40 protein-coding genes (1 of these 40 running past the window's edge) are annotated in these 57,671 nt (G+C 52.0%); 31 read left to right on the top strand and 9 right to left on the bottom strand.

Annotation, left to right across the window (positions count from 1 at the left end; all coding sequences use genetic code 11):
- The 22 genes from ACYVK4_RS25120 to ACYVK4_RS25015 all read left to right on the top strand — a co-directional run.
- Positions 1 to 2,541, top strand: partial view of a TonB-dependent receptor gene (locus ACYVK4_RS25120; protein WP_461130363.1) — the 3' portion only. The gene continues 915 nt to the left of window position 1, outside the view; only the last 2,541 of its 3,456 coding nucleotides appear in the window; its start codon lies off the left edge, out of view; its stop codon occupies positions 2,539 to 2,541.
- A gap of 14 nt (positions 2,542 to 2,555) precedes the next feature.
- The gene (locus ACYVK4_RS25115) at positions 2,556 to 4,370 is read left to right on the top strand and encodes a RagB/SusD family nutrient uptake outer membrane protein (RefSeq protein WP_461130321.1); all 1,815 of its coding nucleotides are present in this window, start codon (positions 2,556 to 2,558) and stop codon (positions 4,368 to 4,370) included.
- A 197-nt stretch (positions 4,371 to 4,567) separates the two neighbouring features.
- The gene (locus ACYVK4_RS25110) at positions 4,568 to 7,057 is read left to right on the top strand and encodes a glycoside hydrolase family 95 protein (RefSeq protein ID WP_461130320.1); all 2,490 of its coding nucleotides are present in this window, start codon (positions 4,568 to 4,570) and stop codon (positions 7,055 to 7,057) included.
- Between the two features lie 216 nt (positions 7,058 to 7,273).
- Positions 7,274 to 8,950: a glycoside hydrolase family 43 protein gene (locus ACYVK4_RS25105; protein WP_461130319.1), complete on the top strand. Its 1,677-nt coding sequence runs from the start codon at positions 7,274 to 7,276 to the stop codon at positions 8,948 to 8,950.
- Positions 8,951 to 9,137: 187 nt separating this feature from the next.
- The gene (locus ACYVK4_RS25100) at positions 9,138 to 11,420 is read left to right on the top strand and encodes a glycoside hydrolase family 127 protein (protein WP_461130318.1); all 2,283 of its coding nucleotides are present in this window, start codon (positions 9,138 to 9,140) and stop codon (positions 11,418 to 11,420) included.
- 30 nt (positions 11,421 to 11,450) lie between these two features.
- On the top strand, positions 11,451 to 11,972 hold the full coding sequence (locus ACYVK4_RS25095; protein WP_461130317.1) for a VOC family protein: 522 nt from the start codon (positions 11,451 to 11,453) through the stop codon (positions 11,970 to 11,972).
- A 262-nt stretch (positions 11,973 to 12,234) separates the two neighbouring features.
- Positions 12,235 to 13,809 (top strand): glycoside hydrolase family 43 protein, encoded by a 1,575-nt coding sequence (locus ACYVK4_RS25090; RefSeq protein WP_461130316.1) that lies wholly within the window; start codon positions 12,235 to 12,237, stop codon positions 13,807 to 13,809.
- Positions 13,810 to 13,822: 13 nt separating this feature from the next.
- Positions 13,823 to 15,781: a glycoside hydrolase family 97 protein gene (locus ACYVK4_RS25085; RefSeq protein ID WP_461130315.1), complete on the top strand. Its 1,959-nt coding sequence runs from the start codon at positions 13,823 to 13,825 to the stop codon at positions 15,779 to 15,781.
- Positions 15,782 to 15,849: 68 nt separating this feature from the next.
- The gene (locus ACYVK4_RS25080) at positions 15,850 to 16,704 is read left to right on the top strand and encodes a sialate O-acetylesterase (protein WP_461130314.1); all 855 of its coding nucleotides are present in this window, start codon (positions 15,850 to 15,852) and stop codon (positions 16,702 to 16,704) included.
- Positions 16,705 to 16,820: 116 nt separating this feature from the next.
- The gene (locus tag ACYVK4_RS25075) at positions 16,821 to 17,744 is read left to right on the top strand and encodes an alpha/beta hydrolase (RefSeq protein WP_461130313.1); all 924 of its coding nucleotides are present in this window, start codon (positions 16,821 to 16,823) and stop codon (positions 17,742 to 17,744) included.
- Between the two features lie 64 nt (positions 17,745 to 17,808).
- Positions 17,809 to 19,479 (top strand): GH39 family glycosyl hydrolase, encoded by a 1,671-nt coding sequence (locus tag ACYVK4_RS25070; protein ID WP_461130312.1) that lies wholly within the window; start codon positions 17,809 to 17,811, stop codon positions 19,477 to 19,479.
- 10 nt (positions 19,480 to 19,489) lie between these two features.
- Positions 19,490 to 21,586 carry an alpha-L-fucosidase gene (locus ACYVK4_RS25065; RefSeq protein ID WP_461130311.1) on the top strand — a complete coding sequence of 699 codons (2,097 nt, stop codon included), beginning with the start codon at positions 19,490 to 19,492 and terminating at the stop codon, positions 21,584 to 21,586.
- A 67-nt stretch (positions 21,587 to 21,653) separates the two neighbouring features.
- The gene (locus tag ACYVK4_RS25060; protein WP_461130310.1) at positions 21,654 to 22,781 is read left to right on the top strand and encodes an esterase; all 1,128 of its coding nucleotides are present in this window, start codon (positions 21,654 to 21,656) and stop codon (positions 22,779 to 22,781) included.
- A 66-nt stretch (positions 22,782 to 22,847) separates the two neighbouring features.
- Positions 22,848 to 24,014 (top strand): alpha/beta hydrolase-fold protein, encoded by a 1,167-nt coding sequence (locus tag ACYVK4_RS25055; RefSeq protein WP_461130309.1) that lies wholly within the window; start codon positions 22,848 to 22,850, stop codon positions 24,012 to 24,014.
- Positions 24,015 to 24,028: 14 nt separating this feature from the next.
- Positions 24,029 to 25,183: an alpha/beta hydrolase-fold protein gene (locus ACYVK4_RS25050; RefSeq protein ID WP_461130308.1), complete on the top strand. Its 1,155-nt coding sequence runs from the start codon at positions 24,029 to 24,031 to the stop codon at positions 25,181 to 25,183.
- Positions 25,184 to 25,208: 25 nt separating this feature from the next.
- Positions 25,209 to 26,315 carry an alpha/beta hydrolase-fold protein gene (locus tag ACYVK4_RS25045; protein WP_461130307.1) on the top strand — a complete coding sequence of 369 codons (1,107 nt, stop codon included), beginning with the start codon at positions 25,209 to 25,211 and terminating at the stop codon, positions 26,313 to 26,315.
- Between the two features lie 107 nt (positions 26,316 to 26,422).
- Positions 26,423 to 27,682, top strand: coding sequence for a glycosyl hydrolase family 8 (locus tag ACYVK4_RS25040; protein ID WP_461130306.1), 1,260 nt, complete (start codon positions 26,423 to 26,425; stop codon positions 27,680 to 27,682).
- Positions 27,683 to 27,709: 27 nt separating this feature from the next.
- Positions 27,710 to 28,861 carry an alpha/beta hydrolase-fold protein gene (locus ACYVK4_RS25035; RefSeq protein ID WP_461130305.1) on the top strand — a complete coding sequence of 384 codons (1,152 nt, stop codon included), beginning with the start codon at positions 27,710 to 27,712 and terminating at the stop codon, positions 28,859 to 28,861.
- Positions 28,862 to 29,049: 188 nt separating this feature from the next.
- Positions 29,050 to 30,972, top strand: a complete 1,923-nt coding sequence (locus ACYVK4_RS25030) for an alpha/beta hydrolase-fold protein (RefSeq protein WP_461130304.1) — start codon at positions 29,050 to 29,052, stop codon at positions 30,970 to 30,972.
- Between the two features lie 211 nt (positions 30,973 to 31,183).
- Positions 31,184 to 32,110 carry an NmrA family NAD(P)-binding protein gene (locus ACYVK4_RS25025; protein ID WP_461130303.1) on the top strand — a complete coding sequence of 309 codons (927 nt, stop codon included), beginning with the start codon at positions 31,184 to 31,186 and terminating at the stop codon, positions 32,108 to 32,110.
- 168 nt (positions 32,111 to 32,278) lie between these two features.
- On the top strand, positions 32,279 to 33,391 hold the full coding sequence (locus ACYVK4_RS25020; RefSeq protein WP_461130302.1) for an endo-1,4-beta-xylanase: 1,113 nt from the start codon (positions 32,279 to 32,281) through the stop codon (positions 33,389 to 33,391).
- 275 nt (positions 33,392 to 33,666) lie between these two features.
- Entirely contained in the window at positions 33,667 to 34,002 is a 336-nt protein-coding gene (locus tag ACYVK4_RS25015; protein ID WP_461130301.1) for a hypothetical protein, read from the top strand.
- On the opposite strand, the gene ACYVK4_RS25010 is transcribed toward ACYVK4_RS25015, so the two are convergent.
- Positions 33,988 to 35,871 (bottom strand): sensor histidine kinase, encoded by a 1,884-nt coding sequence (locus ACYVK4_RS25010; RefSeq protein WP_461130300.1) that lies wholly within the window; start codon positions 35,869 to 35,871, stop codon positions 33,988 to 33,990. The genes ACYVK4_RS25015 and ACYVK4_RS25010 overlap by 15 nt on opposite strands.
- A gap of 478 nt (positions 35,872 to 36,349) precedes the next feature.
- Between ACYVK4_RS25010 and ACYVK4_RS25005 the strand changes: the two genes are divergently transcribed.
- On the top strand, positions 36,350 to 37,468 hold the full coding sequence (locus tag ACYVK4_RS25005) for a Gfo/Idh/MocA family protein (RefSeq protein ID WP_461130299.1): 1,119 nt from the start codon (positions 36,350 to 36,352) through the stop codon (positions 37,466 to 37,468).
- Positions 37,469 to 37,499: 31 nt separating this feature from the next.
- Here the strand turns inward: ACYVK4_RS25005 and ACYVK4_RS25000 are convergent, their stop codons facing one another.
- Together ACYVK4_RS25000 and ACYVK4_RS24995 are read right to left on the bottom strand one after the other, a co-directional pair.
- Complete coding sequence (locus ACYVK4_RS25000) at positions 37,500 to 39,836, bottom strand: tetratricopeptide repeat-containing sensor histidine kinase (RefSeq protein ID WP_461130298.1); 2,337 nt, start codon at positions 39,834 to 39,836, stop codon at positions 37,500 to 37,502.
- A 341-nt stretch (positions 39,837 to 40,177) separates the two neighbouring features.
- Positions 40,178 to 42,769 carry a response regulator gene (locus ACYVK4_RS24995; RefSeq protein ID WP_461130297.1) on the bottom strand — a complete coding sequence of 864 codons (2,592 nt, stop codon included), beginning with the start codon at positions 42,767 to 42,769 and terminating at the stop codon, positions 40,178 to 40,180.
- A 657-nt stretch (positions 42,770 to 43,426) separates the two neighbouring features.
- Between ACYVK4_RS24995 and ACYVK4_RS24990 the strand changes: the two genes are divergently transcribed.
- Together ACYVK4_RS24990 and ACYVK4_RS24985 are read left to right on the top strand one after the other, a co-directional pair.
- Complete coding sequence (locus ACYVK4_RS24990) at positions 43,427 to 44,650, top strand: GAF domain-containing sensor histidine kinase (RefSeq protein ID WP_461130296.1); 1,224 nt, start codon at positions 43,427 to 43,429, stop codon at positions 44,648 to 44,650.
- Between the two features lie 447 nt (positions 44,651 to 45,097).
- Complete coding sequence (locus ACYVK4_RS24985; RefSeq protein ID WP_461130295.1) at positions 45,098 to 45,403, top strand: hypothetical protein; 306 nt, start codon at positions 45,098 to 45,100, stop codon at positions 45,401 to 45,403.
- A 28-nt stretch (positions 45,404 to 45,431) separates the two neighbouring features.
- Here the strand turns inward: ACYVK4_RS24985 and ACYVK4_RS24980 are convergent, their stop codons facing one another.
- Entirely contained in the window at positions 45,432 to 45,860 is a 429-nt protein-coding gene (locus ACYVK4_RS24980) for a hypothetical protein (RefSeq protein ID WP_461130294.1), read from the bottom strand.
- A 405-nt stretch (positions 45,861 to 46,265) separates the two neighbouring features.
- Here ACYVK4_RS24980 and ACYVK4_RS24975 point away from each other — a divergent pair, with 405 nt between their 5' ends.
- On the top strand, positions 46,266 to 46,655 hold the full coding sequence (locus ACYVK4_RS24975) for a response regulator (protein WP_461130293.1): 390 nt from the start codon (positions 46,266 to 46,268) through the stop codon (positions 46,653 to 46,655).
- A gap of 9 nt (positions 46,656 to 46,664) precedes the next feature.
- On the opposite strand, the gene ACYVK4_RS24970 is transcribed toward ACYVK4_RS24975, so the two are convergent.
- A complete protein-coding gene (locus tag ACYVK4_RS24970) occupies positions 46,665 to 47,696 on the bottom strand; it encodes a transglutaminase-like domain-containing protein (protein ID WP_461130292.1) in 1,032 nt (343 codons plus the stop codon).
- Positions 47,697 to 47,835: 139 nt separating this feature from the next.
- Positions 47,836 to 48,495: a YdcF family protein gene (locus ACYVK4_RS24965; RefSeq protein ID WP_461130291.1), complete on the bottom strand. Its 660-nt coding sequence runs from the start codon at positions 48,493 to 48,495 to the stop codon at positions 47,836 to 47,838.
- A 226-nt stretch (positions 48,496 to 48,721) separates the two neighbouring features.
- On the opposite strand from ACYVK4_RS24965, the gene ACYVK4_RS24960 reads away from it, so the two are divergent.
- From ACYVK4_RS24960 to ACYVK4_RS24950, 3 genes are all read left to right on the top strand, one after another.
- Complete coding sequence (locus ACYVK4_RS24960) at positions 48,722 to 50,869, top strand: M3 family metallopeptidase (protein ID WP_461130290.1); 2,148 nt, start codon at positions 48,722 to 48,724, stop codon at positions 50,867 to 50,869.
- 320 nt (positions 50,870 to 51,189) lie between these two features.
- Complete coding sequence (locus ACYVK4_RS24955) at positions 51,190 to 51,732, top strand: Riean_0653 family protein (protein WP_461130289.1); 543 nt, start codon at positions 51,190 to 51,192, stop codon at positions 51,730 to 51,732.
- Between the two features lie 49 nt (positions 51,733 to 51,781).
- On the top strand, positions 51,782 to 52,207 hold the full coding sequence (locus ACYVK4_RS24950) for a DMP19 family protein (protein WP_461130288.1): 426 nt from the start codon (positions 51,782 to 51,784) through the stop codon (positions 52,205 to 52,207).
- A 404-nt stretch (positions 52,208 to 52,611) separates the two neighbouring features.
- On the opposite strand, the gene ACYVK4_RS24945 is transcribed toward ACYVK4_RS24950, so the two are convergent.
- The 3 genes from ACYVK4_RS24945 to ACYVK4_RS24935 form a co-directional block, all read right to left on the bottom strand.
- A complete protein-coding gene (locus tag ACYVK4_RS24945) occupies positions 52,612 to 53,031 on the bottom strand; it encodes a hypothetical protein (protein ID WP_461130287.1) in 420 nt (139 codons plus the stop codon).
- A 106-nt stretch (positions 53,032 to 53,137) separates the two neighbouring features.
- Positions 53,138 to 53,620, bottom strand: a complete 483-nt coding sequence (locus ACYVK4_RS24940) for a hypothetical protein (RefSeq protein ID WP_461130286.1) — start codon at positions 53,618 to 53,620, stop codon at positions 53,138 to 53,140.
- Between the two features lie 103 nt (positions 53,621 to 53,723).
- On the bottom strand, positions 53,724 to 54,002 hold the full coding sequence (locus tag ACYVK4_RS24935) for a hypothetical protein (RefSeq protein WP_461130285.1): 279 nt from the start codon (positions 54,000 to 54,002) through the stop codon (positions 53,724 to 53,726).
- Positions 54,003 to 54,554: 552 nt separating this feature from the next.
- On the opposite strand from ACYVK4_RS24935, the gene ACYVK4_RS24930 reads away from it, so the two are divergent.
- Positions 54,555 to 56,270 (top strand): M14 family metallopeptidase, encoded by a 1,716-nt coding sequence (locus tag ACYVK4_RS24930; RefSeq protein ID WP_461130284.1) that lies wholly within the window; start codon positions 54,555 to 54,557, stop codon positions 56,268 to 56,270.
- Positions 56,271 to 57,171: 901 nt separating this feature from the next.
- The gene (locus ACYVK4_RS24925) at positions 57,172 to 57,414 is read left to right on the top strand and encodes a hypothetical protein (protein ID WP_461130283.1); all 243 of its coding nucleotides are present in this window, start codon (positions 57,172 to 57,174) and stop codon (positions 57,412 to 57,414) included.
- The last annotated feature ends 257 nt before the right edge of the window (positions 57,415 to 57,671 follow it).

Raw genomic sequence — 57,671 nt, 5'->3', positions numbered from 1 at the left:
CCGGATGATATCGCCAACATGGAAATCCTGAAAGATGCGTCGGCTACCGCCATTTACGGATCGCGGGGAGCGGGTGGCGTTATTCTGATTACGACCAAACGTGGAAAAGTCGGTAAACCCGTGTTTACCTACGACGGCTACCATGGCATCACGACCATCATGGGCAAGTACAACATCATGAACGGACCGGAGTATGCCCAGTTTAAACAGGAGGCTGCCAAATACAACCGCACGGCTCCCGGCACCACAGCCTACCCGCTCACGATCAAGGAACAGGAAGCACTGGCCGCCGGCGTATCTACAGACTGGCAGGATCTGATCTATAAAGCCGGTTTCAATACCAACCACCAGCTGGGTATGCAGGGTGGCACTGACAATACGCAGTACTCGCTGGGCCTCGGTTATTTCAACGAGACGGGGATTATCCCCAGCCAGAAATTCGAACGGTATACCATTCGGGCTACCATCGACCAGCGTCTTGGAAAAAATATCAAGATCGGTCTGAACACGCTGAACACGCTAACCTACACCAACACCCCCGGTGGTGGCGGTGTGCCGGGTGGCCTGGTTCGGTTAACGCCCCTGGCGTCTCCTTATAATGCCGATGGCTCCGTAAACCTGTTCCCGTCGGAAGGGTCGATCGACGCGGCCGGCATCAGCCCGCTGACCATTATCACCAAGAAAGATGCCTACCTGGGCCGTACACGGTCAATCAGAACGTTCAATAGCCTGTATGGTGAGGTGAACATTCTGCCGGGTTTGCGGTATCGGTTCAACGCCGGTCTGAATTTCAGCCAGTCGAACTACAATGGCTACGGCGGACCGCTGACCTATTTCAACTCGGCTACGGTTCAGTCGTCGTCCAATGCCGAGATCAGCAATACCGAGTATTGGGACATCAACCTCCAGCACCTGCTGTATTACGACAAAACGTTTGGCAAGCATAAACTGGGCTTTACGGGATTGTATGAAGTAACGCAAAACCACTCGCTGGGAAGCCGGTTTACAGTAACCGGGGTGCCCGCCGACTACATCAAAACGTCGAACTTCTCGCTGGCGTCGGGTCAGCCCGTGGCCAACTCGGACTTTGGTAACTCCTTTGCCGAAACGGGGCTGCTGTCGTACATGGGCCGGGTCAACTATAGCTACGACAGCCGTTATTTGCTGACGTTAACCATGCGCCGGGACGGGTCGTCGACCTTATCCCCGCAGAATCGTTACTTTAACTACCCCGCCATTGGTGCTGGCTGGAACATCATCGACGAGCCGTTCATGAAAAGTGTGCCCGCTATTTCGAACCTGAAACTGCGGGGTGGCTGGGGAATTTCGGGTAACCGGAACGTAGGAGCCTACTCGACACTGGGTGCCCTGTCGGCAGGGTATTACAACTTTGGTCTGGGAACGGCCGGTCAGCAGCTGGCCTATACGGTTACCAGCCTACCCGCAACGAATTTGGGCTGGCAGTCAACCTCGCAGGTCGATATTGGTATCGACTTTGGCTTCCTGAACAACCGGATTACGGGTACGGTCGACTGGTATCTCCAGAAAACAAAAGACATTCTGCTGTCGGTGCCACTGCCTCCAAGCAACGGTGCCGGTTCGACGCTGAAGAACCTGGGCCGGACAGAAGGTCGGGGACTGGAGACATCGCTGACGTTTGAGATTTTCAGAAAGCCCGGCGGTTTCAACTGGAGTACCGACGTGATCTACTTCTTCAACCGCGAAAAAATCACCCAGCTCACCACCCCAACCGAACTCTCCAACATAGGGGCGGGCTGGTTTGTGGGACAACCCCTGTCGGTCATCTACGATTACAACAAGATCGGTATCTGGCAAACGGCCGACAAGGAAAATGGTACCCTGGCCAAGCAAACCTCACCTGTGCAGTTTCCCGGCCAAATTCGGGTTGAAGACGTAAACGGCGATGGGAAAATAGACCCCAACGACCGCAAGATTCTGGGCAATTTCCAGCCCAAGTGGGAAGGTGGCCTGACCAACCGGTTTACCTTCAAAAACTTTGATGCCTCTATCGTGACCTTCGCCCGGATGGGCATGAAAGTGGTCGTACCTTACCTGACGGGTAACTCCACCGGTTCGGGCGGATTTGCGTTCTTCAACCAGGGCCGCGTGAACCAGGTGAAAACAGACTATTGGACGGACACCAACCCAACCAACGCTTTCCCCGCACCCGATGCCGGTGGCGCTGTAGCTAATTTCGGGTCAACGCTGGGTTACTACGACGGGTCGTTCGTTAAGATCAGAAGTATCAACCTGGGTTACACCTTCACCAGCCAGTTCATCAAAAAGATCGGTGGCAGTTCGGCTCGGGTTTACTTTAACGCGACTAACCCGCTCATTCTGTATTCGCCATTGGTACGCGACAAACTGGCTATCGATCCGGAGGGCAACAGCTATGCTTCGGGGCAGTCAACGCTCAATGACCAGTCGGGAAACCGGGCCACCCCGGAGCGTCAGATCGCGGTAAACCTGAACAACCCGCCGGTTCGGCAATTCACTTTAGGTGTAAATCTTAAATTCTAATTCTGGACACTCCTATGAAATATATAAACGTTTGGGCCATCATTGGTCTTACGGCTTTACTCAATACAGGTTGCGAGAAAATACTCGAAGAGAACCCACAGTCACAGATTGTTCCCTCCTACTTCAACAGCCCTGCCGGGGTACTGGGTGGTATTGCCGGGGTATATAACGACATCCGGGGGCAGTGGGGTACCGAAGGGTTCACCGTGGAAATGCAGGCCGGTACCGATGATTTCGTGCAGGGTGCCAGTTCGGGCGGTGGCCCCGCTTATACCTATAATGGACTGAACGGAAGCAACTTCGGTTCGGCCTGGGGCGTCGCGTTTCAGGACATCAACACGCTGAACGGTGTATTGCAGTACGGCGCTACCATCGACTTGCCGGAGGCTACCCGCAAGCAATACCTGGCCCAGGCCAAGTTTCTGCGTGGGTTCTGGTATTTTTATCTGGTGCAGACCTGGGGCGATGTTCCGCTGAACACCACGTTCATTACGGTTCCCTCGCAGGCTGCGTCGCGCCAGCCAGCCGCTCAGGTATATGAGCAGATCATCAAGGACCTGACCGAAGCAGCCGCCGATCTGCCGAATACGCCAACCGCCCCGTTCCTCGGCAAAGCTGCGACCAAACCGGTAGCCCAGCTGCTGCTGGCCAAAGCGTATCTGACCCGTGGCTGGCTCAACAACACGGCAGCCGATTTTACGCAGGCCGCTACGATTTGCTCCGATATTATTGCCAATAAATCTGCCTATGGTCTTGATCTGTGGGCGGACTATGGCGATGCCTTTGCACCCGCCAACGACTACGGCAAAGAAACCATGTTTGTGAGCGACCACGTGCTCGATCCGAAGTTTGGTTATTATACCGTAGGTGGGGCCGCCGGTGGTGGTGCCGCGCAAAACCTGACGCCTTGGTTCACGAACTGGAACTACCCAAACAACAGCGGTATCAACTCGTTTGTGAATGCGTCCGGAATCCTGGTCAACAATGGTACCTCCGGCATGATTCGCGATTCGCAGTACGGACGCCCGTACGTTCGGATGCGCCCCAATACGGATAAGTTAAAAACCGGCCCGAATGCGGGGAAGAGTTATTTCCTCGATCAGGCATTTACCAAACGGGATGTCGATACCCGCTTTGCCAATTCGTTTACCACGGTATACATCGCCAATACGGCGGTGACCAACACGGCTACGGCCGCCAATAACAAACGGGGTATTAGCTATACAACCGTCGTTGGGGCCGACACTGCCGTTTGGCTTCCCGATTTCGAGGTGGCGGGAGCGCCCCAATTTGTCGGTACGCGGCCCTTTAAAGGAATCGTGGTGCCCCCCAGCTTGTGGAACAACGGTATTTTCCCCGCGCTGAAGAAATTCATGGACCCCAGCCGGGGTGCCAACTTCAACGACCCGTCGACCCGCCCGGTTGTGCTGTACCGCTTCTCGGATGTGTATCTGACGGGTGCTGAAGCGTACATGAAAGCAGGAGACGCCAGCAAAGCGGCCGATTTACTGAATGTCGTGAGACAACGGGCAGCCTTCAAGAAAACTAACACGGCCGCTCAGAATACAGCAGCCGCTGCGTCCATGCTTATCACGGCCGCTGACGTAACGGTCGACTTTATTCTGGATGAGCGCAGCCGTGAGTTATTTGGCGAATGGCAGCGGTGGCATGACCTGGTTCGTACCCGCTCGCTGGTACGTCGGGTGAAGGCCTGGAATCCGGAAGGGGCTCCTTACATTCAGGATTACCATATGCTGCGGCCCATCCCGCAAACGCAGATCGACCGCGTGGTCGACGGACCGAAGTTCACGCAGAATCCGGGCTATTAACAAACCGCATACTTGTTCTACGGTGTTCTACCCCTCCCCTTGAAATTAAGGGGTTGGGGTAGGGTAGAATACTAAACCACAGTTCATATAAAGGATTAGATGAAAGAGGATTAAGGCTTTATCCTCTTTCATCTTTTTTGCCATTATAGACGCAGCCTTTCTCTAAACAAAAAGAGAGATTCATCTGAACGCCAGCTATGAGACCACTCCTTTGCTTCTTCTTCCTAACCCTATCAATGGCTGGCTTTTCGCAAAGCAAGTCCATCTTAAAGCTCTGGTATTCAAAGCCCTCCGGCCAGACCTGGGAAAATGCCTTACCGATCGGGAACGGCCGATTAGGGGCGATGGTGTACGGTAACGTGGGGAAAGAAACCATCCAGTTGAATGAGCACACCCTATGGAGTGGTAGCCCGAACCGGAACGATAACCCCGAAGCACTGGCGTCGTTGCCCGAAATCCGGCGGCTGATCTTCGACAACAAGCAGAAAGAAGCGGAGGCTCTGGCCAACAAAACCATCATCACCAAAAAATCGAACGGGCAGATGTTTCAGCCGTTAGGCAACCTGCACCTGACCTTCGACGGGCACGAGAACTACACCAATTATTACCGCGAACTGGACATTGAGCGGGCCGTGGCCAGAACGTCGTATACCGTCGATGGCGTGACCTACACCCGCGAAGCACTGGCATCGTTTCCCGACCGGGTAATCGTGATGCACCTGACCGCCAGCAAACCCGGCCGATTATCGTTTTCCGCTTCCTATTTCACACAGCACATCAAGCCCGTCATTAAAACGGCATCGCCGAATGAACTCACCATTGCCGGTACTACCTCCGATCAGGACGGGGTGAAAGGCATGGTGAGATTCAAAGGCATTACCCGCATCAAGACCGAAGGCGGCAGTATCACAGCCAATGACTCCACATTAATGGTGAAGGGGGCTAATGCCGCTACGATCTACATCTCGATTGCCACCAATTTTAAAAACTACAAAGACATTAGCGGAGATGAAAACGCACGGGCGGTAATGTACCTCAACAAGGCTTACCCCAAGTCGTATGCGGCTATTCTGACGCCACACGTTGCTGCTTATCAGAAATACTTCAACCGGGTCAAGCTCGATTTAGGGTCCACCCAAGCCGCTAACCTCCCCACCGACGAACGACTGAAGAATTTTCGAACCACCAATGACCCGCAGATGGTCGCGCTGTATTATCAATATGGTCGCTATCTGCTGATCTCCTCCTCGCAACCCAGCCGCGATGGACGGTCCGCCGATGCGGAAAATGGACAGGCAGCTAACTTACAGGGAATCTGGAACCACAGAATGCGGCCACCCTGGGACAGCAAGTACACGATCAACATCAACGCTCAGATGAACTACTGGCCCGCCGAGAAAACCAACCTCGCCGAGTTACATGAGCCCTTTCTGAATATGGTGAAGGACATGGCGGAGACCGGTCAGGAAACGGCGCGGGTCATGTACGGTGCCCGCGGCTGGATGGCCCACCACAACACCGACATCTGGCGGGCAACGGGTGCCATCGATGGGGCCTTCTGGGGCATGTGGATTGCCGGTGGCGGCTGGACCAGCCAGCACCTTTGGGAGCATTATCTTTACAGTGGCGACAAAGCTTATCTGGCCTCCATCTACCCGATTTTGAAAGGAGCCGCTACGTTCTACGCCGACTTTTTAGTAGAACATCCGAAATACCACTGGCTGGTGGTTAACCCCGGCAGTTCCCCCGAAAATGCACCGAAAGCCCACGGCGGCTCGTCGCTGGACGCGGGCACGACCATGGACAACCAAATTGCGTTCGACGTATTCACGACAACGATTCGGGCTGCGGAGTTGCTGAAAAAAGACGTTGCCTTTGTCGACACACTCCGGAAAATGCGCAGCAAATTGCCGCCTATGCATGTGGGACAATTTGGTCAATTGCAGGAGTGGCTGGATGATGTCGACGACCCCGACGACCACCACCGGCACGTATCGCATTTGTACGGCCTGTTCCCGGCGGTTCAGATTTCGCCCTACCGCACACCAGAGTTATTCAATGCTGCCAAAACAACCCTCATCCACCGGGGCGATGTGTCGACGGGCTGGAGCATGGGCTGGAAAGTGAATTGGTGGGCCCGCCTACAGGATGGCAACCACGCTTACACATTGATTCAGAATCAACTGACTCCGCTGGGCGTCACAAAAGAGGGCGGTGGCACCTACAATAACCTGTTCGACGCCCACCCGCCCTTTCAGATCGACGGTAATTTCGGCTGCACGTCGGGCATTACGGAAATGCTGATGCAAAGCGCCGATGGATCCATTCATTTCCTGCCCGCCCTACCCGACGTCTGGCCTGCCGGCAGTATCAGCGGCCTGCGTGCCATTGGTGGATTTGAGGTGGTGAGCATGCAGTGGAAAGACGGTAAACTGGCGAAGGTCGATATCAAGTCCAACCTCGGCGGCAACCTGCGAATACGAACACCGAATGCCCTGAAAGCGGGTAAAGGCGTCGTGCTGAAACAGGCATCTGGCCCCAATACCAATCCTTTCTACATGACAGAAAACACGCCAACACCCGTTATATCCGCCAAAGCTAATCTGACGCCACCGGCGTTGAAAGAAACCGTGCTGTATGACATAACCACCCAACCCGGCAAAGTGTACTCGCTGGTTGGGCAGTAGTATTTTAGTCTTTTGTCATCCCCAAGAGGGAGCAGTGTTCTACCCCACCCCAACCCCTCCCCTTGAAAAAAGAAGAGAGGCTAGCAAAAGGGTACGTCGTTCCTGAGCCCGGCAGCGGCCGACCGTCTCTCCTTTTTTCAAGGAGAGACGGTCGGGGTGGGGTAGAACATCGTACAACAATTACACAAGCCATTATATTAACCCAAAACAAACCTCATGAGAAACCGCCTTTTCTCGATTCTTTTAGTAGCCCTTAGTCTGCTTTCAATGCACAGGAGTTTCGCCCAAACCACCCTCACCAACCCCATCCTGACGGGCTTCTACCCCGATCCGAGCATTGTGCGGGTGGGGCCTGATTATTACTCGGTGCACTCTACGTTTTCGTATTTCCCGGGTTTGCCCATCATGCACAGCCGTGATCTGAAAAACTGGAAGCAAATCGGCAATGTGATCAACCGACCTTCGCAAATGGAGTTCATGGGCGAGCGGATGACGCGCGGGTTATTTGCCCCCGCCATCACGTACTACAAGGGGACGTACTACGTGACCTGTACCGATATTGACCATGATGGAAATTTCGTCGTAACGGCCAAAAATCCGGGGGGACCTTACAGCAATCCGGTAAAAATTCCGCAGGTAAAAGGCATTGACCCTTCCATTTATTTCGATGAAGAGACCGACAAAGCCTATATCATTTACAACAGCGATGCGCCTGACCGCAAACCGCTCTATTCGGGACATCGCACCATCCGAATGTATGCGTTTGACTACAAGAATCTGACGGTAATGGGCGAAGAAAAGCAACTGGTGAACGGGGGCGTCGATCTGTCTAAAAAACCGGTTTGGATTGAAGGACCCCATATTTTAAAGCATAACGGTTGGTACATCCTGTATGCGGCCGAAGGCGGAACCTCCGTCAATCACTCGCAGGTAGCCCTCCGCAGCAAAGATATTTGGGGACCTTATGTACCATTCGAAGGCAATCCGGTGCTGACGCAACGAGGCCTACCGGCCGACCGGCCCAACCCGATCACATCGGCGGGGCACGCTCAGTTTATCGAAGGCCCCGACGGCAACTGGTATTCGATCTTCCTGGCGGTGCGTCCGTACGAGGGCGATTTTTATAATACAGGCCGCGAAATGTTCATTGCTCCGCTGACGTGGGTAAACGATTGGCCGATGATCGAACACGGCGAAAAAGCCATTGAATACCAGTACAAAACCAACATTAAAGAGGTTAAACAGAAAGGAGCTTTACCGCAAAACGGTAACTTTGGGTACACGATGATGTTCGACAAAGGGCTTGATTTGTCGATGCTTTTTTTGAGAACGGTGGATAGCAGTTCGTTTAAAACGTCAAAGGCCAATGGGCTCACGCTTACCCTAAAGCCGGAAACAATTTCAGAAGCAGGAAATCCGTCGTTTGTCGGGAAGCGGCAGCAACACTTATACAGCAGCGCCGAAACCGAAGTGACTTTTTCACCAAAATCGGATAATGAAAAAGCGGGTCTGGTAATTTTTCAGGACGAACGCCATTTTTACTTCGCGGCCAAATCGAAAAACGCAGGGAAAGACGTGATTCAGTTGTTCAAGAGTAAAGACAAAACCCTTGAATTAGTCACTGAAGTCCCTTTATCGTCAGCCGCTGCCAGGGTGGATTTCAAAATACAGTCGGCCGGTGCCTTGTACAGTTTCTATTACTCGACCGATGGAAAAAACTGGAACTTGCTAAAAGACCAGGTTGACGGCAAGTTTTTGAGCACCAAAGTCGCCAACAGCTTCATTGGCTGCGTGTATGGCTTATATGCGACGTCATCTGGCGACAAATCTGACAATTCGGCTTCGTTCAAGTACCTCAAATACAAAGGCGACGACCCGATGTATACGAAGTAAACGAAGCGAGTCCGGACTAACGCTCATTAATGTGCTGTCAGTTTCTTAAAACTGACATGGTAGGTTTCTAAAGCCTACCATGTCAGGCTATCAACAGAGCGAGGTTTTGAGAAACCTCGCTGGTCAGTTTTAAGAAACTGACCACACAGCAGCCTACAAACTCGATGATTAAAACACAACGTTACCCTTGAAGACAAACCTATTATATACGGCCCTACTCTTTCTGCTCAGTCTTTCCACGCTGGCGCAGATGCAGCCGTTTGCCTTGCAGGATGTTAAACTGACGGGCGGACCGTTCAAGAATGCCCAGGATGTTGACCTCAAGTATATCCTGGCGCTGAACCCGGATAAACTGCTGGCTCCATACCTGATCGACGCGGGCATACCGGTGAAAGCCCCGCGTTACGGCAACTGGGAAAGCTCGGGACTGGACGGCCACATCGGCGGGCATTACCTGTCGGCGCTGGCGATGATGTATGCGTCGACCGGCAATACCGAAACGAAAAAACGGCTCGATTACATGATCGGTCAACTGGCGCAATGTCAGGCGAAAAACGGCAATGGCTATGTGGGTGGTATTCCGCAGGGTAAGGTGTTCTGGGAGCGGATTCATAAAGGCGATATCGACGGCAGCAGCTTTGGCCTGAATAACACCTGGGTGCCGCTGTACAACATTCACAAGCTGTTTGCCGGTCTGCGCGATGCGTATGAGTACGCCGGAAACCAGCAGGCCAAACAGGTGCTGATCGGGCTGGGCGATTGGTTCGTTGACCTCATCAAACCGCTGTCTGACGACCAAATTCAGCAGGTGTTACGCACCGAGCACGGCGGCATTAACGAAACGTTTGCGGACCTATATATCCTCACGAAGGACAAGAAATACCTTGAAACGGCGCAGCGGATTTCGCACCGGGCTATTCTGGAACCCCTGTTGGCACATCAGGACAAACTAACCGGCCTACACGCCAACACGCAGATTCCGAAGGTGATTGGATTCGAGAAAATTGCCACGCTGACGGGTAAGACCGACTGGTCGGACGCGGCTCAGTATTTCTGGCAGAACGTATCACAAACGCGCTCGGTGGCGTTTGGCGGCAACAGCGTCCGGGAGCATTTTAACCCCACGACCGATTTCAGCCAGATGTTACGGTCGAATCAGGGCCCGGAAACCTGCAATTCGTTTAACATGCTCCGGCTGAGCAAAGCCCTGTTCCTGGACAAGAACGACGTAAGCTACCTGGACTTCTACGAACGGTCGCTCTACAACCATATCCTGTCGAGCCAGCACCCCTCAACAGGCGGGTTTGTGTATTTCACGCCCATTCGGCCCAACCATTACCGGGTCTATTCACAGCCCGAAACGAGCATGTGGTGCTGCGTGGGCTCGGGTATTGAGAACCACACCAAATACGGGGAATTGATCTACAGCCACTCGGACGATGGCCTGTTTGTCAACCTGTTCATTCCATCGACGGTGAACTGGGCAGACAAAAAGCTCAAGTTGACCCAGGGCACCGGGTTTCCCTACCAGAACCAATCTGAACTGATCGTTGAGACCACAAAACCACAGGAATTTTCACTGAATATCCGCTACCCGAAATGGGCCGAAAACCTGGAAGTTTTGGTGAATGGCAAGGCGCAGACCGTTACCGGAAAGCCAGCCAGTTACGTTGCCGTTCACCGAAAATGGAAATCGGGCGATACAGTAACCGTCCGGTTCAAGACCTCGACGCGGCTGGAGTATTTGCCCGATGGCTCGAACTGGGCGGCTTTTGTCAACGGCCCCATCGTACTGGCGGCCAAAACGTCGACTGCCGACCTGAAAGGCCTTTTTGCCGACGACAGCCGAATGGGCCACGAGACCAAAGGCAGGCTGTTCCCCATTAACGAGGCCTATGCGTTGGTTGGCGACCCGGCAACGTATCTGAACCGGATAAAACCAACGGAGAACCTACGCTTTGCCCTGGATTCGCTCACGCTGCAACCGTTTTACGAGGTACACGACGCCCGTTACCAGATGTATTTTCAGACGTTTTCGCAGGCAGCCTACGACGAGCAGAAAGCCCGATTGAAACAGCAGGAAGCGGAAGCCATAGCCCTCGAAGCGCTGACGGTCGATAAGGTGAATTGTGGCGAACAGCAACCCGAAGTTGACCACCAGTATAAAGGAGAAAAGAGTGAATCGGGCTACGATGATGAGCAGTTCTGGCGTCGAACCCGGTCGTATATCGCCTATCAGCTACAGAACAAAAACCGGACGGGTAAATACATTGACATACTTGCTTTGGATGATACCAAGCCGGGCACTACTCAGTTTATAATCAACGAAAAGCCGGCTGAAATTCTTTCCAGAGCGGGTAAAACAATTCGATTAAAAGCCGATAACAGCGATGTAATCACGCTGACCATCGAAGCTCAGAACGGAACCAACACCCCTCGCTTTCACCAAATCAGACTTGTAACAAATTAACAAATGCCTCTTTTCAACAGGACCAGAACCATGACGATTATCTATAAATGTGTCAGAACAACACTATTTGTCTTTTTGTGTGCCCTAAGCGCTCAGGCACAATCCAATTTTACCAGCAAAACGATTGGTATTGGCGTTGTAGTAGCTGACCTTGACCGCTCGGTTGATTTTTACGTGAATGGCATTGGCATGGTCAAAACGGGCAGCTTTACGATCAACGAAGATTTCGGCAAACGCTCCGGTCTGACCAACGGCGTGGCCACGAACGTAACCATGCTGAAACTCGAAAACAGTCCCGAGGCTACCGACTGGAAACTGATGAGCTTTGGCAAAAAAGCGTCGCACCCAAAGCCGAAATACATTCAGGACGATACGGGAATGCAATACATCACCATCCAGGTGAAAGCCCTGCAACCCATCATCGACCGCCTGACGAAAATGAACGTGCCATTTCTGGGCAGCACACCCACGCCCCTGAACGATAAAGCCCATTTCGTTTTCGTGCAGGACCCCGATGGGAATTTTATTGAGTTGATCGGGCCGCTGCAATAGAGCTACCGATCTGAAATCTGATAACATACATTTTGAACGGGGTTTATACGATTAGTTTGCCCTTCTTTCTTTAATAGTGTAAGTGTTTTGAGGCCTTCAACCCCAACCCCTTTTTTTAGGGGAGGGGCTTAGTAACGAGGTCCCCTTTTTCTAGCCCGGCAGCGGCCGACCGTCTCCCCTTTTTTTAGGGGAGGGGTTGGGGTGGGGTTGAAGACCGCACTATTTACAACCATTGACTTAACTCATTCAGTCTTTAGAAGAGATGCCAACCCTCATTGCCCGCTATAGCTTACTCGCCTGCCTACTGCTGTTCAGGTATGTTGCTACTAACGCCCAAACGGCCCGGAACCCGGTCATTTTTGCCGATGTACCCGACATGGCCATGATTCGGGTCGGTAAAACCTACTACATGAGCAGTACCACCATGCACCTGAGTCCGGGCCTGCCGATCATGAAGTCAAACGACCTGATTAACTGGCAGTTGGTTGGCTACGCCTACGATACGCTGACGAGCGTTGACGCAATGAGCCTGAACAATGGCAAGAGCACCTACGGGCGTGGGTCGTGGGCCAGTAGCCTACGGTATCATAACGGCACGTGTTACGCGACGACCTTCGCCCAAACCAGTGGCAGAACCCATGTATACACCACCAAAAACATAGAAAAAGGGCCTTGGAAAGAAGTATCGTTCAAACCGTCTTACCACGACCATAGCCTGTTTTTCGACGACGATGGTCGAACGTATCTGATCTACGGCGCGGGTAAACTCCGGCTGGTCGAACTGAACGCTGATGCGTCGGGGGTGAAACCCGGCACGACGGAACAGGTGATTATCGAAAACGCCAGCACGCCATCCGGTACCGGTGGCGGACTGCCCGCCGAAGGGTCGCAGCTGTTCAAAGTGAAGGGCAAATATTACCTGTTCAATATTTCGTGGCCACGGGGCGGCATGCGGACGGTGATCATTCACCGGGCCGACAAAATCACCGGGCCGTGGGAAGGGCGTGTAGCCTTGCAGGATAAGGGTGTGGCACAAGGCGGGCTGATCGACACACCCGATGGCCGCTGGTTCGCGTATCTGTTCCGTGATTTTGGTGGCGTGGGCCGCATCCCCTATCTGGTGCCCGTTGAGTGGAAAGACGGCTGGCCGGTGCTGGGCGAAAATGGCAAAGTACCCGAAACGCTCGACCTTCCCGCCAGCAAAGGCCTGATCCCCGGCATCGTCAACTCCGACGAATTTACCCGCAAAAAAGGCGATTCCGCCCTGCCGCTGGTTTGGCAGTGGAATCACAACCCCGACAACGGCCTTTGGTCGGTTTCGGAGCGAAAAGGATTCCTGCGTCTGAAAACCGGCCGGACCGACACCTCGTTTGTGATGGCCCGCAACACCCTTACCCAGCGTACCATCGGTCCCGAATGCGCCGGGTCGACGATGCTCGATGTGTCGAACCTGAAAGACGGCGACTTCGCCGGGCTGAGCCTGTTGCAAAAGAACTACGGACTGGTGGGTGTGAAGGTCGAAAATGGCAGTCGGTCGATTGTGATGGTCAGTGCCAGTTCCGGGAAACCGATGGAGGTGCAGCGCGTTCCGCTGGTTCAAAAAACGGTCTTCCTGAAAGCCGAATGTGATTTCCGTGACCGGAAAGACACCGCCCATTTCTTTTACAGCCTCGATGGCAAAGCGTGGACGGCCATTGGCGAGCCGCTTAAAATGCCCTATACCATCCCGCACTTCATGGGCTATCGCTTTGGACTGTTTAACTACGCTACCCAGGCTGTGGGCGGTTTTGCTGACTTCGACTACTTCCGGATTTCCCCTTCAATTTCCGGAAAATGAAGCCCAATTCTTTATGAAAAATAACATGCACTATACGGCCTTACTTTTCCTGCTCTTGTCTTTTTGGGCTAGCGCTCAAACCACTAATTCGGTGGTGAGCAGCCCGGACGGAAAATTAATGGTAACGGTATCACTGGAAAATGGCAAACCAGTCTACAGCGTTTCGCTTAGCGGCAAATCGTTTCTGTCTAAATCACCGCTAGGGCTGAAGACAAACGTGGGTGATTTTTCCGAGGGGCTGGCTCTGGGGAAAGCAGCCACAATTACCAAAATCGATAAGTCATACGAGTTGCCAAATATCAAGAAAGGCAAGGTGCATCATGTCGCGAATGAGAGCACTATTTCGTACTCGAAAGACAATCTTTCTGCAATTGATATCACGTTCAGGGTGAGCAATACCGATGTGGCGTTTAAGTACAAAGTGTACCCACAAAAAGCATCGCGTTCCTGCGTTATCAATGAAGAAAAAACGGGTTTTGCACTGCCCGCCGGAACAACCACGTTTCTCTCGGCGCAAAGCAAAGCGATGGTGGGTTTTGCCCGAACGATGCCCAGCTACGAGATTCCCTATACGGTCGACGATACGCTGGGCGAAAACGGCCGGGGCAACGGCTACACCTTTCCCTGCCTGTTCAAAGTCAATACCAACGGCTGGGTGTTGATTTCAGAAACGGGCGTCGACAGCCGGTACTGCGGGAGCCGCCTGATGGGTCATGCGGATGGGGTCTACACGATTGGCTTCCCGATGCCGGACGAAAACAACGGCATCGGCACCTCTGCACCGGGTATTCCCTTACCCGGCGAAACACCCTGGCGCACCATTACGGTTGGTGAAACCCTCGCCCCGATAGTGGAAACAACGATACCTTTCGATGTCGTCGAACCACGTTATGAGGCTTCTCAAAAATACGACTATACCAAGGGTTCGTGGAGCTGGATCATTGGCATGGATGGCCGAACAGTCTACGAGGAACAGGTTCGATACATCGACTTCAGCGCGGCCATGGGCTACAAAACCATCTTGATCGATGCCCTTTGGGACACGCAGATCGGTCGTGATAAAATAGCTGACCTGGCCAAATACGGGGCCGGCAAAGGCGTTAGCCTGTATTTGTGGTACAACTCCAACGGCTACTGGAACGACGCGCCACAAGGGCCACGGGGTATTATGGATAACACCATTGCCCGTCGCAAAGAAATGGCCTGGATGAAAAGCATCGGAGTAAAAGGAATTAAGGTCGACTTTTTCGGCGGTGACAAGCAGGAGACGATGAAGCTGTACGAAGACATCCTGTACGACGCCAACGATTATGGAATCCTGTGCATTTTCCACGGCTCGACACTGCCTCGCGGCTGGGAGAAAATGTACCCCAACTATGCGGCAAGCGAAGCCGTGTTAGCCAGCGAAAATCTTGCTTTCTCGCAACGAAGCTGCGATATGGAAGCGTTCAACGCTACTATTCACCCGTTTATCCGCAACACGGTGGGCAGCATGGACTTTGGCGGTAGTGCCCTGAACAAATTCTATAATGCGAACAACACGCCAAACCGGGGCTCCAAACGAGTGACGTCTGATGTGTACGCGCTGGCAACAGCAGTATTATTTCAGAGTGCCGTGCAGCATTTTGCCCTGGCCCCAAACAACCTCACCGACGCACCGGCCTGGGCCATCGACTTTATGAAAACCGTGCCGACTACCTGGGATGAAGTTCGTTACATCGACGGCTATCCGGGCCGGTACGTGGTGCTGGCTCGTCGGCAGGGCACCAAATGGTATGTCGCCGGTGTAAATGCCCAGAAAGTGCCCCTCAAACTAAAAGTAAAACTCCCCATGATTGCCGCCGGTGCCGAGTATAGACTATACAGCGATGATGCGCAATTAATGGGTAGCGTAACGACAGCAAAACTGCCGAAAAATCAGGAAGTAGACTGGACAATCCCGACAAACGGGGCCGCCCTGCTAGTGAATTGATCAGGCGGAAAGTCTGAATTTGCCAATGGCAAGTAGTAGTAACGTATTTTCCTAAACCGAGTAACCCCATGAAAAAGAGAACAAACGGCCTCCTGTTGATCGGGCTCTTTCTGTTAAGCCTGAACGCCGTTGCCCAGGACAAGAATTTTTACATTTTCCTTTGTTTCGGGCAATCGAACATGGAGGGAAATGCTAAAATTGAAGCCCAGGACACCGTCAATGTAAACCCCCGTTTCCAAGTGATGGAAGCCGTCGACTGCCCGGCCATCAATAGAACGAAAGGAAACTGGTACACCGCCAAACCACCCCTCTGCCGCTGCCGGACGGGCCTGACTCCCGCCGATTATTTTGGTCGTGAACTGGTAGCCAACCTACCCGAAAAGGTCAGAATTGGTGTCATCAACGTGGCCGTTGGCGGCTGTAAGATCGAGCTGTTCGACAAAGATCAGTACGAATCATACACCGCTAATGTGCCGGGCTGGATGAAGAATTTCATTGGCGAATACGGCGGAAACCCCTACGCCCGGCTGGTCGAGATGGCAAAACTGGCGCAGAAAGACGGCGTCATCAAAGGCATTCTGCTGCATCAGGGTGAGTCGAACACGGGCGACACGCTCTGGACCAAAAAGGTGAAGGTCGTGTACGACAACCTGATGAATGACCTGGACCTGAAGCCTAAAAAAGTGCCGCTCCTGGCGGGCGAAACGGTCAACGCCGACCAGAACGGCAAATGTGCGAGCATGAACAGGATCATTGCCACGCTCCCCCAAACGATCAAAAATGCCCACGTGATTTCGTCGGCGGGCTGCACCGATTCGGCCGATGACCTGCACTTCAATACCGCCGGTTACCGGGAGTTAGGGAAACGATATGCGACGCAGATGCTGTCCTTGCTGGGGTATAAACAGACGGCTGGCAACTAAGAAGACCGAAAGCCATTGTTTTGTCAGGCTGAGGAACGAAGCCTCTACGGTAAGCTCCAGTCAGATACACCGTTTCTCAGCCTGACAAAACACCAAATAAAATTTAGCTCGTTACCATGAAACGCTTCAACTTACCCTATACGTACACCCTGGCTACGTTGGCCTGTTGGCTGATGACGGCATCATTGACAGCCAATGCGCAGGAGATCATCCCGCTCTACTCAGGTACCGTTCCCAATTCGAAAACATCTGATATACAGGAAACGGGTGCGGAAACGGGTGTTCTGAAGGGAATAACCAAGCCAACACTGGAATACTTCAAACCAGCCCCAGACAAAGCCTCCGGCGCGGCAGTCATCATCATTCCCGGTGGTGGCTATGGCGTGGTCGTGTATAAAGGCGAGGGCGTGACAACGGCAAAAGCGCTGGCTGAAAAGGGCGTGGCGGCTTTCGTGCTGAAGTACCGGCTTCCCAGCGATGCCATCATGGCCGATAAGAAAATCGGACCCTTGCAGGATGCACAGCAGGCAATTAAACTGGTCCGGGAAAATGGGGCCAAATGGGGCATTGATCCCAACAAAGTAGGCATCATGGGCTTTTCGGCAGGTGGTCATCTGGCCTCGACAGCGGCTACGCATTTCGAAAAAGCGTATGTCGATAACGTCGGCAATACCAGCCTGCGGCCCGACTTTCAGATTCTGGTGTATCCGGTCATCAGCATGCGGGATAGCCTGACGCACGGCGGCTCGCACGATGCTTTGCTCGGAAAAAGTCCATCGCAGGCCGACGCAGAGCTGTTTTCCAATGAGCTTCAGGTGCGCGCCAACACGCCCCCAACCTACCTGACCCATGCGGCCGACGATAAACTGGTCGATGTGGACAACAGCATCCTGTATTTCGAAACCTTGCGCCGACAGAAAGTGCCGGTCGAAATGCACGTTTATCCCAAAGGCGACCACGGGTTTATTTTCCGGCACCCCGGCTGGATGGACCCGCTGTTTGCGTGGATGAAACTCAACAACTGGCTTACCGCCAATTGATATCGTATACCGATTTCGCACCCGCTCTTTCACTCATTAGCTCTTTCGCTCTTTTACGAATCCCATGAACCGCCTATTCCTATTCTGTACGATACTGCTTTGTTGTCGGGTTGCGCTCGCCCAACAGACACCCGTTTCCATTCAGGTGGAGGCAAAACCCGTGGGCGAGATGAAACCGTTCTGGGCGTTTTTCGGCTACGACGAACCCAATTATACGACCCGGAAGGACGGCCAGAAACTCCTGACCGAACTGCAGCAGCTAAGCCCTGTGCCGGTCTACGTCAGAGCGCATAACCTGTTGACATCAAAAGGCGAAAGCCCTGGCCCTGATCTAAAATGGGGTTTCACCGATGCCTACAAAGAAGACGCCAACGGCAAGCCCATTTACAACTGGGTGACGGTCGACAGCATTGTAGATATGTACATCAAACGGGGCATGAAGCCACTGATGGAAATCGGGTTTATGCCCAAAGACTTATCATCGAAACCCGAGCCCTATGCCCATACCTGGAGTAAAAACGGCAACATCTGGACGGGCTGGACATATCCACCCAAAGACTATGACAAATGGCGCGAACTGGTGTACCAATGGGCGAAGCATTCCATCGACCGTTACGGCAAAAAAGAGGTGAGCTCGTGGCTGTGGGAAGTCTGGAACGAGCCCGACATTGGCTACTGGTCCGGTACGTTCGATGAATACTGCCAGACGTACGATTATGCCGCCGACGGTTTGAAACGGGCCTGCCCCGAATGTACCATCGGCGGTCCGCACACTACCAGTCCGCGCAGTGACAAAGCCTACAGCTACCTGACCCGATTCATCGAGCATTGTCTGCGGGGAAAGAACTACGCGACGGGTAAAACCGGCACACCGCTGCAGTACATCGGCTTTCACGCCAAGGGCAACCCGGAAATTGTCGACGGGCATATCCGCATGAATATGGGCGTGCAGTTGAAAGATGTGCAGCGGGCGTTTGAAGCGGTCAACTCGTTCCCGGAATTGAAAAACATACCCATCATCATTGGCGAGTGCGACCCCGAAGGCTGTGCCGCCTGCTCGGCCACGCGTGACCCCAAATACGGCTACCGCAATGGCACCATGTATTCGAGTTATACGGCCTCGTCGTTCGCCCGTATCTACGAACTGATGGACCAGTACAAGGTCAACCTGCGGGGTGCCGTCAGCTGGTCGTTCGAGTTCGAGGATCAGCCGTGGTTTGCCGGTTTCCGCGATCTGGCCACGCATGGCGTCGACAAGCCCGTGCTAAACGTATTTCGGATGTTCGGTCAGATGAATGGGCAACGGCTTTCGGTGCAAACCGGCAACGGGTTGAAGGCGTCTGACATCATCGCCAACGGTGTACGAACCACCAACGACGTGAACGCCATCGCCAGCAAAAGCCAGAACGCAGTTTGTGTGATGGTCTGGAATTATCACGACGATAACGTACCTGGCCCGGCGGCTCCGGTAGAACTGACCGTGAATGGCCTCGGCAAAAACAAGGTGCAGGTTCGCCATTACCGAGTGGATGATCAACACAGCAATTCGTTTGAAGCCTGGAAGTCGATGGGCAGCCCGCAGCAGGTTTCGGCCGCTCAGTACAAGACGCTCGAAAAAGCCGGACAGCTACAGGAACTGGCTCCCCCAACCTCGAAAGCCGTTTCCAATGGCAAAACGACGTTAACCTTCGACCTGCCCCGGCAGGGTGTATCCTTTGTGCAACTGACCTGGTAACGCCTGAATCATGACACTGACCCCCACATCCATATTCGTTCAACTGGCGCTCTGTCTGCTGACAAGTCTTTCCGGATTTGCCCAGCTAGCTCCGCCCCAACCCGTTGGGCCACTTCCGAGTGCGAATCAGTTGCGCTGGCAGAAAATGGAGTATTACGCCTTCATTCATTTTTCGATCAACACCTATACCGACATGGCCTGGGGCCTTGGCAACGAAGACCCGAAGCTGTTTAACCCAACGAAACTGGATTGCCGGCAGTGGGCGCGTATCTGCAAGGAGGCCGGGATGACAGGCATCATTTTTACGGCCAAACACCATAGCGGGTTCTGCCTCTGGCCGTCAAAATACACCGACTATTCTGTCAAGAACGTGCCCTGGCGCAATGGAAAGGGGGATATCGTGCGCGAACTGGCCGCTGCCTGCAAAGAATATGGCCTGAAGTTCGGGGTGTACCTCTCGCCCTGGGACCGGAACCATGCCGCCTATGGCAAGCCCGAGTACATCACCTACTTCCGCAACCAGTTGACCGAACTGCTAACCAACTACGGCGACATTTTTGAAGTCTGGTACGACGGCGCCAACGGTGGGTCGGGCTATTACGGTGGAGCCAACGAGACGCGCAAAATCGACGCCAAAACATACTACGACTGGCCGAATACCTACAAACTCGTGCGGAAGCTCCAGCCCAACATCGTGATCTGGAACGACGGGGGCGACCGGGCCGACCTGCGCTGGGTAGGTACCGAGGCCGGGTACGTTGGCGAAACCAACTGGAGCTTACTGAATGCGACCGGCGACGTGCCAGAGGAGATGTTACGCCACGGCGTCGAAAACGGCAATGCCTGGGTGCCGGGCGAAGTGAATACCTCCATCCGGCCCGAGTGGTTCTATCATGAACGGGAAGACCGTAAGGTGAAAACGCTGCCCCAACTGATGGACACGTATTACAATTCCATCGGTCGGAACGGGACGTTACTGCTCAATTTTCCGATCATGCCCAACGGCCTGATTCACGAGTTAGACGAAAAAGCCGTGCAGGTCTTCGCCAAAGCGAGGAAAGAAGCCTTTGCCGTAAATCTGGCTAAAAATGCGAAAGTAACGGCCTCCGAGGTACGCGGGAAAAGCGCGGCATACGACGCCGGCAAAGCCATTGATGCCGATCTGGAGAGCTTTTGGGGCACGGATAATAATGTGCGCAGGGCATCGCTGACGCTGAACTTCAATAAACCCACGACGTTCAATCGCTTTCTGGTGCAGGAGCCCATTCGCCTGGGGCAACGGGTCAAATCATTCAAAGTCGAGGCTCTGGTTGATGGTAACTGGAAAGAGATTGACAAACAAACGACCATTGGCTATAAACGTATTCTGCGTTTCCCGACCGTCGAGGCCACGCAACTGCGCCTGACAATTCTTGACGCCAAAGGCAGCCCGTTGATCTCAAATCTGGCGGTGTACAATGCCCCTCTGATTCTGTCGCCCCCGGTCATTACCCGCAATCAGGCGGGCGACATTCAGATCAAGCCGGGCGACACTGAATCGGAACTGTATTACACGCTGGACGGCAGCACCCCAACGGCGAAAGCGACTAAATACACGACTCCGGTGAAAACCAGTGGCGGTAAAGTTGACCTGAAGGCCATTGCTTACAACCCCTTCACGAAACAAAGCAGCGTCGTCAGTGAAGAAAAATTCGACGTCGCCCGCAGTAACTGGAAAATCCTGAGTACCGACGCCAAATCAGCTTATCAGGCACTGGACGGCAACCCCGGCACGTCCTGGCAACAACCCAAAAGCCTGGCCATGCCCGCCGATCTGGTCATCGATCTGGGGAAGGAAGAAAATCTGGTCGGTTTCCGGTACCTGCCCGCCCAGAACTGGTGGGAGGAGGCCAGCATCATTACCCACTACGAGTTTGAGGTGTCGGCCGATAACAAAACCTGGAAACGGGTCAGCGAAGGCGAATTTTCCAACATTAAAAACAGCCCGTTCTGGCAAACCAAACCGTTTACGCCGACCAAAGCCCGATACATTAAACTCCGCGCGTTGAAAAACACCCAGGAGGGATCAGCATCGGGCTACTCGGAAGTAGATGTGATTACCCAGTGAGTAACCCAAACCTATAAGGTCTTAGAGACCTTATAGGTTTTTGAAAACCTAAAACCCTAAACCAACCATGAAACAACAATTACTCCATCGATTCTGGCTCTTCTGGGCCCTGATTAGCCTGTATGCCGGGGCATTAGCCCAGCCACCGGGAGGCCCGGTCGTAGTCTCGCCCCAGGTAAACGCCGATAATACAGTTACGTTTCGGTTGCAGGCTCCGGCCGCCAAAGAGGTGAAGCTGAATGCTCAGTTCGAGAAGGCTCCCGTGGCCATGACCAAAGATCCGCAGGGTGTCTGGAGCGTGACGGTCGGCCCCGTAAAGCCGGATATGTATCCGTATTCGTTTGTGGTGGATGGTATTTCGGTAGCCGATCCCAAAAACTCAGCGATCTTCCCGAACGAAGGGTTTCAGAACAGCGTGGTCGAGATAACCGGTTCAACGCCCCTGGTACATACCCTTCAGAACGTACCTCACGGCACGCTGTCATACCGGTATTATACCTCGCCCGAGTTGGGACAACGGCCTGTGGTGGTCTATACGCCACCCGGCTACGAAACTGACACAAAATCAACGTACCCGGTGCTGTACCTGCTTCACGGCACCACGGATCTGGAAGAAACATGGACAAAAGTGGGCCGCGCCAACATCATTCTCGACAACTTGATTGCGCAGCGCAAGGCCAAACCGATGATCATTGTCATGCCCTACGGGCGGGCCTATCCGGTGATCAGCAAATCGTCGGGGAGCCTCCGCAACTGGGATAATCTGCAGGAATTCAAGAAAGATTTTATGGGCAACCTGTTCCCGTTTGTCGAGAAGAACTACCGGGTGAAAAAGGATAAAGACAGCCGGGCCATTGCTGGTTTTTCGGGCGGTGGTGGCGAAACACTCTACCTCGGTCTGAACAACCCTAACCTGTTTAGCTGGGTGTGCGGCTTTGCACCCGGCATGCTGAAAGAGGAGTTCGATCGCAACAACGCCACGGCTTTTGCCAACCCCGCCCAAACCAATCAGCGGCTAAAGCTATTCTGGATCGGCGTTGGGAAAGACGATGGCCTGTACCCGGTCATCAACGACTACCTGAAGGTGCTCGACGAGAAAAAGATCAAACACGAAACCCTGATTTCTGACGGTGGCCATACCTGGATGAACTGCAAGCTCTACCTGTCGACCATTGCTCAGAAATTATTCCAGTAAGCCCTAGACGAGTACCCATTTCCTCAAACCCGACACTGTCTTCAGTGTCATTCTCTGAACGTAGCTATGCACACAAAAACACGAAGACTTCTGCTGCTCGGCTGGTCAGTATGGCTGCTGGCAACCGGACTGGCCGTTGGTCAGCCGCCCCGTGGTCCGCTGGTGGTGTCACCCCAGGTAAACGCGGATAAGACAGTGACCTTCCGTTATCAGGCCCCGCAGGCCAAAGCGGTCGAACTGAGCGCCCAGTTCGAGAAAGCCCCCGTTGCCATGACAAAAGATGCGCAGGGCATCTGGAGCGTGACGGTCGGGCCCGTTAAACCAGACATTTACCCGTACAACTTTCGGGTAGATGGCGTATCCGTGATGGACCCCGCCAACGTCGCGTTCTTCCCCAACGAGCGGTTCAAAGCCAGCCTGGTCGACATACCCGGCGATCAACCGCTGGTTCACGCCATGAAGGACGTACCCCACGGGTCGATCAACTACGAGTATTACCCGTCGATGGAAGGAACAACGGGCTCGCTGGTCGTGTATACGCCACCGGGTTACGATCAAAATCCGTCGAAGAAGTATCCGGTCTATTACCTCATCAGCGGCACGACGGACACCGAAGAGACATTCTTCAAAGTCGGCAAAACGAATCTGATTCTGGACAATCTGCTGGCCGAAGGCAAAGTGAAACCGATGATCATCGTGATGCCGTACGGCAACATCGCGGCTCGGGTGGCTGAGCAAAAAGGAGGGGCAAAACCCGCCGACCCAACCGTTCGCGATGGGGCCGATGCAGTGAAGCGGGCCAACGACTTCACGACGGATCTGGTGAGCAACGTCATTCCGTACGTCGAGAAAAGCTACCGGGCTATTCCTAACCGCGAGAGCCGGGCCATTGGCGGCTTCTCGCGCGGGGGTGGACAAACGCTCCGGGCGGCTTTCAGCAACATGGACAAGTTTGCGTATGTGTGCGCCTACAGTTCGTACCTGTCGCCGGAAGAAATGGAGCGGGACTACAAACCACTGGTTACCAACCCAACCGATACCAACAAGAAATTAAAATTATTGTGGGTTAGCGTGGGGAAAGAGGATTTTTTGTACAAAGACACAGCTGCATTTATGGACTACCTGAAGGCGAAGCAGCTGAATTACAAAAGCCTGATTACCGACGGAGGCCATACCTGGATGAACGTGAAAACGTACGTTGCTGCCACCACGCCACTGCTATTCCAACCCTAAAACCCCTCTGAACTATGAAGACTTTGAAACAGACCGGGGTCTACTCCACTCTCTGCCAAGCGTGGCCCGCACTCTTTGCCAAGCGTGGCCCGCACTCTTTCGCTCTTTCGCTCAGCTTGCTCCTCTGTTCGTCCCTGACGACGCTGGCCCAGCAACGCCCGCCCGCCATCAGTTCGCCCGATGTGCATAAAGACCACAGCATCACGTTCCGGTTCTTTTCCCGAAGCGCGAAAAAGGTGACAGTTTCGGGTGAGTTTCTATCGGCACCCGTCGCCATGACCAAAGACTCGTCGGGCATCTGGAGCGTGACGGTGCCCCCGGTGAAGCCCGACATTTACCCGTACAGCTTTATGGTCGACAGCGTGTCAATTGCCGACCCCAGCAACACGTACATCTTTGCCAATGAACGTTTCAAACGGAGCATTGTCGACGTACCCGGCGATCAGCCGCTGGTGCATTCGTTGCAGAACGTACCCCACGGCAAGATTAGCTACCGCTATTACAAGTCAGGTACGTTGGGCACCACGCGGCAGCTGCTGGTCTACACCCCGCCCGGTTTCAACGCGAATGGCAAGACGAAATACCCGGTGCTGTACCTGATTCACGGCGGTTCCGACACGGAAGAAACGTGGACGAAAGTAGGCCGGGCCAACCTGATTGCCGATAACCTGATCGCGCAGGGCAAGGCCAAGCCGATGCTGATCGTGATGCCCTACGGAAACGTTCGCCCCGCGCCGATGCCTGATTTTACGAAAGATATGGTCAACGACATTGTCCCGTTTGTGGAGGCCAATTACCCGGTCATTACCGAAAGCAAAGGCCGGGCCGTGGCCGGTTTCTCGGTCGGTGGCGGGCAGACGCTCAACATCGGCCTGACCAATCCCGACACGTTTGCGTATGTGTGTTCGTATGCCCCCTACACGGCTACCGAGGAGTTTCAGAAGAACTTTTCGAACTGGTCGCCGGATGCCAGCAAGCTCAACAGCCAACTGAAACTGTTCACTGTCAGCGTCGGTACAGAAGACTTTCTGTACGAGCCGGTGAAGAAGAACATCGCCATGTTTCAGGATAAGAAAATCAAGGTAGAACCGCTGATCGTGCCGGGTGGGCATACCTGGATGAACTGCAAATTGTACCTCGCCAACACCTTGCCTCAGTTGTTTAAATGATTCTATTCCCAAAACCAATAAACCAATGACAATCAAATCAATTGCTTCATTCGTGGTCGCCACGATGATCAGCGTAAGCAGTTTTGCGCAGACAATTCAGGAGGATTTCAAACCCTCTTCACTCAATCAGCCGGGACAGGAATACCCGCAGGTGAATTCGCAGGGCTATGCCCGGTTCCGCATCTATGCCCCGAAAGCCGATAGCGTGAAAGTGAGCCTGGGCCTCGGCGGACGGGGTGGCACCATCCTCAAAAAAGGAGCCGACGGGTACTGGACCGCCACCACCGAAGGGCCTATGGATGAAGGCTTCCACTATTACAACGTAACAATCGACGGTGGGAAGTTCAACGATCCCGGTGCCAAGAATTACTACGGCTCCGTTCGTTGGGAAAGTGGTATTGAGATCCCCGCCCACGATCAGGATTTCTATGCCCTGAAAGACGTACCCCACGGCAACGTACAGCAGATTCTGTTCCCCTCGAAAAGCACCGGTACACCCCGCCGGGCGTTTGTGTACACGCCACCGGGCTACGAAAAAGAAAAGTCGAAGAAGTATCCGGTGCTGTATCTGCAACACGGCTGGGGCGAAGACGAAACGGCCTGGAGCAATCAGGGCCACGCCAACCTGATCATGGATAACCTGATCGCTGAAGGCAAAACCAAACCGTTCATCATCGTGATGACCTACGGCATGACCAACGAAGTGAAGTGGGGCAAAATCCGCGATTTCAAAATCGACGGTTTCCAGACAGTGCTCGTTGACGAACTGATTCCATATGTCGACGCTAACTTCCGGACGATGGCCAACCGGGATAACCGCGCCATGGCGGGCCTGTCGATGGGCGGCATGGAAACGAAAGCGATCACGCTGAACAAGCCGGAGGTGTTTGGCTATTACGGCCTGCTGAGCGGTGGCGTTTACGCACCGGACGATCTTAAGGATAAAGCTAAACCGAAGCTCGTGTTCATCAGCTGCGGCAGCAAAGAGCGGCCCGATGGCGTGAACAAATCTGCCACCGACCTGAAAGCCGCCGGATACAATGCCGTTGCCTACGTATCGGATAAAACAGCCCACGAATTCCTGACCTGGCGCCGTAGCCTGCACGAGATGGCTCCGCTGTTGTTTAAGTAGGCCTGGACCGCCAAACCTATAAGGTCTGATAAGAGACCTTATAGGTTTAATTCAACAGACTCACCCCAGCACGTTACTCGACCAAATCCATGTCACAACCAATACGAATGAAAGAAATATATAAAATCAGTTTCTGGCTGACAGTGGCTGTGTTATTAAGTGGCCAGGGTATCGTTCTGGGGCAGAGCAAAAAGACCGGTCAGCCCAACTACCGGAATCTGTTCCGTGAAGCGGGCTACAAACAGGCCGACATCGATGCGAAGCTGGCGAAAGCGTACCACGACGTTTTTGAAGGGCCGAATAAGGTCTACTTTGAGGTCGGCGATACGATGGCGTACGTGTCGGATGTGAAGAACAAAGATGCCCGGACCGAAGGATTGTCGTACGGGATGATGATCGCCGTTCAACTGAATAAAAAAGACGTGTTCGACCGAATCTGGCGGTGGTCTAAAAAGTACCTGCAACACCAGAGCGGGCCACGGGAAGGGTATTTTGCCTGGAGTATCAACCCGCAGACGATGAAGAAAAACTCGGAAGGGTCGGCGTCGGATGGCGAGTTGTACTACATCACCAGTCTGCTGTTTGCGGCCAACAAGTGGGGCAACAACACCGGTATCAATTATTACGGCGAAGCCCGGCGAATTCTGGACGCGATGTGGAAGAAAGACGGCACCGGCAACATCTATAACCTGATCAACACCGACGCCAAACAGATTTCGTTCGTTCCCGAAGGCGGTAACTACAAATGGACTGATCCGTCTTACCACCTGCCTGCTTTTTACGACGCCTGGGTGCTGTACGCCAAAGACGGGCACGAAGCCTTTTACAAAGAATGCGCCGACACGTCGCGGGTGTTTCTGCACCGGGCCTGCCACCCCGTAACTGGCCTGAACGCCGATTATACGGAGTTCAGCGGCAAACCGCACGACACCCGCTGGTCGGTCTCCGCGTTTCGGTATGATTCATGGCGGGTGCCCATGAACATTGCGATGGATTACACCTGGTCGGGCAAAGACAAAGTCTGGCAGGAAGACTACGCCAAACGGTTCCAGAATTTTCTGCGCTCGAAAGGCATGGACACGTATGAAGACCAATTTAACCTCGACGGCTCCAGACCCGAGACTATCCTTCAGGCCGGACCGGTAAAAAAACTTCGCCACTCGATTGGACTGGTGTCTACATCGGCGACACTATCGCTAATCAACAAGGAGCCCAACAGCCGGGACTTTGTAAAAGCGCTCTGGAATGCCAAGCTGGAGCCGTTCGACGATGGCTATTTCGACCCGTATTACGATGGGCTGCTGTATGTATTCAGCCTGATGCATTTGAGCGGCAAATACCAGATGATTGCACCACAGGGGAAATAATGCCTCAAAATTTCTAAATCCTTACAAATGAAAACGTTACTAACCTTACTCATTGGGGTCGCCATCCTGACGGGATCGGCACACGCCCAAATGGCTGGCGTACCGGCCTCGACCAACATTCCGGGTCAGAAATACCCACAGATCCTGCCCGACAATCGGGTCGTATTTCGGGTGAAAGCGCCCGACGCACGCAAGCTGCAAATTGACCTGGTGAAGAAGTACGACATGGTGAAGGATACGGCTGGCTTCTGGACGGTCACGACGGAGCCAGTCGTGGAAGGCTTCCACTATTACTCGCTCATTGCCGACGGCATCGCCATCTGCGACCCGTCGAGCCAGACGTTCTACGGCATGGGCCGCATGGCCAGCGGCATCGATATCCCGGACAAGGATATGGATTATTACCAGCCCAAAAATGTGCCGCATGGCCAGGTACGTTCTGTCAATTATTACTCCGACATCACCAAAGCGTGGCGCCGGGCTAATGTGTATACACCCCCCGGTTACGACGAGAACACAAAGAAGCGTTACCCGGTAATGTACCTGCAACACGGGTCGGGCGAGGACGAAACGGGCTGGCCAACGCAGGGTAAAATGGACTTTATCCTCGATAACCTGATCGCCGAGGGCAAAGCAACGCCCATGATTGTGGTGATGGAGCGCGGCTACGCTACCGACCCGACGCGCCCCGTTAGTACAACGGTTAGCGGTCCCGCCAGCATGAACGCGAACGTGTTCCCCGAGGTGCTGGTCAAGGAAGTAATCCCGATGATCGACAAGTCGTTCCGCACGCTGACCGACCGCGATAATCGGGCCATGGCAGGGCTATCGATGGGTGGTTTCCAGACGTTCCAGACGACCATGACCAATCTCGACAAGTTTGCCTACATCGGCGGGTTTAGCGGAGCGGGTCGGTTGCAACCTGGTGCCGACATCAAGCAAGCCTACGACGGTGCCTGGGCCGATGCCGACGCGTTTAACAAAAAAATGAAGCTGGTGTACGTGAGCATCGGCACCAAAGAGCCCGAGCGGATGTATACCGGCGTAAAAGGCTTCCATGAATCACTGGAGAAAGCAGGCATCAAGCACGTGTACTATGAGTCGCCGGGTACGTCGCACGAGTGGCAAACCTGGCGCCGGTCACTGCGGCAGTACGCCAGTTTGGTTTTTAAGAAGTAAACCCACTGCTGAAGGATTAAAAGTATTTTTATAAACGGATTACTGCATTACAAACGACTACCCCCAACCCCCTGAAGGGGGCTTACGTTGAGAATAGTCAAGCAGAGCCCCCTTCAGGGGGTTGGGGGTAAAATATCGAAAGACTTCTACTATACTGGCCCAACGGCCTGTCAACCAACCTTAGAATTATGAAACGACTCCTATTACTAGCGACAGCTCTCAGCATTTTTTGCTCTGCCAGTTACGCTCAGAAAATTGAGAAAGAAGGCCCGAAAGGATTCGATCAGCTGCGTTCGGGCATTGCTACCGGCAAGCTGGACTCGATCAGCTACCCATCGAAAACCGTGGGTACCACCCGCAAGGCGCTGGTGTATACCCCGCCGGGCTACAACAAGAAGACCAAATACCCCGTGCTGTATCTGCTCCACGGCATCGGTGGCGATGAGAAAGAATGGCTGAAAGGCGGCAATCCGCAGGTGATTCTGGATAACCTGTACGCCGAAAACAAACTCCAGCCAATGATCGTGGTGATGCCCAATGGCCGCGCGATGAAAGACGACCGGGCCATTGGCAACGTGTTCGAGAAAGACAAAGTGGAAGCGTTCGCGACCTTCGAGAAAGACCTGCTGAACGACCTGATTCCGTTTGTCGAGAAGAAATACCCGACGCTCACCGACCGCGAACACCGCGCCATTGCCGGGCTGTCGATGGGTGGCGGACAATCGCTGAATTTCGGACTGGGCAATCTGGACAAATTTGCCTGGGTGGGTGGTTTCTCGTCGGCCCCCAACACCAAACGGCCCGAAGAACTGGTACCGAATCCCGAAACCGCCAAAAAGCAATTGAAGCTGCTCTGGATTTCGTGCGGAGACGCCGACGGGCTCATCACTTTCAGCAAACGTACCCACGACTATCTGTACGAGCGTAGCGTACCACACATCTACTACGTGGAGCCGGGCGGGCATGACTTCAAGGTCTGGAAAAACGGCCTGTACATGTTCTCGCAATTTCTGTTCAAGCCGGTCGATGTGGCTTCACTAACCAAATACAGCGTGCTGGGAACCCCGGCGGCTACCAACATCCGCAACGCCAAATACCCGCAGATTCTGCCCGACAACCGCGTCGTTTTCCGCGTGAAAGCCCCCAACGCCCAAAAAGTGCAGGTCGACCTCGGCAAGAAATACGACATGGTGAAAGACACCAGCGGCTTCTGGACCGCCACCACCGATTCTGTCAGTCGTGGCTTTCACTACTACTCTGTCCTGATCGACGGGGTTGCCGTTGTTGACCCGGCCAGCGAAACATTCTACGGCATGGGACGTCAGGCGAGCGGTATTGAAATACCGGACAAAGACGCTGGTTTCTATGCCCTGAAAGACGTACCCCACGGCGATATCCGCATCAAACGATACCTGTCAAAAGCAACCAACAGCTGGCGGGAAATGTATGTCTACACCCCACCGGGTTACGACAAATCGACCGACAAATACCCGGTGTTATACCTGCTGCACGGCGGTGGCGAAGATCAGCGCGGCTGGGCTACGCAGGGTAAAACAGATATGATTCTGGACAACCTGATTGCCGAAGGCAAGGCCAAACCGATGGTGATTGCCATGCTCGACGGTAACGTAAGCGCCGGTGGACTGGCAGGTTTCAACGAGAATGTGCTGAAAGCGTTTGAAAACGAACTAAAACTGGCCGCCATTCCCTTCGTGGAGAGCAATTTCCGGGTCGAGACCGACGCCAAAAACCGGGCCCTTGCCGGCCTGTCGATGGGTGGGTTGCAAACGTTGTACGCGGGCATCAAAAACACGAATATGTTCGCCAACCTGGGCGTGTTCAGTTCGGGCTGGTTCGCCAACAACCCCAAACTGACCGACCCACAGTATGCGTTCATGAAAGACAACGCGTCGACCATCAACAGCAACCTCAAGAACCTTTGGATTTCGATGGGCGGTAAAGAAGATATCGCTTACCAGAACTGTCAGGTCATGATGAAGAAGTTCGACGAGATGGGTGTCAAGTACAACTACAGCGAATACGCCGGTGGCCATACCTGGCCGGTCTGGCGGCACGATCTGATGCAGTTTAGTCAGGTGCTGTTCAAGTAGGAAGTAATTTGAGGTAATTATGCCGGCTAACTGAGCCAGTTGCCCCACCTGAAGGGGTACACTCAAGTCGGCAACCACGCTGTCCGAATCTGGCTCAGCGCGTCGGCATTCGCTCAGTGAATGTGTTGATGATGGCACGTATCCCGCGTCAGTAATCGCTGCTTAATCAAACCAGTTATCAGCCCGTCAGAAGGCGTTAGAGAGGTAAAATATGAAAAACATAATAGGTATAGCGGGTGCAACGGGTGATCTGGGCCAACGAATTGTCCGGGCTTTGGTAGACCGGGGAGCCAACGTTCGCGTACTGGCCCGCGCCAGCAGCAACAGGGCCACCCTCCAAGAATTTGAGAAATTGGGGGTTCAGGTCGTCAAACTGACGGCCTGGACTGTTGCCGAGGTGACGACTGCCTGTGAGGGTCTTTCCTGTGTTGTATCGGCGCTGTCGGGCCTGCGGGATACGGTCATCGATGCCCAGAAAATCCTGCTCGATGCCGCTGTAGCCGCCCGGGTACCCCGTTTCATTCCGTCCGACTACTCGATTGATTTTACTAACCTACCGGCGGGACGCAACCGCAACCTGGATTTACGACGGGAGTTCCATGCGTACCTCGACAAGGCACCGATTGCCGCTACGACAATTTTCAACGGTCCTTTTGCCGACATGGTTACGGGACAAATGCCGATTATTCTGTTCGGCTTGAACCGGGTAATCGTTTGGGGAAACGCTGATCAGCGCATCGACTTTACGACCAAGGATGATACGGCCGCATTCACGGCGAGCGCGGCTCTGGACGATTCGACACCCCGTTTTCTGCGCATTGCCGGTGACGAGATCAGTATTCGGGAGCTGACGGCGGTGGTGAGCGCGGTGACAGGCAAGCCATTCAGTCTGGTTCAGCTGGGTGGCCTGGGTATCCTCAGTACGCTGATTCGAATTGCCCGATTTGTAGCGCCGGGAGCTGACGAGGTGTATCCGGCCTGGCAGGGCATGCAATACATGCGTGACATGCTCGATGGCCGTGGCAAAGCCAGCCTCCTCGACAACGATCGCTATGCAGGCATACACTGGCATACGGTAAAAGACGTGCTGGCTGCCCACTTCGCCGACCAGAGCCGGACGGCTGCAAAAACAACGTAAGGTCCTCAGCCAATGGCAGGCAACGATACCCTCGACTTTCAACAAAAACCGGTAATGGCTCACGGAAACAACACCTCCGTGGGCCGCTCCCTACGTAGGAACACGCCTTTAGGGAGCTATTTTAGTATACCAGCATGCATTCATGTTCCTAATTTTACCCTAAACCTTATGTCTATTCTACTTCGCCCAACAAGGGTACTGACCGCCACTGCTTTGCTGAGCCTGTCCATACTGCATGGAACCCTCTGCGCCCAAACCATCCCCTCGCTGAAAGACACCTTCAAAAAGGATTTCGGCATCGGCACGGCGCTGAATAACGCCCAGATCGAAGAACGCGACCCGGCCATGACGGCCTTTATTGCGAGTCAGTTTAACATGGCTACGCCCGAAAACGTCATGAAATCGGAGGTGGTCCACCCGAAGTGGGATACCTATGATTTTACGATGGGCGACAAGCTGATCGAGTTCGGCAAGAAGCACAACATCAAGATCAACGGGCACACGCTGATCTGGCACAGTCAACTGCCGTCGTTCATCCGGCGGGTAAAAAGTGCCGATTCGCTTCGGACGTTCTTTGCCGACCATATCAAGACGGTGGCGGGGCATTACAGCGGTAAGGTGTATTCGTGGGACGTGGTGAACGAAGCCCTGAACGAAGACGGTACCATGCGAAAGTCCGTGTTTCTCCAGCACCTCGGCGAGGATTTCGTGACGGAAGCATTCCGACTGGCGCAGCAGGCATCGCCCAAAACGGAACTGTATTACAACGACTACAACAATGAGCAACCCAAAAAGCGGGCGGGCTGTATTGAACTCGTCAAAAAGATCAAAGCCGCTGGCGTACGGATCGACGGGGTGGGCATTCAGGGACATTGGCACGTGGGCCGGGTACCGTTCAAAGACATTGAAGAAAGCATCCTGCAATACGCGGCACTGGGCGTAAAAGTGATGTTCACCGAACTGGACATTGAGGTGCTGCCCCGAAACGTTCAGGGGGCCGATGTGGGTCAGCGTATGGTTGCCAACGAGCAGTCGAACCCCTACACGGCTGGTCTGCCCGACAGTGTGCAGACCCAACTGGCGGCTGATTACGAGAATCTGTTCAAGCTCTTTTTGAAGCACAAAGACAAAGTAACCCGCGTCACGTTCTGGGGTGTTAACGATGGCAACACCTGGCTAAATGGCTGGCCCGTTCGGGGTCGGACCAATTATCCGCTGCTGTTCGATCGGCAGAATCAGCCCAAGCCCGCTTTTTACAAGGTAATTGCGTTGAAAAAGTAGCGACTTACCACAGCCGTAGCCCGATTATACCCGTTTCTGTTCACGGGTGCGGCTACCTGATTTTACTCATCCAATTGCCTGACAATTGTCAGATGCTGAATCTGGCAGCGTTTATACTTTTACAAAGAAATCAATGAATTAGCCAATATGATCATCTTTTTACAACATTGATCATAGCCAAAAGCCCGGCGGACGAGATGGTTTCCCGGCTTTTGGCCGGCTAGGTTCATAAAAAAACTTTCTATCTATTGTAACGTATAAACCAGTAAATAACGATGACGACGATCCCTCAACCCGGCCTGTATTTGTATACATATCCAACCTTTGTTGCCAAAGCTCAATGGGTTTATGTGCATTTTATTACCTCCGATCAGCAGAGCGCGTTTGTTACCTACCCTCATCATCCTTATCAGAAGGCCGCTCAGCTTGTTTCGCTCAACTGGTTTGAGTCCATCAATATGATTCCTATGGATGGCTACTCCCCGCTGATGGATTTTCTGGCTAACACGCTCCCGGCATTAGTGAACCCCTTCGAGTCAGCACTACAGCCGATCGGGGTTGTACTGGGTCAATTTGAGGGCTATGACGTCGATCTGTTACTGGCCGCTTAAGGGCTGAATTTCCCTTACCTGAGCCTCATCGGCAGCCGGTATGGGTAGCCATAATCGAAACGTAGTTCCTTTCTTCTCCTGGCTCTCGACGCTCAGCTGACCGCCCTGTAGTTCGACAAACTGACGGGCGATCACCAGTCCTAACCCTGTTCCGGGAATGCCATCCGCATTACTAGCCCGAAAGAAGGACTCAAACAAGTTCGACAGCTCACGAGCCGGAATGCCGATGCCCGAATCAATTACTGACAGCACCACCTGGCCAGGCTGAAAAACAACAGCTACCCGGGGCGCAGCTGCGGAGGAAAACTTAAACGCGTTACTTAGCAGATTGATCAGCACATGCCCCATGAGCCTGGGGTCCAGATAGGCCGGGACCGGCGTCCCCTGGATTTGCAATTCTGCCCGCCGGGGATCGGTTGGGCTACTGAAGTAGGTCGTTAGCACCTGCTGGCAGAGGGCCACCAGATCCGCCCATTGGCGATGACACCGCACTTTTCCCGATTCAATGGTACTCAGCATCAGCATATCCTGCAGCAGGTTATTGAATTGGTCGATCTCTGCTTCAATGACCCCCAGATGCTTTTGGACTGCTTTCGGAGTAGTGGCCGTTGGTTTGGCTAAATACAATTTGATCAGTTCTACACTGGACTGAATGGTGGCCAATGGCGTCCGAAACTCATGCGACGCATTGGCCACAAACTGCGACTTGAGCTGGTTGAGCGCTTGCTCCCGCAGCAGCGCCTGACGCAGGACCATCTCGGTCTCTTTCTGACTGGTAATATCGCTGACAATACCCAGGTGGCGGGTAATCTGACCCGCGTCGTTCCGAACCATGAAGCTGCGGACCGACAGCCAACGGCGGGACCCATCAGGGCGTTCCAGTTGATAGTCCATTTGCCCCTCATGGCCCGCCTGATAGTCGGCAAAAAAGGCTTGCATAACGGGTTTATCTTCGGCTACGATGCCTTCCATAAACGACGTCGGATCGTCATAGATACTTTGACAGGTTCGTTGCCAGACACTCTCGTAGGCCGGGTTGATGTAGAGCATCCGAAAAGGCTCGGCCGAGTGAATCCAGAAAACCTCATCAATATTATCGGCAATCTGGCGGAAGCGCTGTTCGCTTTCCCTCAAAGCTTCTTCCGCCAGCTTGTTTTCGGTCACATCCCAAGCAACCCCCAGCATCCGAACCGGTCGCCCCTCCTGGTTACGAAACAGACAGCCCTGCGTTTTGATGTAACGAATCTGGCCATCAGGGTGCAGGGTTCGGTACGTGTTCGATACATGTAAGTCTGTCCCCTGAATTTCGGTCTGACTTTTGGCTAAAAACCCCGGCCGGTCGTCGGGATGAATGGTGGACAGAAAACCGGCAAAATTCCAGCCTTCTCCCTGGGGCGAAAGGCCATGCAGGGCAAATAAGGCCTCGTCCCAAACGACGCGATCCTTCTCCATATCCACCTCCCAGACCCCCTGCCCGGCAGCCTGGGTAGCTAGCTGAAGGCGCTGGCTCAGCTGGCTCAGTTGCTGCTGGTGTGGGGCGTCGTCCAGCTCGACCAGATAATGCCCGGAGACGGGCGTTACAGTCAGCTTGCCCGGCAGGCCACTGGCCAGTTGGTAGTCAAGACAACCGATCTGATTTGCCTCCAGTGCCTGCCAAAGCGGAGATAGCGAAAAAGAAGAAGGAAGACCCAACCAGGCCGAAAAGCAACAATTTGTGGCCAATGTAGCCGGGGGGGCAGACGTGATGGGTTGTAAATCCACAAGTTGCCCCCGGTCATTATGTAGGGGTGAAAACAGGTAAATGGAACGGTTACCGGGAGCGTCCTGGGAGAAGCCCGTTAGTTGAGCAACTTGTCGATGAGGCTGCATAGAGCGAAGAATCAGGTGAGCCAGCCCGCAGGTGCTGCCGGGTACCAAATGGAATACAATAGCTGGATGGGTATACGCCTGCAGCCATCCAGCCAATCGATTAACCCAAACACTTCTATGAAACAATGGCCTCTACGGAAATGTAAATATAATCAATTACCCCCAATAACTAACTAATTGTTACCTATACAACACATAGTAGCTTATTCAGCAACGGTTAATTTATAAATTATCATATTTATTAATAAAAGTAACAACATTTAACCTGTCCATACTTATCTTTTGCCATCCAGTCAGCTATTCCAATAGCTATACATTTTGTCAGGCCTGCAAGCCGTTACCCGGGCACGTTGCCAAACACAGCTCTGGGTCGCTCGTCCGTTCATTATCCCGCTTGTAGAATATACGAAATGGCCAATCGGCCTGTCGGTTACTTTTGTGACGTGAAATAATAATCTAAGACCAGGGCATTACTCGTATGACCAGTTATTCAAGACGCACCTTTATCGAGCAGATCAGCAGGGGCGTTGGCGCGTCGATAGCTTTACCTTCCTTAACCGCAATGGCTGGAGAACGGGCGAATGCCTTTGATGGACAAAAGCTGAACATTGCCCTCTGCGGACTGGGGCGCTACGCCAACGTGCTCAAAGGCGCGATAACAGCCTCACAATCCTGTCGCCTGGCGGGTATCGTGACGGGCACCCCTGCCAAGGCCGCTGAGTGGACGAAGGCGTTCAGCATTCCGAATAAAAACAGCTATACCTACCAGACGTTCGATCAGATTATTCATAATCCTGATATCGACCTGGTCTACATTACTCTCCCCAATGGCCTGCACAAGGAGTTTACCCTGCGAGCCGCCAAAGCAGGCAAGCATGTCATCGTCGAAAAGCCGATGGCTTTTACTGCGCAGGATTGCCAGGAAATGATTGACGCCTGCCAGAAGGCGGGAGTGCAGCTGGCTGTGGGTTACCGGCTACACTACGACCCTCACCATATTGAAATAAAACGGCTGGGGCAACGTAAAATCTTCGGGCAGGTGCGCCTGATCGAGGCATCGTTAGGCTACCGGTTAGCCGGGATACCTCCGGACGACTGGCATTTGCACAAAGCCCTGTCGGGTGGTGGGCCGTTGATGAACCTGGGGGTGTACTGTGTTCAGAGTAGCCGGTATGTTCTGGGCGAAGAACCGATAGCGGTTACGGCACAGTTCGGGCCGGTTACCATGCCCGATCTATTCAAAGAGGTCGAAGAGAATATCACCTGGCAGCTCTACTTCCCCAGCGGGGCCATCGCCACCTCCTCCTGTACCTCCAATTGTAATATCGATCGTTTTTTTGCGTCGGCCGACGAGGGTTATTTTGAACTGGCACCCGCGTTGAGTTATGGGCCTTTCAAAGGAAGAACGAGTCAGGCAGCATTTGATTTTCCCGTTGTCAATCAGCAGGCGGCCCAGTTGAATGACATCGCCCGGCATATACTGACTCGTCAGCCTATACCCGCGCACATATCCGGCAAAGAGGGCCTCCACGATATGCGGGTCATCGAAGGCATTTATCAGGCCGCTGCCAGCGGGCGAAAAGTAAGTCTGGTCTAACCAACTTATAGGATAGCCTATACATTTGCCGTTAAACAGTCAGCCAGGCTGCTTTTGCGGCTTTTTTTATCAGGCCGAACTGCAAACGTATCTGAACGCCCTGCTGATTCCCGATCCGTAACTCACCGCCAATCTGTCGGCTCAGGCCCCGAATCATCGTAAGCCCCAGGGTGTTGCTGCTGTCTATATCGAATCCGGCGGGCAGGCCAATGCCATCGTCCTGGATGGTCAACAAATAGGTTTGCGGATCGACTGACTGAAGATCGATCGTGATGCTACCGGGCCGGTTATCCGGAAACGCATATTTCAGGCAGTTGGTAACAGCCTCGTTGATCAGTAACCCCAGGGGTGTCGCCAGCGTTACGTCCAGCTGCACGGGCGCAATTGCCAGACATTCCTTCACGAGCGCCTGCCGGTCGAAGGATTCGATGAGGTAGTCGACAATTTCGTGAATGTATTCCGGCATATCGACCCTGGCCATATTGGGGGACTGGTACAGTTTCTGATGAATGAGCGCCATGGCATGCACCCGATTCTGACTCTCCCGAATGGCCTCCAGTGCCGTTGGGTCGTGCAGGAATTCCGACTGGGCACTCAGCAGGCTTGAAATCACCTGCAGGTTGTTCTTTACCCGGTGATGAATTTCCTTCAGCATCCACTCTTTTTCGGTCAGCAAGGCCTCTTTTTCGCCCAGTACCTGCTCCAGCGATTCATTTTTCTGGTTGATCTCGATCTGTTTAGCTTCGAGTAGCTGGTTGCTTTTTTGTTTGAGCCGGTATCGGTTGTAGCTCACCCCCAGCAGACCCGCCAGCAAAATGGCACCGACAACAATAGCGTTCCGGGTGGTTTGGGTGCGTTTCAGCTCGCTCTGCTGCAGCTTACTCTGCTTGGTGAGCAGGGCAATATTCTGCTCTTTCTCCTGGGTATCGTACTTGATCTGCAGCCCGGCGATCTGTTTGCTGCTGGTTTCGTTGAAGAGCGAGTCGTTTATGGCCTTGTGCCATCGAAAATGATCGATGGCCGACAGGTAGTCTCCCTGGGCAGAGTCGATCTTAAAGAGCATCAAGTGAATATCCCTAACCGTTGACAGGGCGTTTTTCTGCGGCAGGAAGCTCAGCGCTTTTCGTAGATGAAAGCCTGCTTTTTTAAATTTTTTCTGATTGAAATAGAACGCCCCGATCTCCTGCTGTGCCTGCTGCGATGCCTCGAAGTCCATTTTGTTACGGGCGTACCAGTTCAGGGTTTCTTCGTAATACTGCTCGGCCAAGGGGTAGTTCTTCAACGCGTCGTAGCAATAGGCAAAGTTCTGAGCTACGCAGGCTTTTTGAATAACGGTGTTAGTCGGAATTTTTTTGACGAGGTCCTGAATGAGCCGCAGGGCTTCCTGCGGTTTTCCCTGGCTAATGAGGTCTTTTACCAGCACACCGGCCGCATGGTACAGGGCGAAATTGGGCAAGCCTTCCCTCCGCCACTTATCAAGCGATCGCCGGTACCAGTCCACACTTTTTCGATGGTCGCCCAATTCCGCATAAATACCGGCAAGATCGCCGTAAAAGGCGGCAGCCGACACCGTATCGGCGGTTTTCTGCATCGTTTCCACGCACAACAGACCGTAAAGGAGTCCCTTGTTCAGGTCACCTTTCAGGCGCCCCACGGTTGATAGTAAATTGTAGGTGTAATGGAGTTTGGGATAATGGATAGCCTTATACCGGCGAAGTACGTCGAGCAGCTCTTTTTCGGCGAGCGTGTTGTTGCCTGCATACAAATGCGTGATGGCAATTTCCTTCAGGGCATGCGTTTCCTTTTCCGGCTTGTTGATGGCCCGGTAGATAGCCGCAGCCTGCTGAAAATTGGCGAATACGTCCCGGTAGTCACGGTCGACATTCCGCAGCCAGGTCCCCACGCGAAACCGGGCATTTGCTTCCCCTTCCAGATCCCCCGTTTTCTTACAGTCGGCCAGTAGCGTCGAAAGCCGCGAACGACCGCGCGTCATGTTCCCACCTTCCATATCGGCAATGATAAACAGGCTCTCCGTTTCGTGCTGCCAGGGTAGCAAACGGAGCGAATCACTCAGCCGTCTGGCCTGCCGCAGGTAGGTCAGGCCACTATCCAGATCTACGGATGCTTCGCCGGGTTTATAAATGTGAAATTTACCCAGCTCAAGCAGAAGGTTAAGCCGTTTCTCGTCGGCTTGGCTTGTCTTCAGTTGGTTCAGATACTGATTCGCCAGTTGCCGGTTTATGTTTTGTCCGACCGCCGTCAATGAGTAAAAAATCAGAAGAGCCCCAAACGCTATTCGTTCTGGTCGACCCAGGGCCCTTCTTTTCGTTGCGTGCTGACCCGTGCGAATTAATGTAAATGCCATCATACTACATTTGGTACAATAACCGGAATCAGAATCAATAACAGGCCCGTAATCGTCGACAACGATGGCTGCTCAATCCGTACGGAAACAGACGACTAAACAGCTTCAGGGTAAAGCTGTTTTAAAGATACGGTAAAGTTGCCAACTTACGCTGGCCTTTACCCCACCCGATCGAGCCGCGCCGGCTGCCGGCGAGCTCCGGTTCGATAACGTGGGTAGGAGACCGAAAAGCTGGGCCAGGAAGCCAGAATCAGGGAGTACAGCCTGGTTTTTTTGACCGGCCCAGTGGCAACCCGGCACCCGGAAATCGGTCCGTTACGGTTACACTGCCGGATTCGTTGTCGTTAAACAGAATTGGTATTATCCTGCACATATTGTCGGATGGCGGGCAGTACTGCGTTCATTTCCGTCAGGTACTGTTCAACTAACAAACCGACGTCTTCCATGCCCTTTCCGTTACCAATCAGGGTCTCTATCTCCAGAATTAACCGGGTTGCTTCGTCCATACCCAGCATTTTGGTATGCACTTTCTGCATATGAACAATTCGCTTTATTTCGTTCAGATCATTCTCATGGAGCGCCTGCTGTAGTTTATCGAGGGTGGGCGGGGTCTCTTTCAGAAAGAGTTCGACCAGCTCGATCACTAACGCCATCTGATTGTCGACCAACTCCAGTATTGACGTCATCGAGAAATTCGGCGTTGCCGGTACTTTGGTATCAACAGGTTTGGGCGTTGGGGTTACCAGGGGGTCATTAGTTGGCAAATAAGGCCTGATGACCTGTTTGAGGTCCTCGATCTGAAAGGGTTTCGACAGGAAGTCGTTCATACCCGCTTTCAGACAATCTTCTTTTTCACTGGGTAAGGCATGGGCCGTCATTGCGATGATCGGCACAGTAAGTTTTAATTTAGTGCGGATGTAACGCGTGGTTTCGTAGCCGTCCATAACCGGCATCTGAAGGTCCATCAGGATTATATCAAAATTTTCTTCCTGAAGCAGTTTGAGCGCCAGTTGACCATTTTCGGCTACGTAGGCCTGATAGCCCAGGCGTTTAAGAACCTGCAGAACCAGCCGCTGATTCATCAGATTATCTTCCACGACCAGCACCCGTACGTTTTCCTGTCTGACCGGAGCCATAGACATGGGCTGCTGGCTGATACGGATCTGTGCGCTGGCAATTACATAAGGGATTTCGATGACAAACCGGGAGCCCTGTCCTTCAAGACTCGTTACGGTAACCGTCCCCTTCTGAAGCTCGGTGAGGGCTTTGACAATGTTCAGGCCTAACCCCGTTCCTCCATAGTATCGGGTTGTGAAGTTTTCTGCCTGCTGGAAGCGTTCAAATATGGTCGACAGCTTATCGGCAGCAATACCGATGCCCGTATCCTCGACAATAAAACGCACCAGCCGGGTGTCGCTGGCTATGGCATCGCCCTGCTCGACTTTTAAGGAGATACGGCCCTTCTTGGTGAATTTAATGGCGTTGTTCAGTAAATTCAGCAGGATTTGCGTTAAACGGGTTGGGTCGCCCAGAAAAACGGTCGGTAGACTGGCACTTATCTCGACGCGCAGCTGCAGCCCCTTCTCCGCTGCGGAGGCTTCGCACATGGATTGAATAGAGGCTGTGAGCAGCTGAATGCTGAAGGGAATCGACTCCAGCTTGATCTTGCCCGCTTCTATTTTAGATATATCCAGTATATCATTTACAATGGTGAGCAGGTTCTTGCCCGCCGTTCGGATGAGGCCAATGTATTCCTTCTGCTCGTTATCCAAACGGGTGGAGTCGACGAGTTCCGAGAAGCCAAGTACTGCATTTAAAGGTGTCCGGATCTCATGACTCATATTGGCCAGAAAGTCCTCCTTCACTTTGGCCGCGGCTTCAGCCATCTTTTTGGCTTCTTCCAGGCGCTGATGCGACTTTACCCGTTCGCTGATGTCAATACTGGTGGTAATAACGTACTGGATGTTTCCCGCTGAATCGTAAACCGGAGAGGAGGAGCTGAGCAGTTGAATTGCCTGCCCGTTGAGTCGCATTTCTATATCATCTACCTGGGTCGATTCACCCTGCAGGGCGCGGTAGGTAGGCCGTTGTTCGAGTGGATAGACAGCTCCATCGGGATAGCGGAAAAACTGAGCGTCACCCGTAAAGTCAGCATAGGAGTCGAACTCGGTGATGTTCCTGATTAGTTTGGTGGCTGCCTGATTGGCATAGTAGAACTTTCCGTGCTGGTCGACAATAACGACGGAAACGGGCACGGCCTCCAGCAATCGTTTGGTTTGCTGTTCGCTGTCGGCCAGCTTCTGGTTAACCTGATTGCTCTTTTTCAGGGCGGCATACAGCAGGTAAATTGCCCATAAAATCATGCACAGGGCGGCACTGGCCCCAACCAGATTGCTCAGCAGCGCATAGGAAGCAGACCGTTTGCTATCGGCAATACGAGCTTCCAGCAGTTGGTTTTCAGTCGCTTCAGTTTCCTTCAGAACCTGGTGAAAACGACGACTCAGTGCCAGAAAATGCTCGATCGAATCCAGCCGGGCCATCCCGTTCGGAATAGCTCCCGGTTCAAATAAGGAGACGCTGCGGGCCAGCTTCGTCCGAAAAATGGTATTCAGTAGTTTTAATCGTTTGTGTTCAGCTGGATTGTCCACCGTCAGGGCCTGAATATCGATGAGCTGTTTCCTCATAATACTGGAGCTACGCTCAAAGTCGGCTTTGAAATAGGGGTTATTGCTGAGCAGATGGCCCCTCAGATCGTTGTCCATACTGGTGAGCAACGATTCCAGCCGTTGCGTCTTGTTGAGAACACGATAGGTGTGCACTTCCCAATTGTTCACTTCAATCAAGCGAAGGATCGTATGCCGCGCATTTATACCAATGAGGATCGTTAGCAATAAACCTATCCCGACCATAAAGGGAATTCGCTGATTCCGATTCATACCCTAACCCTTGAGCAAATGAATATATTGGTTGTCTGATACAGGAGAACACAGCCTACGCTGACCCTGGCAGAGATCTTATCTTGAAAAGGAGTGGATTATTGACGAGTGTAAAACTAAGCAGCAATAAATTAACATTATTAATTTTAAATACTAATTAGATACATAATTACCATAATTATTAATAATATATATACCAATAGAACTAAATAACTACTTTTTATCAATTTTTTACAATGGCACCAGGCGGTCAATCCCCTATAAAAACAGAATTGATACCGATCAGCCCTTACTAAGCTCCTTACCTGCCCAAACACCCCTTCATCAACCATTAGCTGTCACGTCAGGAACGGGCGACTACCGCTATAAAACCCCATATAAGGCGGTCCATAAAGTCAGATGGCGATTTATATACATTATCAAACAAATTATCGATCAATTGAATGACTATAGAGAGAAACAAATTGACAAATGAAAAAATATAGCAATTCTATATTTACAAAATAAATATAATTACTACTTTTAGTTTTCACTATACATAAATAGATAATTTCCTTACGCTAGCTATACACTGTCATTTTATAAAATTTATAGTAGTACCGATTAGCATTACAATAAAAGAATTACCCCAACCGTACTTTCACCCCTCTATTTAAGATGATAACCAGTTACCCAATCCCTGACAATGAACTTCAGCGGGTCATTGATTTAGCCGACTTCGACCTGGATTATTCAGGGCTTCAGGACAAGTTTAAAGACTTGACCAAACTAGCCGCCAAAGTCACCGGAACGGATATTTCCCTGATCAATCTGATTGACTCCTACACCCAGTGGACCATTACCAACCACGGGCTCGATCTGGACTCCATGCCCCGTGAACAATCCGTCTGTCAATATACGCTGCTGGAGCCCGTCAGTTTTGAAGTCAAAGACTTACAACTCGATCAACGGTTTGCCGAACAGTGGTACGTAGCAGACGCCCCTCATTTGCGGTACTATTTCGGTATACCGCTGAAATCGAGTAACGGAAGTCACCTTGGTGCACTCTGCGTACTCGACACAAAGACAAAAGAGCTTGACCCTGAGAAAATTGAATTATTGCAAATCATTGCGGCTGAGGTCGTCAGCCGCTTAAATACAATTCGGGAGATTCAATACTTAAAACGACAGGCATCCGAACTGACTGAATCACATAAACGGGTAGCGCATGATATTCGAGGGCCTTTAGGCGGTATTATCACGATGGCTCAACTGGTTACCAGCAGTGGGTCCAATATTAAATTAAACGAAATACTGGAATTGATCCAGCTCATTCAAATGAGCGGGAAATCGCTGCTCGAACTGGCAGATGAGATCCTGGTTAACGACGACAAGTGGAAGCAGGATCATGAAGCCTCGTTTAGAAAAGAGATCTTTCACCAGGTCAAATTGAAGGATACGCTGGAGAAATTATACGCTCCTCAGGCCCTATCGAAGGGGATCAACTTCTCCATTTCCACCGATGCCTCTACGGAGTTACTTCCATTTTCCCGCAATAAAGTGGTGCAGATCGCGGGGAATCTAATTTCAAACGCCATTAAGTTCACCCCGCAGGACGGGCATGTTCGGGTCAACACCAAATTATGCGTTGAGGGATCCCACAACATGCTTAACCTCAGCGTTCAGGATTCCGGCATGGGCATGTCGAGCGAAGAAATGGTGGCTATACTGAAAGGCGAGGGCCGCTCAAGTAATGGGACGGCTGGCGAATCGGGTTATGGATTTGGACTACCGCTGGTAAAACATCTGGTCGAAACGCTGAACGGACAAATGACCGTTAACTCAACCCCGGGGCAGGGCACCTGTTTTGACGTGAGCCTACGGCAGCAAAAAACGAATTAGTGCCCCTGCAAACGGCTAGCCAAGGGGGTTGTAAACAAAAACCCCTGCCAGCAGAGCCAGCAGGGGTTACCCCTTTAGTTAATAAGTGTATCCGTATTGAACAGTATAATCTTTAGAAGATAAAACAGCCCCTACGTCACCTAAATAACAAGTAATAAGTTACCCGAAAAGCTAACAATTAAGTAAGTACTATAAAATTTATATAACACATCAGTTATCCATTCAGGCAATTATGATACTTTGTATCCATGCGTTCGGAGTGATTACCAATAACTTAATAACCCCATACAAACGACAGGATAGGGCTAACACAGCTGTTTTTTACATTACCACCAGCCGGCCGGCTCGGCTGTCGTTACTCACCCGACAAAACAGCGTCTAAATCAATGAACGGCTTTAATCTGACGCATTCGCGATCCAACAGCGGCTCAATTCTCACCCCACACCATGCAAATTTCATTTAACACAGGCGATACAGTTTTTTTTCTGGATGGTTCAATGGACTCCCATACGGCCGAGGTCATCGACATTGAGGGGCACCGTACTGCCAGTGGTGAAGTGGTCTTGTCATACCTTCTGAGTAACCAGCGCTTTTACGGATCAGCGGACTTATTTGCCCTTCAGCCTGAACCAAAACGGACAAGCACCAGCCGACGCGCCAAGGCATTAGCCTCGTTTATCCTGATCCGCCGATACATCAAATGGCCGCGCCAAGCCACCTTACGGCGGCTCCGGCGCCAAATGGCTGGCTGAGGAACCTCAAGTCCGGGCAATAGGGCTATTAATAAAAGTCCAGACACGTCACCAGCACGTGCTGCTCATCATCCAGAATAACGGTTGAGTAATCACCGTATTCCACCTCCGTACCCAGTTTATAAATAGACTTGTCTGGCTCAACGGCAACCGGCACCGCGTGGTAGGCCGCCAACACATCGGAAGTCAGACGCTTGTAGGTTTTGGCCGGTACCTGATCCCGCAGGGATTGATAACTTTGCGGGGTAAGTTTAAGCGCTACCCGACAGTAACCGTCATTGAGTCCATCCCATTTCTCGTCATAATACAGTATTTCGCTATCCGGTGGGATGGTGAACCCACTGATCCGGGCAGCTACTTTAAGCGGTGTTCGGGGAGGCAGATAATCGGCGAAATAACAACCGAGGGCAACAAGAACGGGTAATGATAAAAGAAGAATTCGGTATTTGTTAGTCATTCTACGTTGAGTCGTGGCGGGATGATAAATCCATCACCATAATTGAAGTTATTCGATAGTATTACTAGATTTAAAGTGATCAAGTAACCATGAATAGATGCAAATTTGTTTATCAAATTGTTGCCAGACAAACAAAATGAGGTAATGGTCCGCCCGTGCCGGCCGTCAACTGCTATTAACCGGTACCTGTCGTCACCCTATGAAATAATGTTGACGACCCACATCTGTGATTCTAAAAAAAAGCCCTTGCGTAATGCATATTGGCCATATAGAAATAACTTTGACGCCCACTTTCGATCAATTCGACGGTAGGCGTAGGCTTCATTTACTCATAGTCAACTACTTATACCCCTGCTGGCTAACCTATTGATAAGCCATTTTTCTGATCCAAGAAACCGAACCCTTGTGAAGCCACCCCGATTGATCTGTATTGTAGATGGTGCCATGGATTACCGACTAGCCTTCGAGCAGGTATTTCTGCGGCACTTGTTCTATTATTCAGTCCGCTTTTTCAGCACCGAGAAAGCTTTTTTGGATGAGTTACCCTCTATGCTGCCCCCGCCGGACCTGGTTCTTGTCGACCATGATCTGGCTCAGCTCGGCGGTGATCAGATACGGCAGGCCCTAAGCCAGGATACCCGCTACCAGACGCTGCCCATCGTCATGATGAGCGAGTCCTTACCGGACAGCGAACAAACCCGCCAATCGACGTCCTGGCTGCTAAAAGATCTGAACTTAGCGGTTCTTCGGGATAACCTCGCTCAGCTTTGTTTTGAGCAGTTAGAGATGCGGTAACTCCTCGGGCTATGGCTTTCTCACGTCCTGAAAGGTAAACGTTTTGCGGTCAACCGGAAGGGGGTTTCCATCTACCTCCAGGTAGGGGTAAATAAAATAATTGAGCGGCTGCGGCTGGCCCTTGTGAAGGACCAGATCCCGCCCGATACTGAACTCGATCCGGTTTTCGTCGTGAGCCCCGAAAAAATAAGCGCGTTTGGCCGGGTTCTTGGCTGCTTCAGAGGCATCGACGGGCACCCAGCCAACACCTTTCAGGTAAAACTCGGCCCAGCAGTGGTAGCCGCTCACCGCGCCAACCGGTCGGTCGGTGGGCAACGGGAAACCAATGGCGAACCGTGCCGGGATGCCCACCGCCCGGCAGTAGCCAATAAAGATGGCGTGAAAGTCCGTGCAGTTGCCGCGCCGGGTGTCGCAGGCGTAATAGATATCGCCCCGCCCCCAGCCCATACCGGTTTTGTCGTATTTAACGGTCGAAATGACGTGGTTATAAATAGCCCTGGCTTTTTGAAGGTCCGTTTTGGCCCCTGCCGAATCGACGACGGCTTTCGCCCATTGCCTGATGGTTGCGTCGATGGGCACTAACCGGTCGGGTTTCAACCACGACGCGACGCCCGGCTCCGGAGCGCCATTCCTATTGGCGTTCGGTTCCCGAAGGTTCGACTGAATGTGTTCGGTCCGGGTAGCCGTAAACCGCATCTCGATCGGGATACGGTTAATCGTTGGCTTAAGCAGCCTGATGTGCAGGAGTTTATTCCCAAACTGCCCCGTTTCTATCGTATATGAATAAGGGGTAGCAATCGACAAATTCGTTATCTGCTGATAAGGGCTGTCTTTAGGAACGGGCAGCCAGACATCCACCCTTCCGGCCCCGGCGGGAATGTCGCTCACTTCCGTTTTATAGACGAACGCAACCGTCCGTTTCTTCGGAACAGCCGGACCGGCGGCTACCATCAACAGCAGCGGTAGCCCAATCAGTACCATACAGAGCACGGCCTGATAACCAGCCGACTGCTTTTCGTTTTTCCTCGTTGCCTGCTTCACCCTCTATAAATCCCAACAGATACCCATAGGTTCCATAGGCTGGATTCATTATGACAGGTTAAGTTTATCGGAGGGGCATTGGGAAATTTGTTAATTAGATAGGCATTTTTCGGGTAGACTACCTGCCTGATCATCCGCTCTACGGCTTGGCCAGATGTCGGTCGTACCCCGCTTCGACCAGTGCTTCATAAGCCGCCCATACGTCGTCGGGTATCTCCTGAGGGATCTGAAAGCCTTTTGCCGGGTAGATCTTTATCCGTTGCAGGTCGCCAACCATAATGCTAACCACATCATCGGGGGTTAGGCCAGGGTTTGAGTACGTACTCAAATAGTCATCGAACGAATCCTGTGGCGAGGTCACGATCACCTCTTTCTCGGGCCACACCTGCCGGAACGTAGCAAAGCTGCGCCGTTCCATGTACGGCTTTTGCACGACAATGAATTTATCGGCCGTCAGGTTGCGCTCGGCGAGGAGTTGCTGGGTGAACTGGACATTTTCACCCGTGTTGGCAGACCGGTTCTCGATCAATATGGCTTCGGGTGGAACGCCCATGTCCAGGGCTATACGGGCAAAAATATCGGCTTCCGGTTCCGTCCACATGAATCGGGTAATCACGCCCAGGCCACCCGAAAAGATCAACAGGGGCGCCCACCCTTCCAGAAACAGTTCTGCCCCTCGCTGGGCCACCCGTACATCGTGACTGCAAAGCACCAGAATAGCGTCGGCTTTCTCCAACTGGTGATTAGTATGGTGGTAGTCCCAAAGTTTGATAGCCAGATCGTGTATGTGCTGCGTCATTGTCAGGTCAGAAAGTGGGCAAAAATAATCAAAAATGAGCCCGTTCCCCCGGAAAGGGCCGTTCAGATGAGCAGCGGTATCGTCAGAAGCCAACGCGGCCCCACAGGTTCATGGGTCGAACTATAGATGACAACCAGAGATTGGAACGAATAAAAACAGCCGATCAGAAAAAGCCTTATTTTTGATGAATCACTCGCAACAAACTGGTTCCTGTCTCCTCACATCTATGAAATTTGGACTAACCCTTCTGGCGCTTACGACTGTGCTAACTGCTTTTACATCGGGCATTACCACGCCTTCGGTAGACCCGCCCGTATCGAATCCGTTTTTCGGTACTTACAACACCCCCTTTGGCGTACCGCCCTTTGACCTTATCAAGCCCGAGCATTTTGAACCGGCTATCGACGAAGGCATCCGGCGGCAAACGGCCGAAATCGAATCGATTACGAAGCAGACATCAGCGCCCGGCTTTGCCAACACCGTCGAAGCCCTGGAAGCCAGCGGGGAGCTGCTCCGGCGGGTCAACACGGTATTGGGCAACCTGAACGGAGCCAACACCAACGATCAGCTCCAGAAAATCGCCCAGACCGTAGCCCCTAAACTGGCCAAACACAGCGACGACATCATGCTGAATGCCGCCTTGTTTGGGCGGGTAAAAACCGTTTTTGATAACCGGGCAAAACTTAAGCTCTCAGGCGATCAGCAGCGCCTGCTGGAAAAGATGTACCGGAATTTTGTGCGAAACGGGGCCGCGCTGACCGTCGGCAAGCAGGACCGTCTGCGGCAGATCAACGGCGAACTGTCGGTGCTGACGCTGAAGTTTGGCCAGAATCTGCTCGCCGAAAACAACGCCTATACCCTGGTTATCGACAAGGCCGACGACCTGAGTGGCTTACCCCCTTCGGTAGTGGCAGCTGCCGCCCAGGAAGCCAAAAAAAGAAAGCTCCCGGACAACAAATGGGTGTTTACCCTCCAGAACCCGAGCATTATGCCGTTTCTGCAATACGCCGACAACCGGGCTCTTCGTGAGCAGATCTTTCGGGCCTACCTCGAACGGGGCAACCATAACGACGAGCACGACAACAAGGCAATCATGGCCAGCATGGTGGCGCTGCGGGCCGAAAAAGCGCAGTTGCTCGGCTATGACAATCACGCGGCTTATGTGCTGGAAGAAAGCATGGCCCAAACGCCCGACAAAGTGGCCCAGCTGCTGAATCAGCTCTGGACAGCAACGGTACCGGTGGCGAAGCAGGAGGCCGCCGATCTACAGACGATGATGGACAAAGACGCCACCGGCCGCGACAAAGGACAGAAACTGGCCAGCTGGGACTGGCGTTACTACGCCGAAAAGCTGCGAAAGGAAAAGTACGCCCTCGACGAGCAGGAGCTGCGCCCTTACTTTTCGCTGGAAAGTGTGCGGGATGGCATTTTCATGCTGACCAACCGGCTCTACGGACTCCGTTTTGAGCGCCGTACCGATGTGCCGGTCTACCACGAAGAAGCAATGGCCTATGAAGTAAAAGAAGCCGACGGACGGCATATTGGCATCATGTACATGGATTTTCACCCGCGGGCCAGCAAACGCGGGGGCGCCTGGATGACCAGCTACCGGCGGCAGGAAGTTGACAATGGAAAGAAAGTAACGCCCGTCGTATCGATTGTCTGCAACTTCTCCCGGCCAACCGGCGATGCGCCCGCCCTGCTTACCGTCAACGAAACCACCACATTTTTCCATGAATTCGGCCACGCCCTGCACGGTCTGCTGTCCAACGTACATTACGGAAGCCAGTCGGGAACGTCTGTACCGCGCGATTTCGTTGAGCTGCCCTCCCAGATCATGGAGAACTGGGCCGTAGAGCCGGAAATGCTGCGGTTATTTGCCAAACACTACAAAACCGGAGCCGTAATTCCCGATGCGCTGGTCGACAAGATCAAGCGGAGCAGCCTGTTCAATCAGGGGTTTGAAACCAGCGAATACCTGGCCGCTTCGCTACTCGACATGGCGTACCACACGCTGAAGCCGGGGCAGACGCCAACCGATGTGCTGGCCTTTGAGAAGCAGGCGATGAACAACATTGGCCTGATCGACCAGATTCCACCCCGCTACCGGAGCACCTATTTCCAGCACGTCTTTTCGGGCGGCTACTCAGCAGGTTACTACAGCTATATCTGGTCGGCCGTGCTCGACGCCGATGCTTTCGAAGTATTCAAGGAAAAAGGTCTGTTCGACGCTAAATCAGCGCAGTCGTTCCGGAAGAACGTTCTCGAAAAGGGCGGCACAGAAGACCCCATGGCGCTTTACCGCAAATTCCGGGGTGCCGAGCCCGACATCAAACCCCTGCTTCGTCGGCGCGGGTTGATGAAGGATGTGTAATTGCCGGTAGTTTACCGGCTGACGAAGTCAACCAACGAAGTCCTGTGCGACCCACTAAGTTTGACTTCGTCAGCCAGTAAACATAACTGTCTCTTTAAACACTTCTTAAAGAAAGACGAAGCAACGTATGTGCATATACTTCAAGAAATGGGCGTTTGAAGAAACTGTATCGTAAGGCCGTCGCTACCCCTTGGGCCCAAAACCCTTCTTTGATAAAGAATAAATTCACTTGAAAGCGCCTACCCTAGCTGTATAACAAAACACCCGTTTTGTTTAACTCTTCGTCTAGGTAAGCATAACGTAGATTATAAAACAGGTTAATGATGAGAAGACAAGCATTAGTAGTCTGCTCTTGCATGTATATACTGGCTAGCTTGTTGTTAGCTTGTTATCCAGATGTAGAAAAGGTCGAGAGCCTTCCTGAAGCTACTCAATCAGGAAGAAATGTGTTTGGCTGCTTAGTTGACGGCGTGTTATGGCTCCCCAAAAATAGTAGTAGTATCATTGGTTCATCTCCAGGGGCGGAAGCAGTATATAGACTTTCTACGCATGAGCTTCGCATTAGTGGTTATCAGTACAGACAGAACGGAGGCTCTTTATGCTTAAAAACAATAGCTGTTTCACCAGGCAACTATTCATTCACCCCTATCTCAGACTACTTTAAAGAAAGCTATTACTATGACGGCCCTAATCAAGTTCACTATTCACTTTTAGACTCTTCGTCTACACTCACAATAACCAGATTGGATACGGTTGAACGGGTTGTATCAGGGAAGTTTACAGTCTCTTTTTCTGATCAGCAATCCAAAAAACAAGTAAAAATAACCGAGGGGGTTTTTGATATAGTATTGAAAATCTTGTGACTCTGAAACCTTTATGTTAACATAATTGCACTTATACAACAGAAAAAGAATGACAATTGGGAAGTTTTTAGTGGAATTATACCTAGCTACCTTATTAGTTTTCTTCCTTCTTGGCTGTTCACAAAACCAGTCTAAAATGAGTAATGATTTCTATCGAGGAAAGCCTAAAGCAAACATTGAGTTGTTGGTTGCAGAGATAGGTAATGGTGGATTTGATCAATACTTCTTTAACTCTTCAGGAGTTGATTGCTTCGAAACACTTAGAGCACTTAGAAGTCAAGGTAAAACCAAGAGTGCTGAAATTCTTCAACAAGCCATTGATCAAATTAACCCAGAGAGATTATCTGAAGATCAGCTTATCGATAAGATAAGAAAAAGACAAGTAAGTGAATTGGATGATGAGAAGGTAAATGATGCTTTATCTAGACTAGATTCACTCTTTTATACTGAACCCGACGGACCACTAGTTCCATAAATACTCTAATAACATAAGTGTAGTGGCTGTTGCAAAAGACTGATGAATAAACGCGCGTTAACCGTCTAGTTTGAACAGCAACAGATGCCAAAGGATATGTATAGCCTAACAGGAGGCTTACCTAACGAAGCTTACTGTTTGCAGCAAACCAGTCAGGGCCGGGAAGTCTATTATGGTGAACGAGGCATTAAGTCTGGCTTAGCCTTCTTCCCAGACGAAGAAACAGCCTGTTCTTATTTATTCCGCTTAATTCTTTCTGAGGTCAAGAAGTATGAATAGTAGAGTTTTGCAACAGCCACTGTAGTTATACAACGAGTCTGGGAAATGTACAAGCTAACTGAGTGTTAGATATTTGCATATTTACTTGATTCGTACTCTTGAATAACTATACGCTGAGTCTTAGTCTAACGTGCTGCCACAGCTATTGATAGCTCTCCCCTCTCGACGTTCTTTGGTTTATATTCAATACAGGCGTGACCACTATAATTCTCAGCTCTCATAACTGTATCAACCTTTCCCGTAACTACGAGATTTAGTCTAGGAGTGTACCAATAATTTGTATCCTTTAGATGACCACAATAATCGACTTTAACCCTAGCTCGCCCTTTTATTTCTCCCTTAATATGAACTTCAATCATTGTGTAATGAGGGTTTCTAGTAGCTTTTTTGAAGGTAAAAACGGCTGGCTGGCGAACATCTTCAACATCGAAATTTGTATACCCATATACATACTCATAGATCAAATAAAACGGCAACAACAGCACTAAGGGTAAACCAATTTTTTTGGCCGTGCGGGTTAAGGTAGAAAAGTGTTTTTTAATCACAGACACTTACATTTATTGTACTTTTTGAAGATGCGCTGTATAACTAACAATATGTAAAGTGATTATTTCTTGACTTTACATTTCTAGTACAGATTGTACTATCTGGTTATCGTACTAATACAGCCCGTGCTTTGTGAGTTTGAGCATTGGTCAATCCAATGTTATTTCTAAATCCAGCTTCAAAATCAAGAATCAGTTTGTTGTTTGAGCGCTCTAGAAAAGGCGCTTCACCGTTTAGGCTAATGGAAGGATGAAGGCCAGGTCCTGCTTTTGTTCCTACGTTAATGAATAGATTGTTTTCTGGCTTCGGACGGGCATAGAAAAAGAACGGCACTTTTTCTTGTCCGTCAAAAGAATACCAGCCCTCTCCACTCTTATCATTCTTGGCAAAATGGATTATAGCTTTCTGATACTGGACTGTCGAGTCTGATCCATAACCATTACTAAGTTCCTTTCTAAATGTGATTTGGCTAATCTGCCAATCTCCAGCGATATCTCTAAGCAGAGTCACGTCTTCTTGTTTGCAGCCTACAACCAGCAATTGACTAATGAGCCAAATCCAGATAAGTTGATTTCTTCGAAGTTTCATAAATTGAGTCGTTATATAAGTGCGATTATGTCAACCGAAGTACGAAAATCAGACTCGATATATAAGCAATAAACGTTGCTTGGTGCGAAGAAGGGGATTATTATTAAAACCAACTCATACCAAATTTAACGTCAATAGATAGGTGGCCTTTCGTCGTGCCCACAGGTACATAGACAAAGGTCAAATCCTGCTTTGAGCCAACCTGTTGCTGAAATACATGGCGCGTTCGTCCATGCCCAAAAATGTCCATAACTTCACCGGGAACTCTGGGACGAATTTCACCCCGAATCCCTCCTAAATAGAGATAGGCATCGCCATCGATTTCACCTGATATCGTAATGGTAACCGGAATCTCTACTCCGCGGTCTGTTGGATTACTCACTGTTACGCGTTGACTTCTTCCCACATCTTCAATCTGAGCAGACTCTGTCGTGTCACATCCAGATAACAAGACACAGATGATGCCTACTAGTACAAGTGAGAGTAGGGTTAGGGCAGATTTTTGAATCATGGCTATTCCGTAAATCGCTGTATGATCAAACGTTGTGATAACTCAGAAGCCTGTTTTAAGGGTACTTTACTCGCATTTAGTAAGTCTCAACCTACAGAAATTCCATTAACATAATATCAGCTCTTTCCTTCCCTTTCCGACGTACAATGCGGCCCAATCTTAATGCCTCTATAGGGTAGTTACTCTTAGAATAGTTCATTAACATAAGATTCCATATGCACCTCGACTATGAATTATACAAATACCAAGTCTTGTTCCAAATGGTGGATATTATACAAAACAACTGATGCATGTCTATTCTCAAAATACGCTTGTTTGGGCGGATGAGCCTTGTTAATTTCTGTGCGCAATGAGTAGGCAGGCAGAGCATGGGGTGGTTTTGCGGGGTTTGGGGCTAATTTAGGGCCACAATACACCCTGTTCATGAAAAAAATCGTTCACTTACTGCTTTGCCTGCTCGCCACATCGGCCGTTGCTCAGTCTATCCCTGCTTTCCTGACGCCCTACGAGCGCAGCCAGGGAAAAGAAACAGCGACCTACACCGAAATCATTGACTTTTACCAACGGCTGGACCGGCAGTTTGATCAGGCGAAACTGGTGGAAGTAGGAAAAACCGATGTGGGTAAGCCGCTGCATGTCCTGCTGCTCTCGGCCGATAAGGTGTTTACCGCCCGGCCCGACCGGGTCACGCTGCTGATCAACAATGGTATCCATCCCGGTGAGCCGGAAGGGATTGATGCCTGTATGATGCTGGCCCGCGACCTGCTGCTGGCCAACAAATTACCGAAACATATGCTGCTCGCCATCGTGCCCGTGCTGAACGTGGGCGGCAGTTTGAACCGGGGCGTGTCGCGGGTGAATCAAAATGGACCGGTCACCTACGGGTTTCGGGGCAATGCCCGAAATCTGAACCTCAACCGTGATTTCATCAAAGCTGAAGCCGAAAATACCCGCTCGTTTCAGGTAATCTATCAGCAGCTGAAACCGCATATCTTTATTGACAACCACACCAGCGACGGCGCCGATTACCAGCACGTCGTTACGTATTTTGCCACCCAGAAAGACAAGCTTCATCCGGCAGTGTCGGGCTACATGACGCAGACGTTTCAGCCGGAACTGGACAAGCAGCTTGCCGAAAAAGGGTTTCCAACGGCTCCCTACGTGAACCACCCGAAGGACACCCCGGAAAGCGGGCTGCTGGGGTATAATGATTCGCCCCGCTACTCAACGGGCTATGCCGCCATGTTCAACTGCTTTGGCTTTACGCTCGAAACGCACATGTGGAAAGACTACCCGGCGCGGGTGAAGGGCAGCTATGCCTTCGATGAAGCCGTGATGCGCCTGGGCGAACGCGATGCCCGGACGATTATCGCCAACAGGCAGCGCGCCGATGCAGCCGTGAGCCAGCAAACGACCTTTGCGCTCAACTATCGGCTCGACCGTTCGCGGACGGATTCGGTTACGTTTCTGGGCTACGAGGCTGTTTACAAACCCAGCGAGGTGTCGGGCCTGAAGCGTCTCTATTACGACCGGACCAAACCCTTCTCTAAACGCATTCCGTATCAAAACACGTTTGTTGCCGATCTCCAGCTGACCAAACCCGGCAGCTATATAATTCCGCAGGGCTGGCGGGAGGTCATTACGCTGCTGAAACGGAATGGGGTCAGGATGCAGACGCTGGCGAAAGATACCCTGATCGCCGTGTCGGCCTATTATCTGGAGGAGTACAAAACGAGCCCCCGACCCTACGAAGGCCATTACCTGCATACGGGTGTAAAGGTGCGGACGGAAGCCCAGCGCATTCCGTTTTACAAGGGCGATTACCTGATTCCGACCAATCAGCCCGCCAACCGTTACCTGATCGAAACGCTGGAACCGCAGGGTGCCGACTCGTTTTTTGCCTGGAATTTCTTCGACAGCGTGCTGGATCAGAAGGAGTATTTCGCCAATTACATTTTTGAGGACACAGCGGCAGAACTGGTTCGCAAAGACCCTGTGCTGCGCCAGCAGCTGGCCGACAAACGAGCCGCCGACAAGGCCTTTGCCGAGGATGGAAACGCCCAGTTAGAATTTATCTACAAACGGACGCCGTATTATGAAAAAACCTTTAACCGCTACCCGGTCTATCGCCTGGAGTAACGGGGCATGGGACCTTCAGTACCAACTTTTCCTGGCTGCAAATCAGTGTGTTTTTAGATAAAGGAACCCAGGCGTTTGACTGAGCTTTAGATGCCTTTCGGACAAAGGATTTGCCTGAATGGGTACTTCCTGTTCCGATGACCCATTTGGAGCAGGTATTGACTCAAATCTGACATTCCTTCCCGGCAAAGAGATAGACCTTTGACATAACCAAAGCGGATACTCCGCCCGTCAAAAACACGAACTAGTCTATCAGCCATGAAAACGTACATTTCCACTTCCGTTATTACCCGTTGCCTTTTCAGTTTCTTCGCCCTGACGACGGTGGTTCAGCTCGTGGGTTGCCAGCCCAGCGAGGTCAGACCCGCTCAGAACCAATCCACTTCGACTCAAATAACCAGTCCACAGCCTCAACCAGAGGTCATTTGCCTAGAGTGCATTGATAACGATATACCTCCTGTCAAACCCATACCAAGACCAAGAGCAGCTAAATAAGCCTTGCGGATACTACCGGTTAATCCAGTAAACCCGGCATACGTACACACCCGCGTTCACCCGCCCGATTGCCCGTTAATAACCCCATTCTGTCATCTACAGGATGGGGTTATTAACTATGGAGATCGATTCAGAAACGGCCGGCGAATCCGGCAAGTGACTGAATGTATGAAATTGAGCAGTGTCTGGTCTTTTTAGCCAGAACGATTTGAATGACCCCAGGCAGCTTACATCCGTCTGGATTCGCGGCTGACCGAATTCCCCCGAGCCTGTACAAACTTATTGGTTACCCAATTGAGTCAATTCATGACTCAATTCTGACAGGGTAAGGGCGAAAAGAGATAGACCTTTGACATAACCAAAGCGGATACTCCGTCAGTCAATTTCCCTAACTAGTCTATCAACCATGAAAACGTATTCTTCCACCTCTGCTGTTACCCGTTGCCTTTTCAGTTTCTTCGCCCTGACGACGATGGTTCAACTCGTGGGCTGCCAGCCAACCGAAGTTAAACCCACTCAGGCTCAACCGGCTCAAGTACATATTGCTCCACCTGTCCCTATACCAACGGTGGTATGTCTGGATGGTTGTCCGGAGGGTATTGTTAAAAATTTACCCTATCTTGTACCAGAGCCAGCCCAGGAAAAATAATGATACCTACCCGGCTCGTCGATCGGACTTGAAACACGCGATCGACGAGCCTGCCGGTTCATTCAATCAATCCCGTTTACCCCTTACACCTGCCCCTAATCTGTTCGCACAGAAGGATATAAACTTCCACACCACCATCCGATGAAGGAAAAAAATGTTCCGGCATAGGCCCTGAAAACAACAAAAAGCATTCCCAACCGAATGCTTTTTGCTATTCCGTCAATACATTATCGACGGCTCCCACCCTGACACAAACG

The organism is Spirosoma aerophilum (genome assembly GCF_054782495.1).
This window is presented reverse-complemented; position numbering and strand designations above follow the sequence as displayed.

Coding starts and splice junctions, on each gene's coding strand:
- ACYVK4_RS25060 (WP_461130310.1), top strand. CDS start 21,654: ATGAAACAACAATTACTCCATCGATTCTGGCTCTTCTGGGCCCTGATT.
- ACYVK4_RS24985 (WP_461130295.1), top strand. CDS start 45,098: ATGCAAATTTCATTTAACACAGGCGATACAGTTTTTTTTCTGGATGGT.
- ACYVK4_RS24925 (WP_461130283.1), top strand. CDS start 57,172: ATGAAAACGTATTCTTCCACCTCTGCTGTTACCCGTTGCCTTTTCAGT.
- ACYVK4_RS25110 (WP_461130320.1), top strand. CDS start 4,568: ATGAGACCACTCCTTTGCTTCTTCTTCCTAACCCTATCAATGGCTGGC.
- ACYVK4_RS25055 (WP_461130309.1), top strand. CDS start 22,848: ATGCACACAAAAACACGAAGACTTCTGCTGCTCGGCTGGTCAGTATGG.
- ACYVK4_RS25105 (WP_461130319.1), top strand. CDS start 7,274: ATGAGAAACCGCCTTTTCTCGATTCTTTTAGTAGCCCTTAGTCTGCTT.
- ACYVK4_RS25000 (WP_461130298.1), bottom strand. CDS start 39,836: ATGATGGCATTTACATTAATTCGCACGGGTCAGCACGCAACGAAAAGA.
- ACYVK4_RS24940 (WP_461130286.1), bottom strand. CDS start 53,620: ATGAAACTTCGAAGAAATCAACTTATCTGGATTTGGCTCATTAGTCAA.
- ACYVK4_RS24955 (WP_461130289.1), top strand. CDS start 51,190: ATGATGAGAAGACAAGCATTAGTAGTCTGCTCTTGCATGTATATACTG.
- ACYVK4_RS24930 (WP_461130284.1), top strand. CDS start 54,555: ATGAAAAAAATCGTTCACTTACTGCTTTGCCTGCTCGCCACATCGGCC.
- ACYVK4_RS24950 (WP_461130288.1), top strand. CDS start 51,782: ATGACAATTGGGAAGTTTTTAGTGGAATTATACCTAGCTACCTTATTA.
- ACYVK4_RS25115 (WP_461130321.1), top strand. CDS start 2,556: ATGAAATATATAAACGTTTGGGCCATCATTGGTCTTACGGCTTTACTC.
- ACYVK4_RS24960 (WP_461130290.1), top strand. CDS start 48,722: ATGAAATTTGGACTAACCCTTCTGGCGCTTACGACTGTGCTAACTGCT.
- ACYVK4_RS25075 (WP_461130313.1), top strand. CDS start 16,821: ATGAAACGCTTCAACTTACCCTATACGTACACCCTGGCTACGTTGGCC.
- ACYVK4_RS25035 (WP_461130305.1), top strand. CDS start 27,710: ATGAAAACGTTACTAACCTTACTCATTGGGGTCGCCATCCTGACGGGA.
- ACYVK4_RS25030 (WP_461130304.1), top strand. CDS start 29,050: ATGAAACGACTCCTATTACTAGCGACAGCTCTCAGCATTTTTTGCTCT.
- ACYVK4_RS25050 (WP_461130308.1), top strand. CDS start 24,029: ATGAAGACTTTGAAACAGACCGGGGTCTACTCCACTCTCTGCCAAGCG.
- ACYVK4_RS25095 (WP_461130317.1), top strand. CDS start 11,451: ATGACGATTATCTATAAATGTGTCAGAACAACACTATTTGTCTTTTTG.
- ACYVK4_RS24980 (WP_461130294.1), bottom strand. CDS start 45,860: ATGACTAACAAATACCGAATTCTTCTTTTATCATTACCCGTTCTTGTT.
- ACYVK4_RS25080 (WP_461130314.1), top strand. CDS start 15,850: ATGAAAAAGAGAACAAACGGCCTCCTGTTGATCGGGCTCTTTCTGTTA.
- ACYVK4_RS24990 (WP_461130296.1), top strand. CDS start 43,427: ATGATAACCAGTTACCCAATCCCTGACAATGAACTTCAGCGGGTCATT.
- ACYVK4_RS25040 (WP_461130306.1), top strand. CDS start 26,423: ATGAAAGAAATATATAAAATCAGTTTCTGGCTGACAGTGGCTGTGTTA.
- ACYVK4_RS25015 (WP_461130301.1), top strand. CDS start 33,667: ATGACGACGATCCCTCAACCCGGCCTGTATTTGTATACATATCCAACC.
- ACYVK4_RS25065 (WP_461130311.1), top strand. CDS start 19,490: ATGACACTGACCCCCACATCCATATTCGTTCAACTGGCGCTCTGTCTG.
- ACYVK4_RS25090 (WP_461130316.1), top strand. CDS start 12,235: ATGCCAACCCTCATTGCCCGCTATAGCTTACTCGCCTGCCTACTGCTG.
- ACYVK4_RS25045 (WP_461130307.1), top strand. CDS start 25,209: ATGACAATCAAATCAATTGCTTCATTCGTGGTCGCCACGATGATCAGC.
- ACYVK4_RS24965 (WP_461130291.1), bottom strand. CDS start 48,495: ATGACGCAGCACATACACGATCTGGCTATCAAACTTTGGGACTACCAC.
- ACYVK4_RS25020 (WP_461130302.1), top strand. CDS start 32,279: ATGTCTATTCTACTTCGCCCAACAAGGGTACTGACCGCCACTGCTTTG.
- ACYVK4_RS25025 (WP_461130303.1), top strand. CDS start 31,184: ATGAAAAACATAATAGGTATAGCGGGTGCAACGGGTGATCTGGGCCAA.
- ACYVK4_RS25005 (WP_461130299.1), top strand. CDS start 36,350: ATGACCAGTTATTCAAGACGCACCTTTATCGAGCAGATCAGCAGGGGC.
- ACYVK4_RS25070 (WP_461130312.1), top strand. CDS start 17,809: ATGAACCGCCTATTCCTATTCTGTACGATACTGCTTTGTTGTCGGGTT.
- ACYVK4_RS24995 (WP_461130297.1), bottom strand. CDS start 42,769: ATGAATCGGAATCAGCGAATTCCCTTTATGGTCGGGATAGGTTTATTG.
- ACYVK4_RS25010 (WP_461130300.1), bottom strand. CDS start 35,871: ATGCAGCCTCATCGACAAGTTGCTCAACTAACGGGCTTCTCCCAGGAC.
- ACYVK4_RS25085 (WP_461130315.1), top strand. CDS start 13,823: ATGAAAAATAACATGCACTATACGGCCTTACTTTTCCTGCTCTTGTCT.